Source organism: Bartonella gabonensis (assembly GCF_903679515.1).
GTDB classification, from domain to species: domain Bacteria; phylum Pseudomonadota; class Alphaproteobacteria; order Rhizobiales; family Rhizobiaceae; genus Bartonella; species Bartonella gabonensis.
Genome location: NZ_CAHOYM010000009.1, coordinates 1 through 56,151, shown reverse-complemented (window position 1 = coordinate 56,151; position 56,151 = coordinate 1). Strand labels below are relative to the sequence as shown.

Annotated in this window: 47 protein-coding genes, 1 tRNA gene and 3 pseudogenes; 35 read left to right on the top strand and 16 right to left on the bottom strand. The window is 37.3% G+C overall.

The annotated features are described in order from the left end of the window. The 14 genes and pseudogenes from HWX04_RS03315 to HWX04_RS08510 form a co-directional block, all read left to right on the top strand. Positions 1–230 (top strand): EF-Tu C-terminal domain-related protein (locus HWX04_RS03315; RefSeq protein ID WP_500676364.1); only part of this gene is annotated, 230 nt, incomplete at its 5' end. A 47-nt stretch (positions 231–277) separates the two neighbouring features. After that, positions 278–353, top strand: a tRNA-Trp gene (locus HWX04_RS03310). Positions 354–577: 224 nt separating this feature from the next. Continuing rightward, complete coding sequence (gene secE / locus HWX04_RS03305) at positions 578–790, top strand: preprotein translocase subunit SecE (protein ID WP_175868798.1); 213 nt, start codon at positions 578–580, stop codon at positions 788–790. Between the two features lie 20 nt (positions 791–810). Further along, on the top strand, positions 811–1,341 hold the full coding sequence (gene nusG / locus HWX04_RS03300; RefSeq protein WP_175868801.1) for a transcription termination/antitermination protein NusG: 531 nt from the start codon (positions 811–813) through the stop codon (positions 1,339–1,341). Positions 1,342–1,490: 149 nt separating this feature from the next. Next, positions 1,491–1,919 carry a 50S ribosomal protein L11 gene (rplK, locus tag HWX04_RS03295; RefSeq protein ID WP_012231471.1) on the top strand — a complete coding sequence of 143 codons (429 nt, stop codon included), beginning with the start codon at positions 1,491–1,493 and terminating at the stop codon, positions 1,917–1,919. Between the two features lie 4 nt (positions 1,920–1,923). Continuing rightward, positions 1,924–2,628: a 50S ribosomal protein L1 gene (gene rplA, locus HWX04_RS03290; protein WP_175868797.1), complete on the top strand. Its 705-nt coding sequence runs from the start codon at positions 1,924–1,926 to the stop codon at positions 2,626–2,628. Positions 2,629–2,983: 355 nt separating this feature from the next. Continuing rightward, complete coding sequence (gene rplJ, locus HWX04_RS03285) at positions 2,984–3,502, top strand: 50S ribosomal protein L10 (protein ID WP_175868796.1); 519 nt, start codon at positions 2,984–2,986, stop codon at positions 3,500–3,502. 99 nt (positions 3,503–3,601) lie between these two features. Beyond that, complete coding sequence (rplL, locus tag HWX04_RS03280) at positions 3,602–3,973, top strand: 50S ribosomal protein L7/L12 (RefSeq protein WP_175868795.1); 372 nt, start codon at positions 3,602–3,604, stop codon at positions 3,971–3,973. A 286-nt stretch (positions 3,974–4,259) separates the two neighbouring features. Continuing rightward, positions 4,260–8,411: a DNA-directed RNA polymerase subunit beta gene (gene rpoB / locus HWX04_RS03275; protein ID WP_175868794.1), complete on the top strand. Its 4,152-nt coding sequence runs from the start codon at positions 4,260–4,262 to the stop codon at positions 8,409–8,411. A gap of 169 nt (positions 8,412–8,580) precedes the next feature. Next, the gene (rpoC, locus tag HWX04_RS03270) at positions 8,581–12,792 is read left to right on the top strand and encodes a DNA-directed RNA polymerase subunit beta' (RefSeq protein WP_175868793.1); all 4,212 of its coding nucleotides are present in this window, start codon (positions 8,581–8,583) and stop codon (positions 12,790–12,792) included. 498 nt (positions 12,793–13,290) lie between these two features. Further along, positions 13,291–13,647, top strand: a complete 357-nt coding sequence (locus HWX04_RS03265; RefSeq protein WP_175868792.1) for a MerR family transcriptional regulator — start codon at positions 13,291–13,293, stop codon at positions 13,645–13,647. Between the two features lie 242 nt (positions 13,648–13,889). Further along, complete coding sequence (locus HWX04_RS03260) at positions 13,890–14,579, top strand: nitroreductase (RefSeq protein WP_175868791.1); 690 nt, start codon at positions 13,890–13,892, stop codon at positions 14,577–14,579. Positions 14,580–14,919: 340 nt separating this feature from the next. Continuing rightward, positions 14,920–16,311: an L-serine ammonia-lyase gene (locus HWX04_RS03255; RefSeq protein WP_175868790.1), complete on the top strand. Its 1,392-nt coding sequence runs from the start codon at positions 14,920–14,922 to the stop codon at positions 16,309–16,311. A gap of 556 nt (positions 16,312–16,867) precedes the next feature. Then, positions 16,868–17,459: pseudogene (locus HWX04_RS08510) on the top strand (integrase); the annotation flags it as partial. A 635-nt stretch (positions 17,460–18,094) separates the two neighbouring features. Here HWX04_RS08510 and HWX04_RS03250 read toward each other — a convergent pair. Beyond that, entirely contained in the window at positions 18,095–18,373 is a 279-nt protein-coding gene (locus HWX04_RS03250; protein WP_175868789.1) for a hypothetical protein, read from the bottom strand. A 32-nt stretch (positions 18,374–18,405) separates the two neighbouring features. Further along, the gene (locus HWX04_RS03245; protein ID WP_175868788.1) at positions 18,406–19,755 is read right to left on the bottom strand and encodes a D-alanyl-D-alanine carboxypeptidase; all 1,350 of its coding nucleotides are present in this window, start codon (positions 19,753–19,755) and stop codon (positions 18,406–18,408) included. A 240-nt stretch (positions 19,756–19,995) separates the two neighbouring features. On the opposite strand from HWX04_RS03245, the gene clpS reads away from it, so the two are divergent. Together clpS and clpA are read left to right on the top strand one after the other, a co-directional pair. Next, the gene (gene clpS, locus HWX04_RS03240; RefSeq protein WP_175868800.1) at positions 19,996–20,367 is read left to right on the top strand and encodes an ATP-dependent Clp protease adapter ClpS; all 372 of its coding nucleotides are present in this window, start codon (positions 19,996–19,998) and stop codon (positions 20,365–20,367) included. Between the two features lie 6 nt (positions 20,368–20,373). Then, a complete protein-coding gene (gene clpA, locus HWX04_RS03235; protein WP_175868787.1) occupies positions 20,374–22,725 on the top strand; it encodes an ATP-dependent Clp protease ATP-binding subunit ClpA in 2,352 nt (783 codons plus the stop codon). Between the two features lie 7 nt (positions 22,726–22,732). On the opposite strand, the gene HWX04_RS03230 is transcribed toward clpA, so the two are convergent. Together HWX04_RS03230 and HWX04_RS03225 are read right to left on the bottom strand one after the other, a co-directional pair. Next, positions 22,733–23,155 carry an HIT family protein gene (locus HWX04_RS03230; protein ID WP_175868786.1) on the bottom strand — a complete coding sequence of 141 codons (423 nt, stop codon included), beginning with the start codon at positions 23,153–23,155 and terminating at the stop codon, positions 22,733–22,735. 134 nt (positions 23,156–23,289) lie between these two features. Further along, on the bottom strand, positions 23,290–23,751 hold the full coding sequence (locus HWX04_RS03225; protein ID WP_175868785.1) for a RidA family protein: 462 nt from the start codon (positions 23,749–23,751) through the stop codon (positions 23,290–23,292). A gap of 145 nt (positions 23,752–23,896) precedes the next feature. Here HWX04_RS03225 and HWX04_RS03220 point away from each other — a divergent pair, with 145 nt between their 5' ends. The 13 genes from HWX04_RS03220 to lpxB all read left to right on the top strand — a co-directional run bounded on the left by HWX04_RS03220 (position 23,897) and on the right by lpxB (position 37,920). After that, entirely contained in the window at positions 23,897–24,733 is an 837-nt protein-coding gene (locus HWX04_RS03220) for a cell envelope integrity EipB family protein (RefSeq protein ID WP_175868784.1), read from the top strand. Positions 24,734–24,900: 167 nt separating this feature from the next. Next, positions 24,901–25,680: a 30S ribosomal protein S2 gene (rpsB, locus tag HWX04_RS03215; protein ID WP_175868783.1), complete on the top strand. Its 780-nt coding sequence runs from the start codon at positions 24,901–24,903 to the stop codon at positions 25,678–25,680. Positions 25,681–25,778: 98 nt separating this feature from the next. Further along, the gene (gene tsf / locus HWX04_RS03210) at positions 25,779–26,702 is read left to right on the top strand and encodes a translation elongation factor Ts (protein ID WP_175868782.1); all 924 of its coding nucleotides are present in this window, start codon (positions 25,779–25,781) and stop codon (positions 26,700–26,702) included. A gap of 155 nt (positions 26,703–26,857) precedes the next feature. Next, complete coding sequence (gene pyrH, locus HWX04_RS03205; protein ID WP_175868781.1) at positions 26,858–27,577, top strand: UMP kinase; 720 nt, start codon at positions 26,858–26,860, stop codon at positions 27,575–27,577. 37 nt (positions 27,578–27,614) lie between these two features. Beyond that, the gene (gene frr, locus HWX04_RS03200) at positions 27,615–28,175 is read left to right on the top strand and encodes a ribosome recycling factor (protein ID WP_175868780.1); all 561 of its coding nucleotides are present in this window, start codon (positions 27,615–27,617) and stop codon (positions 28,173–28,175) included. A gap of 672 nt (positions 28,176–28,847) precedes the next feature. Next, entirely contained in the window at positions 28,848–29,663 is an 816-nt protein-coding gene (locus tag HWX04_RS03195; protein ID WP_175868779.1) for a phosphatidate cytidylyltransferase, read from the top strand. Between the two features lie 14 nt (positions 29,664–29,677). Further along, the gene (locus HWX04_RS03190) at positions 29,678–30,826 is read left to right on the top strand and encodes a M50 family metallopeptidase (protein ID WP_175868778.1); all 1,149 of its coding nucleotides are present in this window, start codon (positions 29,678–29,680) and stop codon (positions 30,824–30,826) included. A 203-nt stretch (positions 30,827–31,029) separates the two neighbouring features. Further along, positions 31,030–33,426: an outer membrane protein assembly factor BamA gene (gene bamA / locus HWX04_RS03185; protein WP_175868777.1), complete on the top strand. Its 2,397-nt coding sequence runs from the start codon at positions 31,030–31,032 to the stop codon at positions 33,424–33,426. 65 nt (positions 33,427–33,491) lie between these two features. Continuing rightward, positions 33,492–34,538, top strand: a complete 1,047-nt coding sequence (gene lpxD / locus HWX04_RS03180) for a UDP-3-O-(3-hydroxymyristoyl)glucosamine N-acyltransferase (RefSeq protein WP_175868776.1) — start codon at positions 33,492–33,494, stop codon at positions 34,536–34,538. Position 34,539: 1 nt separating this feature from the next. Then, on the top strand, positions 34,540–35,007 hold the full coding sequence (fabZ, locus tag HWX04_RS03175) for a 3-hydroxyacyl-ACP dehydratase FabZ (protein WP_175868775.1): 468 nt from the start codon (positions 34,540–34,542) through the stop codon (positions 35,005–35,007). A gap of 24 nt (positions 35,008–35,031) precedes the next feature. Further along, positions 35,032–35,856: an acyl-ACP--UDP-N-acetylglucosamine O-acyltransferase gene (gene lpxA, locus HWX04_RS03170; RefSeq protein ID WP_175868774.1), complete on the top strand. Its 825-nt coding sequence runs from the start codon at positions 35,032–35,034 to the stop codon at positions 35,854–35,856. A gap of 2 nt (positions 35,857–35,858) precedes the next feature. Continuing rightward, entirely contained in the window at positions 35,859–36,731 is an 873-nt protein-coding gene (locus HWX04_RS03165) for an LpxI family protein (RefSeq protein WP_175868773.1), read from the top strand. Next, positions 36,724–37,920 carry a lipid-A-disaccharide synthase gene (lpxB, locus tag HWX04_RS03160; RefSeq protein WP_175868772.1) on the top strand — a complete coding sequence of 399 codons (1,197 nt, stop codon included), beginning with the start codon at positions 36,724–36,726 and terminating at the stop codon, positions 37,918–37,920. The genes HWX04_RS03165 and lpxB overlap by 8 nt, the downstream gene beginning before the upstream one ends. A 20-nt stretch (positions 37,921–37,940) precedes the next feature. Here lpxB and HWX04_RS03155 read toward each other — a convergent pair whose 3' ends face one another. The 5 genes from HWX04_RS03155 to HWX04_RS03135 all read right to left on the bottom strand — a co-directional run bounded on the left by HWX04_RS03155 (position 37,941) and on the right by HWX04_RS03135 (position 42,289). Then, the gene (locus tag HWX04_RS03155) at positions 37,941–38,714 is read right to left on the bottom strand and encodes an amino acid ABC transporter ATP-binding protein (RefSeq protein WP_175868771.1); all 774 of its coding nucleotides are present in this window, start codon (positions 38,712–38,714) and stop codon (positions 37,941–37,943) included. Between the two features lie 81 nt (positions 38,715–38,795). Beyond that, complete coding sequence (locus tag HWX04_RS03150) at positions 38,796–39,503, bottom strand: ABC transporter permease (RefSeq protein ID WP_175868770.1); 708 nt, start codon at positions 39,501–39,503, stop codon at positions 38,796–38,798. Beyond that, the gene (locus tag HWX04_RS03145) at positions 39,500–40,222 is read right to left on the bottom strand and encodes an ABC transporter permease (protein ID WP_175868769.1); all 723 of its coding nucleotides are present in this window, start codon (positions 40,220–40,222) and stop codon (positions 39,500–39,502) included. The genes HWX04_RS03150 and HWX04_RS03145 overlap by 4 nt, the downstream gene beginning before the upstream one ends. A 78-nt stretch (positions 40,223–40,300) precedes the next feature. Further along, on the bottom strand, positions 40,301–41,053 hold the full coding sequence (locus HWX04_RS03140) for a transporter substrate-binding domain-containing protein (RefSeq protein WP_175868768.1): 753 nt from the start codon (positions 41,051–41,053) through the stop codon (positions 40,301–40,303). A 483-nt stretch (positions 41,054–41,536) separates the two neighbouring features. Then, the gene (locus HWX04_RS03135) at positions 41,537–42,289 is read right to left on the bottom strand and encodes a transporter substrate-binding domain-containing protein (RefSeq protein ID WP_175868767.1); all 753 of its coding nucleotides are present in this window, start codon (positions 42,287–42,289) and stop codon (positions 41,537–41,539) included. Positions 42,290–42,746: 457 nt separating this feature from the next. Between HWX04_RS03135 and HWX04_RS08505 the strand changes: the two genes are divergently transcribed. From HWX04_RS08505 to HWX04_RS08490, 4 genes are all read left to right on the top strand, one after another. Then, positions 42,747–43,091: a hypothetical protein gene (locus tag HWX04_RS08505; protein ID WP_246257382.1), complete on the top strand. Its 345-nt coding sequence runs from the start codon at positions 42,747–42,749 to the stop codon at positions 43,089–43,091. A gap of 17 nt (positions 43,092–43,108) precedes the next feature. Beyond that, positions 43,109–44,032: a hypothetical protein gene (locus tag HWX04_RS08500; protein WP_246257380.1), complete on the top strand. Its 924-nt coding sequence runs from the start codon at positions 43,109–43,111 to the stop codon at positions 44,030–44,032. Then, a complete protein-coding gene (locus HWX04_RS08495) occupies positions 44,005–44,418 on the top strand; it encodes a protein kinase family protein (protein ID WP_246257378.1) in 414 nt (137 codons plus the stop codon). Before HWX04_RS08500 ends, HWX04_RS08495 begins: the two co-directional genes overlap by 28 nt. Before the next feature lie 1,115 nt (positions 44,419–45,533). Further along, positions 45,534–45,749: a hypothetical protein gene (locus tag HWX04_RS08490; RefSeq protein ID WP_246257376.1), complete on the top strand. Its 216-nt coding sequence runs from the start codon at positions 45,534–45,536 to the stop codon at positions 45,747–45,749. Positions 45,750–46,910: 1,161 nt separating this feature from the next. Here HWX04_RS08490 and HWX04_RS03120 read toward each other — a convergent pair. From HWX04_RS03120 to HWX04_RS03095, 7 genes and pseudogenes are all read right to left on the bottom strand, one after another. Further along, the gene (locus tag HWX04_RS03120) at positions 46,911–47,180 is read right to left on the bottom strand and encodes a hypothetical protein (RefSeq protein ID WP_343037585.1); all 270 of its coding nucleotides are present in this window, start codon (positions 47,178–47,180) and stop codon (positions 46,911–46,913) included. Between the two features lie 17 nt (positions 47,181–47,197). Further along, positions 47,198–47,275 (bottom strand): annotated as a pseudogene (locus HWX04_RS08865) (DUF3987 domain-containing protein); the annotation flags it as partial. A 430-nt stretch (positions 47,276–47,705) separates the two neighbouring features. Continuing rightward, complete coding sequence (locus HWX04_RS03115; protein WP_246257386.1) at positions 47,706–48,146, bottom strand: hypothetical protein; 441 nt, start codon at positions 48,144–48,146, stop codon at positions 47,706–47,708. Positions 48,147–48,216: 70 nt separating this feature from the next. Next, the gene (locus tag HWX04_RS03110; RefSeq protein ID WP_175868766.1) at positions 48,217–48,522 is read right to left on the bottom strand and encodes a hypothetical protein; all 306 of its coding nucleotides are present in this window, start codon (positions 48,520–48,522) and stop codon (positions 48,217–48,219) included. Positions 48,523–49,236: 714 nt separating this feature from the next. Further along, positions 49,237–49,437: a helix-turn-helix transcriptional regulator gene (locus HWX04_RS03105; RefSeq protein WP_142417295.1), complete on the bottom strand. Its 201-nt coding sequence runs from the start codon at positions 49,435–49,437 to the stop codon at positions 49,237–49,239. Positions 49,438–49,647: 210 nt separating this feature from the next. Beyond that, complete coding sequence (locus HWX04_RS03100) at positions 49,648–50,730, bottom strand: tyrosine-type recombinase/integrase (protein ID WP_246257373.1); 1,083 nt, start codon at positions 50,728–50,730, stop codon at positions 49,648–49,650. 597 nt (positions 50,731–51,327) lie between these two features. After that, on the bottom strand, positions 51,328–53,115 hold the full coding sequence (locus HWX04_RS03095) for a glucan ABC transporter ATP-binding protein/ permease (protein ID WP_175868765.1): 1,788 nt from the start codon (positions 53,113–53,115) through the stop codon (positions 51,328–51,330). A gap of 236 nt (positions 53,116–53,351) precedes the next feature. On the opposite strand from HWX04_RS03095, the gene HWX04_RS03090 reads away from it, so the two are divergent. After that, positions 53,352–54,335 (top strand): RluA family pseudouridine synthase, encoded by a 984-nt coding sequence (locus HWX04_RS03090; protein ID WP_175868764.1) that lies wholly within the window; start codon positions 53,352–53,354, stop codon positions 54,333–54,335. A 200-nt stretch (positions 54,336–54,535) separates the two neighbouring features. Beyond that, positions 54,536–55,314 (top strand): annotated as a pseudogene (locus HWX04_RS03085) (ABC-2 family transporter protein). Positions 55,315–56,151: the final 837 nt, after the last annotated feature.

Below are 56,151 nucleotides of genomic sequence, written 5' to 3'. Positions count from 1 at the left end.
GTCATACACCGTTTTTCACGAATTATCGTCCTCAGTTTTATTTCCGTACGACGGATGTTACGGGTATTGTTATACTTCCAGAAGGAACAGAAATGGTTATGCCCGGCGATAATGTAGCCATGGATGTTTCTCTTATTGTCCCGATAGCGATGGAAGAGAAGCTTCGTTTTGCTATTCGTGAAGGTGGTCGTACTGTTGGTGCCGGTATCGTCTCTAAGATCATTGAATAAATAATGCTTGTTAAAAGGTTACTAAAGGTTTTTTATTTTTGAGAGTTAGGGGTATAGCTCAGTTGGTAGAGCGGCGGTCTCCAAAACCGCAGGTCGCGGGTTCAAGTCCTGCTGCCCCTGCCAAAGGGGAAATAGGGTTTTAGATGCGGGGGAGCGGATCTTGCTGCCTTTTTCGCTTTTTTTTATCTAGGGCTTGTTTTTTTGTGTGTGAGACGTTATTGAATAGGAAGTAAAAATTGCATCAGTCTTGAGGTTGGCTTTTGCATTTTTTCGTATCTGTCTTGTTAGGTAAAGCACAATAGGACTAAAAGAAAGTATAATAGGGCTAGAGAAAATATAGTGTGAAGATGGCATCTAAAACAAATCCAATTGCCTTTTTGAAGCAGGTTTATGCAGAAACAGTTAAAGTAAAGTGGCCTACGCGCCGTGAGACAGTTATTTCTACTGTTATGGTTTTGTTGGTAACGGCATTAGCTTCGGCTTTCTTTTTTATTGTGGATCAGGTTATGCATTTTAGTGTTTGGCGGGTTATTGATCTTCTGAAATATCTTTTTAGTTGATAATGTAAGGAAGTGTGACTGTGGCGGCTCGTTGGTATATTGTTCAGGCATATTCGAATTTTGAAAAGAAAGTAGCTGAGGCTATTGATAAAGAGGCAAAGCAAAAAGGGCTTGATCATCTGTTTGAAAAGATTTTTGTCCCAACAGAGCGTGTTGTAGAAGTTCGTCGTGGGCGTAAAGTTGATACTGAACGAAAATTTTTTCCTGGTTATGTTCTTATTCGTGCTGAATTAACAGATGAGGTTTATCATCTTATTAAGAATACGCCTAAAGTGACAGGTTTTTTAGGATCAGATGCGCGTCCTGTTCCCATTTCTGATCGGGAAGTTGAACAAATTCTCAAGCAAGTTCAGGAAGGGGTTGAGTCTCCAAAGTCTTCTGTATTGTTTGAGGTTGGAGAACAAGTTCGAGTTGCTGATGGTCCTTTTGTTTCGTTTAATGGAATTGTTCAAGAGGTTGAAGAAGAGCGCTCTCGTCTTAAGGTTGAAGTGCTCATTTTTGGGCGTCCTACGCCTGTTGATTTGGAATTTGGTCAGGTTGAAAAACTCTGATTAAACTTAGAGTGGTTTTAATTACTTTAAGGAATGAGTGGGAGGTGATTTATGGTTTTTGTCGGCTTAATGATCCGAACCACATGACTGCAGCGGGTAGCGAGCAAGATAAATTGTTAGTATACCAGTAAAATTGAAGGCAGATTATTATGGCAAAAAAAAGTATAGGTCAGCTTAAATTGCAGGTTCCTGCAGGGGCTGCGACTCCATCTCCACCGATTGGTCCAGCTCTTGGGCAACGTGGTATTAATATCATGGAATTTTGTAAGGCGTTTAATGCGGCGACACAAGAAATGGAAAAGGGAGCACCGATTCCAGTTGTTATTACGTATTACCAAGATAAATCTTTCACGTTTTCTCTTAAGACACCTCCTGTGTCCTTCTTTTTAAAGAAGGAAGCACAACTTAAGTCTGGTTCAAAAGAGCCTGGTAAAGTGTCTGTAGGAAGTATCTCTCGCGATAAAATTCGTTCGATTGCAGAATCAAAGATGAAAGATCTTAATGCGAATGACATTGAGGCAGCAATGCGTATGGTCGAAGGTTCTGCGCGCTCGATGGGCTTAGAAGTGGTGGGCTAATATTATGGCAAAAGTAGCAAAGAGAATAAAAAATATCCGAAAAGATATTGATTTTAATGAACTTTACACTTTAAAAGATGCTGTTTCAATGGTTAAAGAGCGTGCCGTAGCTAAGTTTGATGAAACAATTGAAATTTCAATGAACTTGGGTGTTGACCCTCGTCATGCAGATCAGATGGTTCGAGGTGTTGCTCATTTGCCGAATGGCACGGGACGAAATATTCGTGTTGCCGTTTTTGCTCGTGGAGATAAGGCTGAGGAAGCTAAAGCGGCAGGGGCTGATATTGTAGGTTCTGAAGATTTGTTTGAAAGCATTAATGGTGGGGTGATTGACTTTGATCGTTGTATTGCAACACCAGATATGATGCCTCTTGTTGGTCGTCTTGGTAAGATTCTTGGTCCGCGGAGTTTGATGCCAAATCCAAAAGTTGGGACTGTAACACTTGATGTTGCCGGTGCTGTCAAAGCTTCTAAAGGTGGTGCTGTCGAGTTTCGTGTTGAAAAAGCAGGTATTGTGCATGCTGGTATTGGGAAGGCTTCTTTTGGCGTTGAAAAAATCGTAGAAAATATTAAAGCCTTTGCAAGTGCAGTTATTAAAGCGAAACCGCAAGGTGCAAAAGGTGAGTATATTAAGCGCATTGCTGTTTCTTCAACGATGGGGATTGGTATTAAAGTTGATCCAGCAACGGTTCGTTCAGAGTCAGTATAAGCTGATTTATAATTTTTTTGAGGTATGTGACGATCGAAATTATATTTTGAATGTCGTTTTTTGCGGCATTTAGTTATCTAAGCTTTTTAGGGCTTAGGTTATACCGGAAAAATTCCGGGATATCCTGTCCGAGATTGTAGGTGATGCTTTAAGTATCTTAATCAAAAAAAACCTGCATGAGACTGGGGTAAAAACTGAGAGTTAAAAAACTTTAAAGGGTTTGAGCCAGGGTTGCCTTTGAACGCTGTGCGTGAAAAAGGGGACAGGATCCTCATCGGTGACATGAAGTATTTTATGTTATCAAAGGTAACCAACAGGTTTGTTTTAAAATAAATCTGTTAAATGGAGAGAGACAGTGAATAGAGCGGAAAAACGCGAATTTGTTACATGGCTTAACGAGACTTTTCAAAAGTCTGGTTCTGTTGTTGTTGCACATTATTCCGGTCTGACAGTTTCACAAATGAACGATCTGCGTTCAAAAATGGGTGAAGCTGGCGGTGCCGTTAAAGTCGCCAAAAACCGTCTTGCTAAAATCGCTCTTCAGGGCACGGATTCTGAATCAATGGTGGATTTGTTTAAAGGACAAACACTTATTGCTTATTCAGAAGATCCAATCACAGCACCAAAAGTTGCTGTTGATTTTGCAAAAAGCAATGACAAATTTGTCATCCTTGGTGGTTCAATGGGTGCAACGAGTTTAACTGTAGATGCTGTGAAGTCATTGGCTTCATTGCCTTCATTAAACGAGTTGCGGGCAAAACTTGTGGGTATGATTTCTACCCCTGCGACCCGTATTGCGCAGGTTGTTAATGCACCTGCAGGTCAGGTTGCACGTGTCATTGGAGCATATGCTCAGGAGGATAAGGCGGCTTAAGGCTGTTTATTCACGTTGATGGAAGAGCTTTAATGCTTTTCTATTTTTTTGAATAAGTTTTAATAATGGTTCAAATCTTTTAATTGAAGGAATTTTAAAATGGCTGATCTAGCGAAGATCGTAGAAGACCTTTCTAATCTCACCCTTTTGGAAGCTGCTGAGCTTTCTAAGTTACTTGAAGAAAAATGGGGCGTTTCGGCTGCTGCTCCTGTGGCTGTTGCTGCTGTTGCTGGTGCTGCTGCTCCAGCTGCTGAAGAAAAAACAGAATTTGATGTTATTCTTGTTGAAGGTGGCGCGCAAAAAATTAATGTTATTAAGGAAGTTCGTGCTCTTACTGGACTTGGTCTTAAAGAAGCAAAAGACCTAGTTGAAGGAGCACCTAAGCCTATTAAAGAAGGCGCTTCTAAAGAAGAAGCAGAGAAAATTAAATCTCAACTTGAATCTGCCGGTGCTAAAGTTGAACTTAAATAAATTTAATTTTATCGGCGGACATTTATGTTCGCCGATTTTCTTTCTTTAAAAAGAGGAAAAATAATGAGTGAAAAAACTTTTGCCAACGATTTAATTGCACTCGTGGGTCTAGGGTTGGGCTACTCATCCCTTATCATAAAGCCAAGTCAATGAAAGGCTTGTTTTTGTGATGAAAGTTAACGATGCTCACTATTGGGTGTCGAGTGAACTGGTCTGCATATGCAGGTTAATGATATAAGGCTTTCAAGGTTGGTTTACCTTGAAGAGTAAGGATCAAGGAGCGACGATGGCTCAGACTCACGCAATGATGTCTCAATTCAATGGTCGTAAGCGGGTACGCAAATTTTTCGGTAAGATTCCTGAAGTAGCAGAGATGCCGAATCTTATTGAGGTTCAAAAAGCGTCATATGATCAGTTTCTCATGGTTGAGGAACCGAAGGGTGGACGACCCGATGAAGGTTTGCAAGCTGTTTTTAAATCGGTATTTCCTATTTCCGATTTTTCCGGTACAGCTATGCTTGAGTTTGTTGGTTATGAATTTGATTTACCAAAATTTGATGTTGAAGAATGTCGTCAACGTGATTTAACTTATGCAGCCCCATTAAAGGTAATATTGCGTTTGATTGTTTTTGATGTTGATGAGGATACTGGCTCCAAAGATATCAAAGACATTAAAGAGCAGGGCGTTTATATGGGTGATATGCCTTTAATGACGAGCAATGGTACCTTTATCGTTAATGGTACGGAGCGTGTTATTGTTTCTCAGATGCACCGTTCTCCTGGTGTCTTTTTTGACCATGATAAAGGTAAATCCCATTCATCCGGAAAGCTTCTTTTTGCTGCTCGTGTTATTCCGTATCGTGGCTCTTGGCTGGATATTGAGTTTGATGCTAAGGACATCATTTATGCGCGTATTGATCGGCGGCGTAAGATTCCTATTACCAGTCTTTTAATGGCGTTAGGGATGGATGCTTCGGATATTTTGTCAACATTTTATGATAAAGTGAGTTATGAGCGTGATGGAGAAGGATGGCGTGTTCCTTATTCTGTTGATCGCTTTAAAGGAATGAAGCTCATTTCTGACCTTATAGATGCTGATAGTGGTGAAGTAGTTGCGGAAGCTGGTAAAAAGCTAACAGTTCGTACGGCGAAGTCTTTGGCAGAAAAAGGCCTTAAGGCGGTTAAAGTTAGTGAGGATGATTTATTAGGGTGTTATCTTGCCGAAGATATTGTTAATTACGAGACAGGTGAGATCTACCTTGAAGCAGGCGATGAAATTGATGAAAAAGTATTGAAAGTTTTGCTTGATGTTAGTGCTGATCAAATCAATATCCTTGATATTGATCATATGAATATTGGTGCCTATATCCGCAATACTTTAAAGGTGGATAAAAATGAAAGTCGACAGGATGCATTATTTGATATTTACCGAGTAATGCGTCCGGGTGAGCCCCCAACAATCGATACAGCAGAAGCAATGTTCCATTCATTGTTTTTTGATCCAGAGCGTTATGATCTTTCAGCTGTTGGACGTGTTAAGATGAATTTGCGGATGGATCTTGATTGTCCGGATACAGTTCGTGTTTTACGTCAAGAAGATATTCTTGCTGTTGTTAAGATGTTGGTTGAATTGCGTGATGGTCGTGGTGAAATTGATGATATTGATAATCTTGGCAATCGTCGCGTTCGTTCTGTTGGGGAGTTGATGGAAAATCAATATCGCATTGGTCTCCTTCGTATGGAGCGTGCGATAAAAGAGCGTATGTCATCGGTTGAAATTGATACAGTTATGCCGCAGGATTTGATCAATGCAAAGCCTGCTGCAGCAGCAGTTCGTGAGTTTTTTGGGTCTTCACAATTGTCGCAGTTTATGGATCAGACCAATCCATTATCAGAAATCACCCATAAGCGCCGTCTTTCTGCTCTTGGTCCAGGAGGGTTGACTCGCGAGCGTGCAGGTTTTGAAGTTCGTGACGTCCATCCTACCCATTATGGCCGTATTTGTCCGATTGAAACACCAGAAGGTCCCAATATTGGTCTCATTAACTCTTTGGCAACATTTGCTAGGGTTAACAAATATGGCTTTATTGAAAGCCCATATCGTAAAATTATTGATGGTAAAGTCACCGAAGAAGTTATTTATCTTTCGGCGATGGAAGAAGCAAAGCATTATGTTGCTCAAGCGAATTCCTCATTGGATGGTGAAGGACGCTTTACAGAAGAGTTTGTTGTTTGCCGTCATGCTGGTGAAGTTTTAATGGCACCGCGCGATCATGTTGATTTGATGGATGTTTCACCAAAACAGTTGGTCTCAGTCGCGGCCGCGCTTATTCCGTTTTTGGAAAATGATGATGCGAATCGTGCGCTTATGGGATCGAACATGCAACGTCAGGCAGTTCCTCTTGTACGCGCTGAAGCACCATTTGTTGGGACGGGAATGGAATCCGTTGTTGCACGAGATTCAGGAGCTGCTGTGAGCGCAAAACGGAGTGGTATTGTTGATCAAGTTGATGCTACCCGTATTGTTATTCGTGCAACAGAAGATTTAGATCCTTCAAAATCTGGCGTTGATATTTACCGCTTACAAAAATTTCAGCGTTCTAATCAGTCCACTTGTATTAATCAGCGTCCTCTTGTGCATGTCGGTGATCGGGTAGAAAAGGGTGATATCATTGCAGATGGTCCGTCCACGGATCTTGGTGATTTAGCTCTTGGGCGGAATGTTCTTGTCGCCTTTATGCCTTGGAATGGATATAACTATGAAGATTCCATTTTGTTATCTGAGCGCATTGTTGCGGATGATGTGTTTACTTCAATTCATATTGAGGAATTTGAAGTTGCAGCACGTGATACAAAGCTTGGGCCTGAGGAAATTACTCGCGACATTCCGAATGTTGCTGAAGAAGCATTGAGAAATCTTGATGAAGCTGGCATTATTTATATTGGTGCTGAAGTTCAACCGGGTGATATTTTGGTTGGAAAGATTACACCGAAGGGTGAAAGTCCCATGACGCCGGAAGAAAAGCTTCTACGTGCAATTTTTGGTGAAAAGGCATCAGATGTTCGTGATACTTCTATGCGTATGCCTCCTGGGACATTTGGTACTGTTGTTGAAGTTCGTGTTTTTAATCGCCATGGTGTGGAAAAAGATGAGCGCGCTATGGCAATTGAGCGTGAAGAAATTGAACGTTTAGCAAAAGACCGTGATGATGAGCAGTCGATTCTTGATCGCAATGTTTATGCGCGTCTTACCGACATGTTAACAGGCAAAGTCGCTGTAGAAGGTCCGAAAGGCTTTTCAGAGAGCAAAAAGCTTGATAGTACGGTAATGGGGCGTTATCCACGTTCGCAGTGGTGGCAATTTGCTGTTGAGGATGAAAAGCTTCAAAATGAAATTGAAGCTTTGCGCAAGCAATATGATGAATCAAAAGAAGCATTACAACGTCGCTTTATGGATAAAGTTGAAAAGGTCCAAAGAGGTGATGAAATGCCTCCTGGTGTCATGAAAATGGTTAAAGTTTTTGTGGCTGTGAAGCGCAAAATCCAACCAGGTGATAAGATGGCGGGACGTCACGGAAATAAGGGTGTTGTCTCACGTATTCTTCCCGTAGAAGATATGCCATTTCTTGAAGATGGAACCCATGCTGATATCGTTTTAAATCCCCTTGGTGTTCCTAGTCGTATGAATGTTGGGCAAATTCTTGAGACGCATCTTGGTTGGGCATGTGCGGGGATGGGCAAGAAGATTGGTGATTTGTTAGAATTATATCAAGAGACTGGTGATATATTGCCTCTACGTCAACGTATTGAAAATCTTATGCCAGATGATAATCATAATGAACCAGTGCGTCAGTATGATAACGAGAGCCTTTACAAATTGGCAGTTCAGATGAAGAAGGGGGTTTCAATTGCCACACCTGTTTTTGATGGAGCACATGAGTCTGATATCAACATGATGCTGGAAGATGCTGGTCTGGATAGTTCAGGGCAGGTTACGCTTTATGATGGTCGTACGGGAGAACCTTTTGATCGTCCAGTAACGGTGGGGTATATTTACATGTTGAAATTGCATCACCTTGTGGATGATAAGATTCATGCCCGTTCTATTGGTCCCTACTCACTTGTTACGCAGCAGCCATTGGGAGGTAAGGCACAGTTTGGTGGTCAACGTTTTGGTGAAATGGAGGTTTGGGCCCTTGAAGCTTATGGTGCTGCATATACTTTGCAGGAGATGTTGACAGTAAAATCAGATGATGTCGCTGGTCGGACGAAAGTCTATGAAGCGATTGTGCGTGGTGATGATACATTTGAAGCCGGTATACCTGAGAGCTTTAATGTGTTGGTAAAAGAAATGCGTTCACTTGCTCTTAATGTAGAGCTTGATGATGCGCGTGAACTTATTGCGCAGCGCATGTTATCTGATACGGCAGAACAATAATTCAAGGAGCGCACCAAAAAAAGGTTGCGCTCTGATGACTTTAAGAGGCTCAATAACCTTATTAAGGTGATATAGATCATTTTTAAAAGTAAATGTATTTTAAAGAAGATCTGTTACAAAATGAATGAGATATTACAACAGGTTCTAAGAATCTTTGAAGGAGAACAGCATGAACCACGAGGTCATGAATCTTTTCAATCCTCAAGCGCCAGCGCAAACATTTGACTCTATTCGTATTTCTATTGCGAGTCCTGAGAAAATTTTGTCTTGGTCGTATGGTGAGATTAAGAAGCCTGAGACTATTAATTATCGGACTTTTAAACCAGAGCGTGATGGTCTTTTTTGTGCACGTATATTTGGCCCGATTAAAGACTATGAATGTCTATGCGGTAAATATAAACGCATGAAATATAAGGGGATTATTTGTGAGAAATGTGGTGTGGAAGTTACTCTTTCGCGCGTACGTCGTGAGCGTATGGGGCACATTGAGCTTGCAGCACCTGTGGCACATATATGGTTTCTTAAATCGTTACCAGGCCGTATTTCTACACTTTTAGATTTGACTTTAAAAGATATTGAGCGTGTTCTTTATTTTGAGAATTATATTGTAACTGAACCAGGGTTAACCTCTCTTAAGCTTCACCAACTTCTTTCTGAAGAAGAGTATATGCTTGCTATTGATGAGTTTGGAGAAGACCAGTTTACAGCGATGATTGGCGCTGAGGCTATTTACGAGCTTTTAGCTGGTATGGAACTTGATAAAATCGCCAACGATTTGCGTCTCGAATTAGCTGAAACAACTTCAGAGTTAAAGCAAAAAAAGTTGATTAAACGACTTAAGATCGTTGAAAATTTTCTTGAATCTGGGAATAAGCCAGAGTGGATGATTATAAAAACAATTCCGGTTATTCCACCGGATTTACGTCCATTGGTTCCACTTGATGGTGGACGTTTCGCGACATCAGATCTCAATGATCTTTATCGGCGTGTTATCAATCGTAATAACCGTTTGAAACGGTTGATTGAATTGCGTGCTCCTGGAATTATCGTGCGTAATGAAAAGCGTATGGTACAAGAAGCTGTTGACGCATTGTTTGATAATGGGCGGCGTGGGCGTGTGATTACGGGAGCCAATAAACGTCCGCTCAAGTCTCTTTCAGATATGTTAAAGGGTAAGCAAGGCCGTTTCCGTCAAAACCTGCTTGGAAAGCGTGTTGATTACTCGGGTCGTTCTGTTATTGTGACAGGTCCTGAATTAAAATTACATCAATGTGGTCTTCCCAAAAAAATGGCCCTTGAATTATTTAAGCCCTTTATTTATGCGCGGCTTGATGCAAAAGGATATTCCTCAACTGTAAAACAAGCAAAAAAGCTTGTTGAGAAAGAGCATCCAGAAGTTTGGGATATCTTAGATGAGGTTATTCGTGAACATCCTGTTTTACTCAATCGTGCGCCAACATTGCACCGTTTGGGAATTCAGGCATTTGAACCTATCTTAATTGAAGGGAAGGCTATCCAGCTTCATCCATTGGTATGTACCGCTTTTAATGCGGATTTTGATGGAGATCAGATGGCGGTTCACGTTCCACTTTCTCTTGAAGCGCAGCTTGAAGCCCGTGTTTTGATGATGTCGACCAATAATATTCTTCATCCAGCCAATGGTGCCCCTATTATTGTTCCATCACAGGATATGGTTCTTGGTCTTTATTATCTCTCAATTGTTTCTGAAAAAGAACCAGGTGAGGGAATGGCTTTTTCTGATATAGGAGAGCTTCATTATGCCTTGGAAAATAAGGTCGTAACGCTTCATACAAAGATTAAAGGCCGTGTTAAGAATATTGGCAAGGATGGAAAAGAAGTTGCTAAACTTTATGATACGACACCTGGTCGTTTGATTATCGGTGAGCTTTTGCCCAAAAATCCAAATATCTCATTTGATATTATCAATCAAGAAATGACAAAAAAGAATATTTCTAAAATGATTGATCATGTTTATCGCCACTGTGGACAAAAAGAGACGGTTATTTTTTGTGACCGTATTATGCAGCTTGGTTTTTCTTATGCTTGTCGTGCAGGAATCTCATTCGGGAAGGATGATATGGTTATTCCTGATAGCAAGTCGCGTTTAGTGGCAGAAACAGAAGCTTTGGCGAAGGAATACGAACAGCAATATAATGATGGTTTGATTACACTAGGTGAAAAATACAATAAGGTTGTAGATGCTTGGGGTAAATGTACAGACCGTGTTGCGGATGAAATGATGAAACGAATTCAAGCTGTTGATTTTGATCCTAAAACAGGTCGTCAACGGCCCATGAATTCGATCTATATGATGTCGCATTCTGGTGCCCGTGGTTCAGCTAACCAGATGAGACAATTGGCTGGTATGCGTGGATTAATGGCAAAACCATCAGGTGAAATTATTGAAACACCTATTATTTCAAATTTTAAGGAAGGTCTCACTGTTAACGAATACTTCAACTCGACACATGGTGCGCGTAAAGGACTTGCTGATACTGCGTTAAAAACGGCGAACTCTGGTTATCTAACACGGCGTCTTGTTGATGTTGCACAGGATGCTATTATTTCAGCAGTTGATTGTGGTACAGCAAAAGGGCTTACTATGCAGCCAATTGTTGATGCAGGACAAATTGTTGCCTCTCTTGGGCAAAGAATTCTTGGTCGTACAGCCCTTGTTGATATTTTACATCCTGTCTCTGGAGAGGTTATTCTTGAGGGTGGAGCGATGATTGAGGAGGCTGATGTCGCGAAGATTGAAGACGCTGGAATTCAATCTGTTCAAATTCGTTCTGCTTTAACATGTGAAACACGTCTTGGTGTTTGTGCAAAATGCTATGGTCGTGATTTGGCGCGTGGAACACCGGTTAATCAGGGAGAAGCTGTTGGTGTTATTGCTGCTCAGTCAATTGGTGAGCCTGGAACACAGCTTACTATGCGTACTTTCCACTTAGGAGGAACGGCACAGGTTGTTGATTCATCGTATTTAGAGGCCTCTTATGAAGGTACGGTGGAGATTCGTAACCGTAATGTGGTTCGTAACTCTGAAGGTCATTTGGTTGTTATGGGGCGTAATATGGCTATCCTTATCAAGGATGAGTTAGGAAAAGAGCGCGTTGTGCATCGTGTTAGCTATGGTGCGCATATTTTTGTTGACGATGGTGATGTGGTTAAACGTGGCCAGCGTATAGCAGAATGGGATCCTTATACACGTCCAGTTTTAACGGAAGTTGAAGGTTATGTGGGTTTTGAAGATATGGTTGATGGTTTATCGGTTACTGAAACAGCTGATGAATCTACGGGGATTACGAAGCGTTTAGTGATTGATTGGCGTGCTAATCCACGTGGTGCGGAGCTCAAACCAGCCATTATTATCCACGCAGATAAAGAAGGTAAATCCATTGCTAAATTGTATAAGGGAGGTGAAGCCCGTTATATGATGTCAGTGGAAACTATTCTTTCTGTTGAGCTTGGTGCTCATGTGAAAGCGGGTGATGTTATTGCTCGTTTGCCAATGGAAAGTGCCAAGACGAAAGATATTACGGGTGGTCTACCACGGGTGGCAGAACTTTTTGAAGCGCGTCGTCCAAAGGATCATGCGATTATTGCTGAAGTCAGTGGTACAATTCGCTTTGGCCGTGGTTATAAGAATAAACGCCGTATTATTATTGAACCAAATGATGAAACTCTTGAGCCAGTAGAATATTTGATTCCCAAAGGTAAGTTGCTCCACTTCCAAGAAGGCGATCAAATTGAAAAGGGTGATTATATTCTTGATGGTAATCCAGCTCCTCATGATATCTTAGCGATTAAGGGTGTTGAAGCTTTGGCATCTTACCTTGTTAATGAGATTCAGGAGGTTTATCGTTTGCAAGGGGTTCTTATCAATGACAAGCACATTGAAGTGATTGTTCGTCAAATGTTGCAAAAAGTTGAAATTACTGAATCTGGAGATTCTGGTTATATTCCAGGTGATAATGTTGATCGTATTGAACTTGATGAAATCAATGATAATTTGATTGCAGAAGGGAAGAAGCCCGCATCTGGTAATCCCATTCTTCTTGGAATTACAAAAGCTTCTCTTCAAACGCCTTCTTTCATTTCAGCAGCATCGTTTCAGGAAACAACACGCGTTCTTACTGAAGCAGCGGTTTCTGGTAAAATTGATACTTTGCAAGGGCTTAAAGAGAACGTTATTGTCGGTCGTCTTATTCCTGCTGGTACAGGCGGCACGATTTCTCAAATCCGTCGTATTGCAGCCGTTCGTGATGATTTGATTGTAGATGAGCAGCGTAAGTCTAGTAATAACGAAGTGGCTAAGGCTATGTTGATAAATATGACAGCTGGAACCGTTGCTGAATAATTTAAAGACAACGTCATATGATATAAAAACGTCTGAATAGTGAGTTCAGACGTTTTTTATATCAAAATGTAGAAGTTTCATATTTCTCTGAAAAATATAATCATAAAAAATTATAAACCGATAATCATTTTAAAGTTTTCTTATTTTTGAATGCAGTATAGAAATTTTTGTCCAAGCTATATGAATCTTAAAAGCCGTATTTTAAGGAAAAGAGAGAATTCTTTATAAGTAAAATAACGACTGATTTCGAGTTTTAAGAAAATTTTTTGATTGATATCTTCTGTAAAGCTTCAAAAGCCCATACAATAAAAAGATCAATAGTCTTTTCTATCATTAAAAAAATAATTGGTTTTTTGCTGTATAATATCTGTGTGATAACCATATATGTCTTTATATTTTAGAGTGCGGGAAAGTAGAGAATAAAGTGCTTGCCTAAAGTTTTATAAAAAGAAGACATATTTCTTATAACAATGTAGTTTACGAAAACAGAATGATAAAATGTACAAATATTATTCAATTAGAGAATTAACGCGTGAGTTTTCAATAACAGCTCGAACTTTGCGTTATTATGAAGAAGAGGGACTTCTTATTCCTTTCCGGCGCGGGAGTACACGACTTTATACACAAACGGACCGTCATAAATTAAAACAAATACTGCGTGCTAAAAGAGTTAAATTCTCATTGTCTGAAATATCTGATATGTTGGCTGTGGTTGGAGAACCACCTGATGATGAGAAAAAGCTTAAGAAATTAATTGCAGGAATTCATAAAAAACGAGCTGATTTAAAGAAGATGCAGCATGATATTGATGATCTTCTACAGGATTTAGAACGAATTGAGGAGAATTTTTTTTAGAGCTTAGCGGAATTGGGGGGTAATCGTTGATTATGAAATTTATTTCATCTACTTTTAGACAATTTTCTTTCTATTAAAAGAGACAGGTTGTGCTATCCTAATGGGTGGGTGGTCTTTCACACTGCGTAAAATTTGTAAGTCAATTGAAGAAATAGAGCGTGCGAAAAAAACAGCAAAGGTATTTTCGTCGTATATTGTCCTTGATAAGCAAAAAATATTTTTCATTAAAGAAAGTAAAGACAATGGCAGTTTCTCCCATGAGTATTTTTCAATCTATTTTGTCGCGAAAGTCAATTCGCGCTTTTACTGACCAGCCAGTCAGTTTGGAAACAATCAAAGAAATCTTAAAACTTGCAGCACGTGCACCATCTGGAACAAATATTCAGCCATGGCAAGTAATTGTACTTACGGGAAGTGTATTACAGAAAGTAGGGCAAGAGCTTTCACAACTTGTGCTTTCAGGGGTAAAAGGAGAGCGTGAATATCATTATTATCCACGCCAATGGCGTGAGCCTTATCTTTCAAGGCGTCGAAAAGTCGGTTTGGATCTTTATCAGAGTCTTGGAATTCAAAAAGGGGATGAAGAAAAAATGCTTTATCAAAAGGCGCGAAATTTTTTATTTTTTGATGCACCGGTAGGACTTTTGTTTACAATGAATCACGACATGGAAATCGGGAGTTGGCTTGATTTGGGTATGTTTATGCAGACTATTATGTTAGCAGCACGTGGATTTGGATTAGATACTTGCCCTCAAGCAGCTTTTGCTGATTATCATAAACAGATTCGTACACTTTTATCGATCCCTTCTGATCGCCATATTATCTGTGGTATGGCACTTGGTTATCGCGATATAAATGCTCCAGAAAACAATTTTGAGACAGAACGAGAACCGTTGGAAAACTTTGTACGTTTCATTGAAGCATATCCATAAAATATTTTGTATAATTAAGCATACGTTTTGAAGAATTTGCTGCATGATGAGAAATATTTTCAGTAAGAATCTCACATTCTTATTGAATTCTGGTCTTGCATATTAACACTTATTTGACTACGTTTGGAAAGTTAAGAGAGTGATGACTCTAGGGGCATTGTCGATTTTGAAGGTTGACTATGGAAAGCACTATAGAAAAAAAGTGTTGGGTGGTAGCAAGACGAGCGACATTCGTGTTTGTTGCTGTCATTTTTTTGGTTTATCTCGCAATTTGATTTTAAACGGGACAAACGTTATAAAAAGCGCATGCTCAAACCATACTACAGTTTTGAGGTGACGTGTGTTTTTATCTGTTTTTGAACTTTTTAAAATTGGGATTGGTCCTTCTAGTTCACATACGATGGGGCCGATGACAGCGGCTAATATGTTTTTGCAAAAGATACGAGATTTTTCTCAGTCATCTGCTATTCAAGTTTCTCGTATACGTGTTTATCTTTACGGTTCTTTAGCTTTCACGGGGATTGGTCATGCAACAGATAGAGCTATTATATTAGGGCTTTTAGGAGAAAAAGCTTCTACTGTTGATCCTGATAATATGGAATTTCTGTTAGCAAAAGTTATACATGAAAAAAAAGTGCAACCAGAAGACCATCCCGCTTATCAGTTTGATTTGCAACGTGATCTTATTTTTGAACGAAAGGAAATCTTACCTGGACATACGAATGGGCTAGCATTTGAAGCACTTGATGCTGGTGGGAATGTTCTGTTACGGCAGATTTATTATTCTATCGGGGGGGGATTTGTTCTGACTGAGGATGAATTAATTCATATGAATGGTGATATACAACCAAAAGCATTTGAGGTGCCATATCCCTTTGATTCTGCACGTAAAATGTTGTCGATGGCAGAAAAATCTGGACTTTCGATTGCTGAAATGAAACGCTTAAATGAAGAAACAAAGATAGAGCGTTCTTCTCTGGATGCAGGGCTTGATGAAATTTTTTCAGCGATGACAAATTGCATTGATAGAGGTCTTTCACAAGAAGGTGAGTTGCCTGGTGGATTGCGTGTTCTAAGGCGTGCTAAAAAGCTGCATGAAACGCTTTTGGAAAAGCAGAAGAAAAATTGCAATTATCCACTTTGGGCAAACGATTGGCTTTCGGTATATGCTATGGCAGTCAATGAGGAAAATGCAGCAGGTGGTCGTGTTGTTACAGCACCAACAAATGGTGCAGCTGGTGTTGTTCCTGCAGTTTTGCGTTACTATCTTCAGTTTAATGATGATTCAGATCAAAAGGGAATACATAATTTTCTATTGACGGCAGCAGCTATTGGCGGTGTTATCAAACATAATGCCTCTATTTCTGGTGCAGAAGTTGGGTGTCAAGGTGAAGTTGGGACGGCATCTTCAATGGCTGCGGCGGGGTTGACCGCAGCGTTAGGTGGAACACCAGCTCAAATTGAAAATGCAGCGGAAATTGCGCTTGAGCATCATTTGGGAATGACATGTGATCCGGTTGCAGGTCTTGTACAAGTTCCTTGTATTGAGCGTAATGCAATGGGGGCGGTTAAGGCAGTAACGGCTTCTTCTCTTGCATTATATGGTAATGGAGAACATTTTGTTTCTCTTGATGCTTGTATAGAAACAATGCGTCAGACGGGTCATGATATGAGTGAATGTTATAAAGAAACAAGTAAAGGTGGTCTCGCAGTCAATGCAATATCTTGTTAAGAGTACGATCTTTTGTTAGGAGCTGGAATATTTTTTTCATTTCATAACTGGACTCGTTGGAGAAAGGTCACATTCCTTATTCTTAAGAAAGCTTATGTTTTTTGTTGCTTATCTCTGTTTGATTTATTTCTGAAATAGAAAAACAGTCTCATTGGAAAAAATAAAAAAGCCTCAAGTAAAATGAGTGATTAATCTGTCACCACTTTCTCGGTGGGTTTTTATGGCTTTTAAAAGTTTTCGTAGCAATATCTTTTAAGGAAGGGAAGATTATACCTTGGTATCTAAGGCAAATTTGTTGTAAATCTAAATGATTGCGATGAGATGTGAGAGAGCTTTAAAGATTTTTATTTTTTTAATAAAGATCTTTTGGATAGCTGTTATGGCAAAAAAATACCTTGAAAATAAACTCTAATTCGCAATAATTGAAAGGGATTTGAGAAAATCTTATTTTCCACTTTTATTTATAAATCCTGTCCCGTCAAAAAAATTGAAATAAATAATGACGTATACATTACAAAATATTTGTCAAAATTTTTATGAATGAACAACCCAGCGGCACTCTGTTTTATGTGAAGGTTATGATACCATTAAGAACGCAGTAAATAAAAGTGTGAGACAATGCGTAATCTCAATTATTTAAAGGATATTGCTTTAGATATTTTTGAAAGCCGTAAAGCTAAATTAAAAGGAAATGGCAAGGATTAGGGTTGGTTTTCACCTTTAAAACTTCATATTCTTCCCAAATTAGGTTTTCTGCCTGTTTTAGAGCTTATCCAAACAAGAGATACCTGATACCCTTGCTCCTATTTAGCATACAAAATCTGCAACAGCAGAAAAAGCGCTAAATCGTCTTAATATTTGTCTCAAACATGCGACTGTTTTGGGTTTGGATGGTTGATTGACAGGCAATAGAAAAAACACGGGCTCTCTTAGGAAAACAACTCTCTAAAACACAAAGTTCCCCAGCAACGGACTGAAGAGAAAGTCTGCTTTTTATAAAAAAACTTTGCCAAACAACAAGCATAACACATTTGATTTTGCGTATATTTATTCTTACAGGGATTCGTATACATCCATTGCGTTATATTTGTGATAATTAGATTGAAGATGATTTATGGAGAATCCCTACTGAAGATATGAAAGGTCAATGAGATGCTAAAGGAGAATTTCGTATCCCTTTATCATTATAAGCAATGAAAATAATTGAAAGCTTGTTGCATCTCTAAAAGTAATTTTATTTTTTGTCGCATTGTCCTATTTCACTTGCTGCTGTATCAAGCTATATGCAAAAAATAAATTATCATGATAAGTTAAAACCTTATAGAAATTATATCATGATATTTAATTTGATAATTTCTTTTACATTTTTTTATCGATAGTATTTCTATTTTCAAGTTTGCTTTGTTTATTGAAAGAAATAGAAGAACTTAGATTATTTTTTACAACGTTTATGTTGTAGAGCAAATCGTTATTAAGAGGGATTTTCTTTATTGCACTTTTATAATAGCCTCTAAAGTGATAAGCTTTCATTCTATGCTGGGTTCATTTTTTCCAGAAAGATATCAAGGACAATTTTTACTATTAAATCAAAAAATGGAAAATATTTGGTATTCTTTGTCTCCTTAGAAAAGAGTTTGATTGGAAGCTTAAAGATATTGGATAATTGAAAAAGCCATCGACAATTCCCACGACTTAAGAAAGAAGTATGTCTATCAAAGGATTTTCTGAGACTCTAGATAAGGGTGCAATAATAGAATAATTCTTTTAAAAAAGCTTTGTAGAATTAAATATTTGTTGCTCCGAGACGAATTTTGATAGGGACATTACCAGTTTGACTCGCAACACGTAAATGAATGCGTACAGGAGGCATCATGAGACGGCGATTGCGCATTGTTTGGCAAATGAGAAGATTAACAAGAGATTGTGTATCTAATGCAGTCGAATTATATTTTAAACTGGTAAGTTTTACTGCAGCTTCGTGAAGAGAACGCAATGAAAGGAGGGATGATTGCTTCAATAATTTTTCTTTTTCATGGAATGAAGCAAAAGCATTATCTGTCATAATACTATCCTTAACGCAGAATTCAAAAACTTTTAGTAGGCTACAGTATAGCAGTTAAAATTTGCTTTCTTTAATGTAGAACAAACATCAAATGCTTCTTTTTTTGATTGAAATCCTGTGAACCGAGCTCGGTAATAACGCTGCCCATTTTTTTCAAACAGTTGCATATGTGAAGAAGCATTCTTTAAAGTAGAAAAAGCTGTATCTTTTGCTTTTAAAAGCAGAGTGTTTGCTTGTTTTTCACTAGGAAGAGAACCAATTTGGATAGCCCATCCGGCATTTGTGGACAAAGAAACGTTTACAATTTTATGAGTCTCAACCGGTATAGCTTTTTGAGGGTTAGGTATTGGTACAATTACCCTATTTACAGCCGTTATTGCGACATTGGAGTTTTTAGGTTGTTCTGCAAATGCTGTCAACATAGCCGAAGTGTCATCATCAAAATCACTTAAATTAGCTTTAATGGTTGGTATAGGCGTTTTTGCGCCAGTGGGTAAGTGATAGTGTACAGAAGCCATTAAACGTTCTCCACTTTTCATTTGGCTTGCTTGGGGCAAATATTTATTTAATAAGCTAGCCATGTGCTCATCACGTGCAGTAGATGATTTTCCTCCCATAACAACAGCAACAATAGAGCGCCCCTCAAGACGCATCGACGTTGCTAAATTAGAACCTGACATTTGTGTGTAACCTGTTTTAATTCCATCGACACCTTTCATTATTTTGACGAGATTATTGTGGCTGTTAATCGTATGCCCTCGGAAATTAAAACTTTTTATTTTGAACAATTTATATTGTTTTGGAAAATGTTTACGGAGTGCTAATGACAAAGTGGCTATATCTTGTGCCGTAGAATAATTATGCACATCCGGAAGTCCTGAAGCATTGGCAAAATGTGTATGTTTCATACCAAGTTTACGCGCTTTTGCTGTCATCATCCGAGCGAAATTTTTTTCACTCCCTCCAAGATATTCAGCAATGGCTGTAGCAACATCATTTGCAGATCTTGTAATGAGTGCTTTAGCGGCTGCTTCTGCAGAAATTGTTTGGCCTGCTTTAAATCCAATTTTTGTTGGTGGACGCATTGCTGCATAATGTGAAACAGGAATTGGAGTATTGGGTGTCACACGACGCATCTGCATAGCTTCAAACAGTAGGTACACTGTCATTATTTTTGTTAAAGAAGCAGGATAACGTTTCAGTGTTGCATTAGCTTGAAAGAGAGTTTTTCCGGTTGTTGCATCTATAACAATAGCCGCATACTTATCAGGATAGGCTCCTTGAGGTGTTGCTGATGCCCAACAGTAAGAAAAAGTTAACATAACGAAAGAAATTGCTATCTTTTTATAGCAGCGCATAATTTTTTGATTGTTAATATACACTTGCAGTATCCTATTTCTCCATTAACCCTGAAAAACTTCTATAAAGCTTCCTTTTCTGTAACGTGTTGACGCAGTTTAGAAGAATGGTATTACTAATTTATTTACAGAAGTTATTTTATGAGGGACTTCAATCTAACCATAGGGGAAAAGTCTTTATCTGTTTTTTTATACGAAAGAGGTATTGCAATAGTTTTGAAAGAACTTAAAATTAATAAAAAATTTGCTACATGGAAAATGATAATGGGACAAACACTCATAATAAACTCTATACTTCGCATTATACATAATGAAAAGGGCAAGAATTGGGCTGAAGATAGGCATGGTGCAGTTATAATACCTAAGACTAGAGTAAAATTCCAAAAACCTAAATTATATCGCGTTCTTTTATTTAATGATGATTACACACCCATGGATTTTGTTGTTTTCGTTTTGAAGAACTTTTTTAAAAAAAGTTTCGAAGAGGCAACGCGGATTATGTTAAATGTTCATCACAATGGGGTAGGCGAATGTGGAGTTTATACCTATGAAATAGCTGAAATGAAAATCGTACAAGTGAGGGAGTGTGCACGTCAAAATGAACATCCATTACAATGCGTAATGGAATGGAAGTGAGGAGTTATGCCATCTTTTACACCTAGTCTTGAAGAGGTTTTGCATCGTGCATTAACAATTGCCACTCAAGCTCGGCATGAATATGCAACATTAGAGCATCTTCTCCTTGCGCTGTTAGATGATGCTGATGCAAATTCTGTTATTCAGGCATGCCAAGTAGATGTGGAGGAATTACGCGAGCGTTTAACCAATTATCTTCGCTCAGAGTTAGATGAACAGATTAGAGCTGATGAGGATACAAAGCCTACAGCTTTTTTCCAGCGTGTTATCCAACGTGCAGTAATCCATGCGCAATCTGCTGGAAAGGATGAAGTATCAGGGGCAAATGTTCTTGTTGCAATTTTTTCTGAACGTGAAAGCCATGCAGCCTATTTTCTTCAAGAGATGGGAATGACACGCTATGATGCTGTACGTTTTATTTCACATGGTATTACGCGTGATGATGGATTATCCATGTTACTTGAAGGACTTGAAGAGCAATTAGATCAGCAGATTTCAGACAATGGTGAAAGGGTAACAAGTGCTTTAACGAGTTATTGTGTTGATCTCAATTGTAAAGCACAAAATGGGCAAATTGATTTATTAATTGGCCGTGAAAAAGAAATTTCACGCATGATTCAGATTTTATGTCGAAGATCAAAAAATAATCCGCTTTTGGTTGGTGATCCTGGAGTAGGAAAAACTGCTATCATTGAGGGATTGGCAAAGCGTATTGTTGATGGGCAAGTGCCTGAAGTTTTATCAAATGCAACGATATTTTCTCTTGATATGGGGGGGCTTGTTGCTGGTACACGTTATCGCGGTGATTTTGAAGAACGATTAAAGCAAGTTATTAAAGAGTTTGAGCTGTATCCAGATGCTATTTTATTTATCGATGAAATTCATACCTTAATTGGTACAGGGGCAACATTAGGGGGAAATATGGATGCAGCAAATCTTTTAAAACCTGCATTATCTTCTGGAACTATGCGATGTATTGGGTCAACAACTTACAGAGAATATCGAAAATTCTTTGAACAAGACCGTGCTTTAGAGCGCCGTTTTCAGAAGATTGATATTAATGAACCTTCTGTTCCTGATGCGATTAAGATTTTGCAGGGGATGAAACCTTACTTTGAAGATTTTCATCAGATCAAATATACAGATCAGGCGATGAAGGCATCCGTAGAATTATCTTCACGCTATATGGTTGATCGTAGATTACCTGACAAAGCAATTGATATTATTGATGAAAGTGGCGCAGCGCAAAAGCTTTTGCCACAAAAACAGCGCAAAAAAACGATAGGTGTTAAAGAAATTGAAGCAACCGTTGCTACAATTGCAAGGATTCCACCTAAAACAGTTTCGCGAAATGATCAGAAGATATTGAGTAAGCTTGAAAGAGAACTCAAGCATGTTGTTTATGGGCAAGATCAGGCAATTTCCGTTTTAGTTTCATCCATAAAATTGGCGCGAGCAGGTTTACGCGAGCCAGAGAAACCAATAGGAAGTTATTTATTTTCAGGACCAACAGGTGTTGGAAAAACTGAAGTTGCAAAACAGCTTGCAGCATCTTTAGGCATTGAACTCTTACGTTTTGATATGTCAGAATATATGGAACGCCATACGGTAGCGCGCTTAATTGGGGCTCCTCCAGGCTACATAGGGTTTGATCAAGGAGGTCTCCTTACAGATGCAGTTGATCAGAAGCCTCACGCAGTCCTATTGCTCGATGAGATTGAGAAAGCCCATCCAGAGTTATTTAATATTTTATTGCAGGTTATGGATTATGGTCGATTAACAGACCATAACGGTAAGAAAATTGATTTCCGCAATATTATCTTGATTATGACAACCAATGCTGGTGCTTCAGATATGGCAAAATCAGCTATTGGATTTGGGAAAGCCCATCGTGATGGTGAGGATATAGAGGCAATCAATCGGTTATTTACACCAGAATTTCGTAATCGGTTAGATGCAATTATTCCATTTGCGCCTTTATCTCACTTAACCATCAATCAGATCGTACAAAAATTTATTTTTCAACTTGAAGCACAATTGGCTGATCGAGGAATCTGTTTTGAATTAAGTCCTTCTGCAATTTTATGGCTTTCCAAAAAAGGATATGATTCTCAGATGGGAGCACGCCCATTAGGCCATGTTATACAAGAATATATTAAAAAGCCATTAGCGGATGAAATTCTATTTGGAAAGTTACGCAATGGCGGCATCGTTCGCGTATTGACACAAAAATCAAATGGCGACAAAGAAAGATTACAGTTAAAAATTTCTTCTTCCGATCTATCTGTTGGCTCAAAGAAAAATAAAATAAAAAATTTTACAAAAAAACATGTAGGAAAGAAAAGCACAATATCTTAAGAACATGTTACAAGGCAGCACGAATTTTTTTGGCATTCTCTTCAAGTATTTCTATAGGCGTTATCACCTCATTGTGAGAGGTAAGTTCGATTCCTTCCATACGTGGTATAATATGGAAATGGAGGTGATAAACGGTTTGTTGACTAGCCGCTTCATTCAATTGCATGATCGTTATGCCATCTGCTTGAAAGGCTTTTTTGACAGCATTAGCGATTTTTTGAACCGCTTTAATAACAGGAAATAATGTTTCAGTATCGGCATCAAGTAAGTTTCTAGAGCCTTTTTTAGGTATGACCAGCGTATGACCTGGTGCTTGTGGCATGATATCCAAGAATCCAATAACATCATCATCTTCGTAAACACGAACAGAAGGGATTTCATTACGAATTAATTTAGCAAAAATATTGTTATTGTCATAAGCTTGTTTCATACAAATATTTCCTTTTATTGTCAGTTTAGAATTCTAATTTCAAAACGGAAAAATGCAAGGTTTATCAGAGTGTAAGACAAAAAAATATTTTGACTTCAATTATCTTTAGAAGACGCACTACCTTTAATGAAGATTTAAATTTCTATGATGGCTTCAACTTCTACAGGAACATCCATAGGAAGGGAGGCAACGCCAATAGCAGAGCGGGCATGTTTCCCAATTTCACCAAGAATATTGACAAATAGATCAGAAGCTCCATTGGCGAMAAAAGGAATATCGGTAAAATGAGAATCGACCGCCACAAAAACAGTAATTTTTACCACGCGTTTTATTCTATTGAGGTCACCCAGAGTCGCTTTGAGTAGGGCGAGAATATTGAGAGCACAAGCTTCAGATGCTTTTTTGGCTTGTTCGATATTCACAGCTGCACCAACTTTACCGATGGCTATTAGTTTTCCATTTATAAGCGGGAGCTGCCCAGAAATAAAGAGCTGATTGCCACTTTGTGAAGTGGTGATGTAATTAGCAAGGGGTTGCATTGCTATTGGAAGAGTGATTCCAAATTTTTCTAAGTTTTTTTCAATCACATTGGTCATAATTTAAACTCCATAGCTGTTCTATAATATATTTATTGCATAACCTATTTTTTGATTTAAGGAAATGTGTGGTTAATTGAGAAATTAGCCTTTTTTGCCTTATTGTATGATGCTATGCAGCCGGGATAAAGTTTGGAAGTTGGGAATGATTAGAGCATTATTTATAATAATTTTATATGTTGTTTTTTTCTGTACGGCGAGAGCGGAAGAACCTATTTTTATTGTGCCTCATCGAGCAATTTATGATTTTCATCTCGATAGTGTTTCTCATGAAATGGCAATTTCTGGGATGTCAGGGCGAATGGTTTACGAGCTTACTGGTTCGGCATGCCAAGGCTATAGCACACGTTTTCGCTTTATTAGCCGTCTTCATCTTGAAGATATGCCGGTCCGTTTAACGGATCAGCAGACGACGAGTTATGAAACAGGAGATAGCCGCACATTTCGTTTTAATATTACCGATCAAGAGGGAGAAGAGGTTGCACATCGTGCTGAAGGGGTCGCGGAGCGAACGAAAGATGGTATTACAGTTACCTTAAAAAAGCCAAAGGAAAAAGAGTATAAGCTTGCAATGGCTGAATTTCCAATGATGCAACTAAAGAATATTATCCGCCATGCAAAAGCGGGGGATCATTTTTATAATGTTACTGTCTTTGATGGGACAAACAAAGCAGATAAAGTTACAAAAGAAAGTATCGTCATCGGGGAAAAGAGGGCCCTTTTATCTGATAGCGAGACGGAAAAAATGAGAAAATTGGATGAAGAAGAATATTGGCCTGTTACAATCTCTTATTTTGATGATGGTGAAAATAAAGATGGATTGCCGATTTATCAAAGCAGTTTTCTTTTACATGAGAATGGTGTCATGCGTGATATTCATATAGATTATGGAACTTTTTCAGTGCGTGCAAAATTAAACAGTCTTGAATTTCTTGAACTTGGAAAAGATCTTGATCAATGTAAAAATGTGAATATTAAATGATTGAAGAAAATGACTTGAAAAAGAATCAAATATTAGTATGTTTGCGCTATTCCACACGCGGAGTTTGGGTGTTTATAGATGATCTGTGAGAAAAGTCTAGCAAGCATCCGCCGGTAGTAGGTTTTCCTGCTTTTTCCGCGGAGGTTGAACCGGAAAGGATAAGATTTATGGCACTACCCGATTTTACTATGCACCAGCTTTTAGAAGCAGGTGTGCATTTTGGTCACCAGACTCATCGCTGGAATCCCAAAATGATCCCCTATATTTATGGTCAGCGTAATAATATTCATATTATTGATCTTTCTCAGACCGTTCCACTTTTACATCAAGCGCTTAAACTTGTTTCAGATACTGTTGCGCGTGGTGGCCGTATTCTCTTTGTGGGTACGAAACGGCAGGCATCGGAAATTATTGCTGATGCAGCAAATCGTTCCGCCCAATATTATGTTAATGCGCGTTGGCTTGGCGGTATGCTGACAAACTGGAAAACAATTTCCAATTCAATACATCGTTTGCGGAAGCTTGATAAAATTCTCGCGGCTGAAGCACAAGGTTTTACCAAAAAGGAACGTTTAAATCTTGAACGTGATCGTGAAAAGCTTAACCGTGCGCTTGGTGGTATTAAAGATATGGGGTCTGTTCCAGATCTTATCTTTGTTATTGATACAAATAAAGAAAATATTGCGCTCCAAGAAGCAAAACGTTTGGGCATTCCGGTGATTGCTATTATTGATACCAATTGTGATCCCGATGATGTAACACATCCAATACCAGGTAATGACGATGCTGCACGTGCAATTTCTCTTTATTGTGATCTTTTTGCTCGCGCTGCTCTTGATGGTATTGCGCGTCAGCAAGGTGCAATGGGTGTCGATTTAGGAGCTCAAGTTGATGCACCTGTGGAGCCTGTTTTGGAGGAAAATGCGGTTTCAGCAGTTTCTGAGTAATATAAAACGCCTAATTAAGGTATTTTTATTGTCTAAAGAAAAAGTTATAGGCGTGCAGAAAATGCACGCTTTCACTGTTACAGAATAAAGAGGCAAATATGAGCGTTACTGCTGTACAAGTAAAAGAACTTCGAGAATTATCTGGCGCTGGAATGATGGATTGTAAAGCAGCGTTGGCAGAAACCAATGGTGATATGGAAGCTGCTGTTGATTGGCTTCGTAAAAAAGGGATAGCTAAAGCAGATAAAAAGGCTGGTCGTACAGCCGCTGAGGGATTAATAGGCGTCGTATCAAAAGATTCATATGCAGTTTTGGTCGAGATTAATTCTGAAACAGATTTTGTTGCACGCAATGATGGATTTCAAGACATCGTGCGCAATGTAGCAACTGCGGGCTTGGATACGCCAGGTGATGTTGAATCTGTTTCTGTTTCTCTTTATCCAGGCTCTGAGAAGACTGTAGAGCTTACAATTAAAGACGCAATTGGTACAATTGGCGAAAATATGACGTTTCGTCGTTCCGCTAAACTCTCTGTTGAGAATGGTGTTGTTGCGACTTATATACACAATAGTGTGGCTGATGGGCTTGGAAAACTTGGTGTTTTGGTTGCAATTGAAACAACGGGAAATCAAGAAGCTGCTCTTGCTTTTGGCAGGCAGGTCGCAATGCATATTGCGGCAACCAATCCATTAGCGCTTACAGCACAAGATGTTGATACTGGTGCTGTTGAACGTGAAAAAGCAATTTTTTCAGATCAAGCACGTCAGTCTGGAAAACCTGAAAATATCATTGAAAAAATGGTTGAAGGGCGTATGCGTAAGTTTTTTGAAGAGGTTGTTTTGCTTTCTCAAGCTTTTGTTATGAATCCTGATATGACTGTTGAGGCTGCTTTAAAGGATGCTGAGAAATCAATTGGTGCTCCAGCGAAAATTACAGGCTTTGTTCGTTTTGCACTCGGTGAAGGTGTAGAAAAAGAGGAGTCTGATTTTGCTGCAGAGGTTGCGGCAGCAGCAAAAGGCTAGTTATTGCAAACTTTTGATCAGAGATTTAAAATCATCATTGGTTTTAGAAACTCTGATGGAAACAATGTAATTGTTGTGAGGGCGTCACGTGAAAAAAGTGGTGCCCTTCGTGGTGTCAAAAGCAAACAGTAAATATGCTTTTGAGGAGATTATGAATGTCATTATCACTTCCGTATAAACGTATTCTTTTAAAGGCTTCTGGTGAGGCTCTTATGGGGGGGCAGAGTTTTGGCATTGATGTTTCTGTTGTCGACCGTATTGCCGCTGATATTGCAGAAGTGCGTGCAATGGGGGTAGAAGTTGCGGTTGTTATCGGTGGGGGAAATATTTTTCGTGGTGTTGCTGTTGCTTCGCATGGTGGGGATCGCGTGACAGGTGATCATATGGGAATGCTTGCAACAGCTATTAATTCTTTAGCATTGCGAACATCATTGACAAAATTAGGTGTTGAAACTGTTGTACTCTCTGCGATTGCCATGCCACAAATTTGTGAAAGTTTCTCGCAACGTAAAGCAATAGCTTATATGAATCAGGGAAAAGTTGTTATTTTTGCGGGCGGCACGGGAAATCCATTTTTTACCACTGATTCTGCTGCGACTTTACGTGCAGCAGAAATCGGTGCGGATGTCCTTCTTAAAGGAACACAAGTCGATGGTATTTATTCAGCCGATCCAAAGATAGATCCTACGGCTAAGCGTTTTGATCAATTAACACATGTTGAAATTTTGCAATGGGGATTATCAGTTATGGATTCAACGGCGGTTACTTTAGCACGTGAGAATAACGTGCCGATTATTGTGTATTCCATTCATGAAAAAAGCGGTTTAGCTAAGGTCTTAAAAGGAACAGGGCGCTTTACAATAGTATCGGAATAAGGGTAAGCTTCAAAGGACAATTGGAGGAGATAGAAATATGAATGTTGCATCAATTATGGATGATCTGAAACGTCGCATGGATGGCGCTATTACGGCTTTTAAACATGAATTAGGCGGCTTGCGGACTGGGCGGGCGTCAGCGAGTTTATTAGAACCGTTGACTGTTGAATCTTATGGTTCTATTGTCCACATTCATCAGGTTGCTAATATTTCTGTTCCCGAACCTCGGATGCTTTCCGTTGCTGTATGGGATAAAACGATGGTAGGAGCTGTCGAGCGTGCTATTCGCGATTCTGGACTTGGTTTGAATCCCATAACTGATGGTACGAATTTACGTATTCCTTTACCTGAGTTGAATGAAGAACGTCGTAAAGAACTTGTAAAAATTGCGCATCACTATGCAGAGCAAGCGCGTGTTGCGACACGTCATGTTCGTCGTGATGGTATGGACAATTTGAAAAAGTTAGAAAAAGATGGTGAAATTGGGCAAGATGAAGCCCATAGTTTATCCGAAAAAGTGCAAAAACTCACAGATGAAACGATTGCTGATATCGATAAAATTTTAGCTGTGAAAGAATCTGAAATTATGCACGTTTAAGGCGGTTTTTTCGCTAGAAAAAATATTCTACTTCCAGTGTGTAATATTTTTATGGATAAGAATAGGAGGTTATGTGCATTCTGATAGCAAGGTGTGATGCAGGAAGCTATTTTATCGTCTTGATAGGGAAGAGATTGATTTAAAAGGGTTTATTCTTTAATCTGCGAGTGAATTTTCACCTTTACTGAAGGACATTATTTAACAGCATGATGAGAAACATTATGAGAGATGACTCTACTATTCTAAGGTGGGTTTGGAAAAATAATATAGTGCAAAAAATAATGCCTTACTCTTACCGCCCATTATAAAAGTTGTGCGTAGGATAATGGGGCAAATGGATGTTATCAGGCATAATTCATTTTTTAATGATGAAGAATTAGATAGAGGGGTTCTTTTATAGGAAAACATATATAAGTTAGTTTATGTGGGGCGCAGATAACCGCTTTTTCATTTTATATTTGAAAACTTATTTTAGGATTAACCTAGAGAGGGAAGATTTTTGATCTGCCTTCATTGATTATTCATCTTATAAGCGCTATCTTGGTAAACTGGATCATTTATGATAAATTATAAGAGAAATTTGCATAAGTATAAAAAAATACTGGGTAGGGAAGTTTTTCTTGCATCAATTTTAGAGCTTGTATTTTCTATTTTTATTGTTTGGATGTTGTTTTGTCTAATTTGGTTTATCGTGTTCTAACAGCTTTTGTGTTTGGCGTTATTGCTTTGTATTTAACATGGTTGGGAGGGGCCTCCTTTTTTCTGTTTGCATGGTGTATTGGCGGTTTTCTTYTTTWTGAGTGGATGAATATTACTCAAGAGAAGTGGTGTATTTTACAAAAGATATTAGCAAGTATTTTTTATTCTCTCTTTGGCTTTTTTTTAGTGTTGAATGTATCTGCTTCATTGGTTTTTTGTATTTTAATCGTATTGGCTGGAGTGTTGGCTCTTATATCTATAAAAAACAGTGGTTGGGTTTTTTGTGGTTTTTTATATGCATCTTTTCCTGTTGCGGCTTTATGCTTTTTACGGGATCATGAAGTTCTGGGGTTCCAAGTTGTTATTTTCTTATTTACGATAGTATGGGGAACTGACATTGGTGGATATTTTATTGGACATGCATTAGGGGGGCCTAAATTAGCACCACAATTTTCTCCTAATAAAACATGGTCAGGAGCACTTGGTGGTACATTTGTCGGCGTTTTCTGTGGTATATGGGTTGCTTTTGGATTTTTTGATATAAATTTAGCAAGTCTTTTTGTGCCACTCCTGACACTTGTTTTGTCAATTGTTTCACAATTGAGTGATTTAGGACAATCATGGCTTAAAAGAAGGTTTTCTGTTAAAGACTCCGGTTCTTTATTGCCTGGACATGGTGGCTTTATGGATCGTATGGATGGATTGGTAGGGGCAACGTGTCTGCTTTATTTAATTGGTTCATTGATGTCGGATATGGATGCACCTTTTAATCTTTTTAGTATGATTTAATGGGGAGAGATATTTTGGAACTTTTAAATCATATGGTCACTATGGGTGATCTTCTTTTAAGAAGTTTGAGTATTTTTGTCATCATTATGATTATCATTTTTGTGCACGAACTTGGGCATTATCTCATTGGTCGGTGGTGTGGTATTAAAGCGTTAGTTTTTTCACTTGGATTTGGACCACAAATAGCTAGTTACACAGATAAGCATGGCACAAAATGGCGTTTATCACTTATCCCCTTAGGAGGTTATGTCAAGTTTGTTGGAGAAGAAGAAAAAAACGATACGCTATTATCTTCATCATCTCAGATTGTTTACGGTTCATTTGCCAGTGCGCGTGCTTGGAAAAAAGCAGCAACTGTTTTTGCTGGTCCCTTTTTCAATGCTCTTTTTACTGTTGTTATTCTAACGTTTTTTTTCTTTATTTATGGTCGTGTTGTCATTGAACCCGTTGTTGGTTCTTTGGTAAAAGATAGCCCTGCTATTCAGTCCGGTTTGAAATTAGGAGACCGTTTTGTTGAAATGGATGGTCAACGGGTTGAAAGTTTTGAAGATTTGATGAATTATGTAGCTTTTCATGGAAGAGAACCGATAGAGTTTAAAATAGAACGCATGGGGCGCGTGTTTACAACGGTCATTACCCCGAAAGTTGTTGAGCGAGATGATGGATTTGGGAATCGAACACAAAGTGCTATGATCGGTGTAGGTGTTCCTGTTGATTTAAATAATTCTGCACGTTTAGATCCAAATTATATACAACATATTCGCTATGGTTTTGTAACAGCTATAAGAGAAGCATTAAACCGTACAGTGTTTATTACCACTCAAACTGTTCTTTTTATGAGTCGTTTAATTGGAGGCAAAGAAGATCGTTGTCAGCTAAGTGGGCCTTCTAGAACCGTTAAGATTGCTTGGAAAGTAAGCGAGACAGGTTTTATCTCTTTATTGAATTTGTCCGCTTTTCTTTCAATAAGCATTGGGCTTATTAATCTGTTTCCGATTTTACCGCTTGATGGTGGGCATCTTTTATTTCATATCATTGAAGTCATTACTGGGAGGAAAATCTCCGTTAAAATTCAGGGGATTTTTTTTCGTTTAGGTTTTTCCTTTCTTCTCCTGTTTATAATTTTTGCCTTCCTTAATGATTATTTTTGTTGGTTTAGCTAATTAAATTATGGAAAACGCTTTATAAATTGGGTAATAATAGCAAAAGCAAATTGAAGGTTGTTTACCATGTCTGCAAAATATTGTGGCGTCGTACATTGTAATGAGTAATTAAGGCATGAAAAGTATCACTGTAAAAAGGTTGTTATGGCAGTTAGCTTTTTAAGGCATCATGTCCAAGGAACAAGAGTAAGGTAAAAAAGCCAATGACTACGAATTCAAAGTTTTTAAATGCAGCATCTGTGTTGGTGTTAAAGATGGGGATGATTGCCCCAGCAACGGTTTTTATGTCAATTGCTGCGATTGGAGAAATACAAGCATCTGTAGTCCGTTCTATTGAGGTCCGTGGGAATAAGTTTGTAAGTTCTCAGGCGATTCGGGACAATATGGGTATTAAGGCTGGGCAAGGGATTTCCAGTGGTGATGTTGATCATGCTGTGAAGAATCTTTTCGAATTAGGTTTATTTTATGATGTTAAAATAAATCAAGTAGGTGATAAATTGATTGTATTCGTAAAAGAATATGAGGTTGTCAATCAAATATTATTTCAGGGAAATAAATCTTTTAAAGACCCAGATCTTAAACGGTTTATTTCTTTAAAGCCAAATGAGCCTTTTAATTCTGCTAAGCTTTCTGCTGATATAAATACAATTCGTGAAGCTTATAAAACACTTGGTCGTAATAATATCACTGTTAACGTTCAAACAATTAACCTTGGAAAAGGCCGTGTTAATGTGGTGTTTAATGTTGTTGAAGGACAAAAAACAAAGATTAGTAATATTACTTTTAAGGGAAATACTATCTTTGCAAGTAGCCGGTTGCGTGATGTGATTTCGACAAAATCTTCAGGACTTTTTTCGAAGTTGTTGGGAGGCGATGTTTACAGTGAAGAGCGCCTCGCTGCTGATGAAGAAGCTTTACGTCGCTTTTATTATAATCGTGGTTATGCAGATTTTCGTGTCGTTTCTTCTAAAGCGACTTTTGATGCTGCAAGCAATACGTATAAAATTTCTTTCGTTCTAGATGAAGGTCCACGCTATAAAATTAGTGATATTCAGGTTGAAAGTGATATTGATGGAATTGACATTCAATCCGTGAAGGGCAAGCTTAAAACCCAGCCAGGTCATGTTTATAGTGCAGAAGATATTGAACAGTCTGTTGCTATGATTAATAATAAGGTTGCTGATTCGGGATATGCTTTTGCTAAGGTTGAACCACGGGGAAACCGTAATTTAGCAAATCATACAATTTCAATTTTATATAATATTGAACAAGGTACACGTGCTTATATTCAGCGTATTGATATACGTGGCAATGAGAAAACGCGTGATTACGTCATTCGTCGTGAGATTGATTTAAATGAAGGAGATGCTTACAATCAAACTTTATTACAGCGGGCGAAGCGTCGTCTAGAAAGTTTAGGTTTTTTCAAAGCCGTTAATATTTCAATGGTTCCAACTGAGCAATCCGACCAAGTTATTTTGGTGATAGATGTTGTTGAAGCTTCAACAGGAGACCTCTCTCTTTCTGGAGGATATACAACAGGGGGAACAAGCCCTGGTATGTCACTTGAAGTTTCTGTTACTGAGCGTAATCTTGGGGGACGTGGTCAGTACGTTCGTTTGGGACTAGGAGCGGGTCAAGAAAAATCTCGTAATTATAATTTATCATTTGTTGATCCTTACTTCTTAGGGTACCGCTTATCAGCTGGTGTTGATGTTTTTCGCAGCACTTATCGTGCTGATAAAGCCTATGATGTACGACAGACAGGGGGATCACTACGGTTTTCGTTGCCGATTAATAATCAATTATCTGCGAATGTCGCTTATTCTTATGTCCAAGAAGAATATGATTTTGGCGGAGAGTATGATTTCGAAAAAGAGAGTGATATAATAGAATTATATGGGAAATATTCTGGTGCGATTGTTCAAGCAGCAAAGCAAAGCCCTTGGAAACGTTCATCAATTAGTTATGGTTTAACCTATAATACGATTGATGATATGAGAAACCCCCATGATGGATGGTATGCGCATCTTCTACAGGAATATGCTGGACTTGGCGGGAGTGCAAAGTTCTTGAAGACCACGGGTAAGGCGATGATGTACAAGACTCTTTCTGATCAGAGGGATATTGTTGGTTTGCTTTCCTTTGGTGGTGGTTATATCCACGAAATAGGTAAAGAAGGTGTTCGTATTTTCGATATGTTTAAGGCGAATACTGATATGATCCGAGGGTTCAAATACAATGGAATAGGTCCACGTCAGGTTTCCAGTAAAGGTGAAGTTTATTTCTTAGGTGGGACGACATATATGAATGCGACTGCTGAAGTACAGTTTCCCATTCCTGTTGTGCCCGAAGGATTCGGATTACGCGGTGCTTTATTTGCAGATGTTGCTACGCTCTATGGTAATAATTATAAAGCCGTTTTTAAGGGTGAACCGCCTGTTACCAATACCAAAAGAGCTTGGCGCTCATCTGCAGGTGTGAGTTTGATGTGGGATTCTCCATTTGGTCCTTTGCGTTTTGATTATGCTTGGCCAATAACAAAGCAGGAGGGAGATCGTTTGCAGCAATTAAACTTTGGTATTTCTACGAAGTTCTGATTTGAGTTATTTTAAGAAGGAAAAACTTGAAGAGAATAGCTTAAGCTGGGAGAGAAAGTGTTTTGATGGCGGATACATTTTTTTTTACGCCGTCCCGGCAATTAACAGTTGCAAATGTTGCTGAGTTGACGGGTGCAAAGCTTCTTAATCGAGAGTTTTCTCATAAGGTTATCAATACTCTTTCTTCGCTTGAGAGTGCTGTGGAAGGCTCTCTTGTTTTTGTGGAGCATCGGAAATTTTCTGATGCTCTACTAGAGAATTCTGCTGTTGCTGTTTTTTGTACGAATGATATCGTTTTTAAAGTTCCAGACACTATGGCAATTTTGGTGACATCCACACCACAGCGTGATTTTGCTCAGATTGGTCGTATTTTGTTTCCTGATTCTGTCAAGCCAATGCCTTGGTTGGGACAAAAAGAGATTTCACCGCATGCACATATTCATCCAACGGCTAAATTTGCCCATGATGTGTGTATTGAAGCAGGAGCTGTTGTCGGTCGAAATGTTGAGATTGGTGCAGGAACGCTTATTTCATCCACAGCTGTTATCGGTGAAAATTGCCGTATTGGATGTGACTGCTATATTGGTCCTAAAGTAACCATTCAGTGTTCTTTAATAGGTGATAGGGTTCAGCTTTATCCTGGTGTTTGCATTGGGCAAGATGGTTTTGGTTATGTTGGCGGAGGGGCTGGAATCGAGAAAATTCCACAACTTGGTCGCGTTATTATTGAGGATGGTGTGGAAATTGGTGCGAACACCACGATTGATCGAGGAACATTTCAAGATACTATTATTGGAGAAGGAAGCAAGATTGATAATCTTGTACAAATTGCCCACAATGTAAAAATTGGTCGTTATTGCCTTATTGCTGCTCAATGTGGAATCGCGGGAAGTACATCGATAGGCGATATGTCTCAGCTTGGCGGGGGGGTTGGAGTATCGGATCATATTGTAATAGGTAAATCTGTTCAGATCGCTGGTCGCAGTGCTGTTATGAATGACATTCCGGATGGTGAAAAATGGGGAGGTAGTCCAGCGCGACCATTTAAACAATGGTTTCGTGAAGTCGCGACATTGCGCAGTATGGGAAAAATTAAAAAGGAGAAGAGCTGAGATGATCAGCACTGAAGGAATGAGAGATTTAGAGGCTGTTGATATTGGAAAACTTCTATCAATATTACCACACCGTTATCCATTTTTATTGATCGATCGTATCGTTGATATTGATGGTGAACAAGAAGCTATTGGTATTAAAAATGTAACGATTAACGAGCCACATTTTACGGGACATTTTCCCGCAAAACCTATTATGCCTGGAGTTTTGATTTTAGAAGCTATGGCACAAACGGCCGGAGCAATAGCACTTTTAAATTTAGGTAATAAGCAAACAAATTTAGTTTACCTTATGACGGTTGATAATGCGAAATTTCGTAAGCCGGTTATGCCTGGTGATCAGCTTAAAATTCATGTTCAGCTTTTGAAAAAGAGATCTGGTATGAGGCGTTTTTTGTGTGTTGCAAAAGTAGAAGATGTCCGCGTCGCTGAAGCAGAAATTGCTGCGATGATTGTTGAAGAAGAATAAATGATATTTGATGGGAATTAAAAAATGTCCGGTACGAAAATCCATCCAACTGCTCTTGTGGAGAAGGGAGCGCAGCTTGGTGAGAATGTACGCGTTGGGCCATTTTGCCATATTAGTTCAGAGGCTGTTATTGGTGATGAATGTAGTTTGACAAGTCATGTTGTAATAATGGGAAAGACAACGTTAGGAGCCAAGAGTAAAGTATTTTCTCATGCAGTTTTGGGGGCAGATCCGCAAAATAATAAACATAAAGGGGGAGCTACGACCCTTTCTATCGGTAAGAATTGTACGATTCGTGAAGGCGTCACAATGCATAGAGGCTCGGATTCAAGTGTGGGAATGACAGTTGTTGGTGATAATTGCCAATTTTTTTGTTATGCGCATATCGCTCATGATTGTCATGTTGGCAATTATGTAACATTTGCTAATAATGCAATGATTGCTGGTCATGTTACTGTTGGTGATTATGTGATTATCGGTGGTGGTGCTGCTGTTCATCAATTTGTTCGTGTTGGGCATCATGCATTTATCGGCGGTGTATCTGCACTGGTGGGTGATCTGATTCCTTATGGAACAGCTGTTGGTGTGCAGGCAAAACTTGCTGGACTCAATATTATTGGTATGAAGCGTGCAGGGCTTGAGCGTCGAGATATTCACGCACTTCGTCATGCGGTTGCTATGCTTTTTGATCATAGCAAGCCATTTAAAGAACGTGTTAGCGATGTTGCTTCTTTCTATTCGTCTTCTCAGTCGGTTTCTGATGTTGTTAATTTTATTAAAGAAGAAGGAAAGCGTTTTTATTGTACACCAAAGTATGAAAGTGATAGAATAAAAGAACATAAGGATTAAAAATGTCTATTTGGGGTGGCAGAAATTTTCCTTCCGTCCGTACTGCTATTATAGCAGGAAGTGGTGCTCTACCGATTACTGTTGCGCAGGCTCTTGAGAAGAATGGGGAGAATCCTTTTCTTGTTCTTTTGCATGGTGAGGCCGATTCTTTTCTTTATCGCTATGAGCACTGCGAGTTATCAATTGTAGAGTTAGCGCGACTCGTTAAAATTTTAAAAGAGGCTGGTGTTTATAATATTGTTTTGGCAGGTGGGGTCAAAAAGCGACCACTTCTTAAACAATTACGATTGGACTGGACAACATTTTTAGCTCTTCCTAAGTTAATTGGAGCTTTGAGGAGGGGGGATGATGCGTTATTAAAAGCTTTTATACGGGTTATTGAATCGCATGGTTTTTGTGTTATCGGTGCTCACGAAATAGTCCCAGATCTTGTAGCTCCCATAGAATTTAATTTAACAGTACGGCGTGCTACGCAGAAAGAAAAGAAAGATATTTTTTTAGCAGCGCAAGCAGCAAAGCTTTTAGGTCAATTGGATATCGGGCAAGCCGTTGTCGTTGTTCAAGGAAGGGTGGTTGCTCTGGAGGGTTCTGAGGGAACTGATAATATGTTGTGGCGTGTTTGTGAAATGCGAGAAAGAGGACAAATTCCTCCTAAAGGTGGTGTTCTTGTTAAATGTGCAAAGCCCCAACAAGATCATCGTGTTGATTTACCATCAATTGGACCTGCGACAATAATGAATATAGCAAAAAGTGGATTATCTGGCATTGCGGTGGAGGCAAATAAAAGTCTTATATTATCAGCAAAAAAAACAATAGAAAAAGCCAACCAATATTCCTTATTTATAGAAACATTTGAAAGGTTTGATCATGCATAATTGTTGTTTAAAAATTGCTATTGTTGCAGGTGAAGAATCTGGTGATTTTCTTGGAGCGGATTTGATTTCTTGTTTAGCACAACAGACAGGATGTAATATTCAGTTGATTGGTGTTGGGGGAAGACATTTAGAAGCATTAGGCTTAAAGAGCTTTTTTGATTCTCATGATATTGCTTTAATTGGTTTGAAGGAAGTTTTAAAAAAACTACCATCATTGCTGATGCATATTCGTAATTTGTCCAAGTTTATCGTACAAGAACAGCCAGATTGTTTAATTCTTATTGATAGTCCTGATTTTACCCATCGTGTTGCAAAAAAGGTGCGTATTCTAGCGCCTTCTATTCCTATCATTAAATATGTTGCACCATCCGTTTGGGCATGGCGTCCAGAGCGCGCTAAGGTGATGCGCAAGTTTATTGACCATATTTTAGCAGTTTTTCCTTTTGAAGAAAAAATTATGCAGGATTTGAGAGGTCCTGCCACTACCTATGTTGGGCATCCTCTTCTGACACATCCTCCGCTTTTGGCGATTCAAGCGGAAAAAAAATACCAAGCAGAGAAAAAAAAATTGTCTTGTAAACAAACATCATCGCCTACATTAGTTCTTTTGCCAGGATCACGCCATTCAGAGATTCGTTCTTTAATGCCGTCTTTTCGAGAAGCAGTAGAAATTCTTACACAACGTATTCCTCATTTAAATATTATTTTACCAACCTTACCACGTTTGGTGGATGAACTTCGTAATTTTGTACAGAGCTGGACAAGCAAAGTAGAAATTGTTGTGGGTGAAGATGCAAAATGGCGTGCTTTTGCACAAGCAGATGTTGCACTTGCATCACATGGAACAGTTTCATTAGAATTAGCATTAGTAAAAGTTCCCATGGTTCTTTGCTATAAATTGGATCTTTTCTCTAAGTTATTCATTCTTCCTAAAATAACGTTATGGAGTGCTGCTCTTCCAAATATTATTTCTGATAGACCTATTATGCCAGAATATCTGAATGAATTTATACGCCCTGGTATGTTAGCAAGACAGGTAGAGCAACTGTTATATAATCCTTTATTGCGCCAGGCTCAACTTGATGCTTTTGAGGTGGTGGAACAGAAAATGAAAACTGAAGTCCCATCGGGACTTGTTGGTGCGCAAAAAATTATCACTCTTTTAAAAAGTAAGGATAAAATTGTATAAATAAAATAATATCTTAATGATTAATATTTAATTTTAGCAAGAAACTCATGGGCACGTTGGCTTTTAGGGTTGGTAAAAAATTTGTCAGAGGCTGTATCTTCAACAATTTTTCCATTTTCTAGAAAGAGTATTCTTTCTGAAACTTTTCGTGCGAAGCCCATTTCATGGGTAACACAAAGCATTGTAATCCCAGTGTCGGCCAATTGAGCTATCACTTCTAAAACTTCTCCCACACTTTCTGGATCAAGAGCTGAAGTGGGTTCATCAAAAAGCATGACTTCAGGTTCCATACAAAGCGCACGGGCAATTGCAACACGCTGTTGTTGTCCACCAGAAAGTTGTAAAGGATATTTTTCACAGTGTTTTTCAATACCGACATGAGTTAAGTAACGAATTGCTCGTTCTTTTGCTTGTTGTTTAGAAAGTCCTTGAACTGTCATAGGGGCTAAAATACAATTTTGTATAACGCTCATGTGAGGAAATAAATTAAAATTCTGAAAAACCATTCCTATTTTTCGCAGAACATTTTTTTGCTGTTGTATAGGAGCGGTATTAATATCAACGTTATGAATACAGATTGAACCTTTTTGTGCTTGTTCTAATTGATTAATACAACGAATTAACGTTGATTTTCCTGATCCAGATGGCCCACAAATAACGATATGTTCACCAGCTTGAACATCAAAGTTGATATCATGGAGGACCTGAAAGTTTCCGTACCATTTATTGAAATTTCGAATGGAGATCACAGAGGGTTGATTGGGAGAGATCGATAGATTATTTTTTGAATTCATCTTGTTTTATTCTTTCATTGATGAATAAATTGATTACTTCAACATTTTGGTTTGGTAAAGTTTTTTTATGATCATTTTATTTTACCGTAAATATCGAGTGAGGTGATTTTCGATAAAAATAATAAAACGATGAATAAGTTCAACAATAAAAAGATAGATAAGTGCAGCCCAAACGTAAACTTGGAAATCAAATGTACGTGAATAAGTGAGTTTAGCAATCCCCATTAGATCATAAACAGTAACAAGTGAGGCAATGGCACTTGATTTAATCATTAAAATCAACTCATTTCCTAGGGGGCGTAATGCTACAATCATTGCTTGTGGAAGAATAACTCTAAAAAATGTGACAGAATTACTTAGACCTAAAGCTTTTGATGCTTCACGTTGCTCAGTTGTTACGGATAAAAAACTTCCTTTAAAGATTTCAGATTGATAGGCAGCAGAATTGAGTGTGAAGATAAAAAGACAACAATACCACGCATTTTGAAAAAACCACCATAGACCAACTTGTTGCCAAAAACTGTTCATTGAACCAAGCCCATAATAAAAAAGGAAGAGTTGGGCTAACAAAGGAGAACCGCGGAAAAAATAGACATAAGCATTTGCAAAATATTGTAAAAATGTATTCTTTGATAAACGTGCAAAAGCAATAAGCATACCAAGGAAAAAACCAAGAGAACAAGAAATAGAAACAAGCTCAACAGTAACAATAAAGCCATCAATGAATTTTGGTCCATAACGGCTTAAAAGATCAGGACTAAAAGGGAAATAAAGCCACTCAGGAATCATTGACTTAGTACCTTTTTATAGCCTATTTGCGTGTATGTTTCCAAATGGCGTAAGATTGCGGAAAAAAATGCTGAAAATAATAAATAAAGTAAACAGGCGACAAGGTAAAATAGCATAGGTTCATTCGTTGCAGCAACAGCTAAATTCGTTTGTCGCATGAGATCAACAAGCGCGATGGTTGAAACAAGGGATGTATCTTTCAGTAAAGTAAGCCAATTATTGGAAAGTCCTGGCAAGGCATTTCGGATTAGCTGAGGGAAGACAATACGACAGAATGTGGTTGACCGTGAAAGGCCTAAAGCTTTGGCCGCTTCATATTGCCCTTTATCAAAAATGTTGAATGCTCCAAGCCAAACTTCACAAGAAAAAGCAGCAAGAACCATACTTAGTGCAAGAACACCAGCAACAAAAGCATTGATAGTGAACGTGATTTCAAGATTAAAATAGTCAAAGACATTTTGAATAAGGTTTTGTAATCCGTAGTACACTAAAAACAAGGTTAAAAGCTCTGGTAGTCCACGAAACACCGTTGAAAAGAGACGTGCTATAGCTTTAGCCATCTTAATATTGGATCGAATCATCATTGCATTTAGAAGTCCTAGAGGAAGCCCTAGAAGGCCGCAACATAACGCCAATGACAATGTCATTCCTGCACTAGAAAGTATAATCATTCCCCATCCCCCATTGCTAAATGATAGCAATGCTAAATTTTCAATCATTCTTGTGTTCCTCATGAAAGAGTTAGATAATATTTTTAGAAATAAACAGTAGGTTTCATTTAAATATCATAGTGATATTTAATAAACGTCGCTTGTAAAATATTTTCTTATAATTTTCTCATAAGTTCCATCCAAACGGATTTCTTTTATTGCTTCATTGAACTTATTTTTAAGATCATTATTGTTTTGACGCAACGCAATTGCAACAGGAAATTTTGTTTCTTCCAGAGTTCCTAGGAGAAGACAGCAATCTTTACCTTCATTTTTAAGCCAATTTAATGCTTGTAATTTATCAACAATAATCACATCAAGTCGATGATTTAAAAGGTCACGATTTACTTCTATTGTGGAAGGGTAGAGTTTGATTTTTACCTTTTCAGAGGCATAATGATCTTCTGCATAAACAGCTTGTGTTGTATTTGATTGCACACCAAGACTTTTGCCTCTAAAGCTTTGTGCCGAAATTTCTTTAATTTCTGAATCTTTGGTAACAATGACAGCCAGTGCTGTATCGTAGTAAGGATCTGTGAAGTCAATTTTTTGTAAACGCTCTTGTGTAAGAGAGAGGGATGCAATGATCGCATCATATTTTTTTGCAATAAGTCCAGGGATCATTCCCTCGAAATCTTGCGTGACAATCGTACATTCAACATTCATTTTTTTACAAAGTGCATAAGATATATCAATATCAAATCCCTGTAATTTGTTATTTGAGTCAATATAACTAAAGGGAGGATAAGTGCCTTCACTCGCGATTTTTAATGTTTTCGCATCAGCCAATTGGGTGAATAGCGCGGCGCTTACTATAAGAGCTCCTGCTAATAGTTTCATGATATTCTCCTATTGGATAAGCGGGTAAATATGAAATCGTCACATTTTTATAATCTGTAAGTTTTTCTGGAGCAATGGAAAAATTTATCGCTGTTTATTTTAGATTATAATGCTGGACATTATTATCAAAAAATTATTTTTTGTATTGATTGAAAAAAGAATAAATATCTTATTGCTGTATGAGGCTTAATTTTAATGAAACGATATAGTTTACATCATTTCATGAGTAAAAACTCAGGGATTTTCTTTAAAAATAAGACTATTTAATTTGAACATAAAAACGAAATTCAGATAAGATAAAACTCCATTATTGTCATTGAATTCCATAAACATTTAACTATCGAGAAACAATTAAAAATTAATCTTTTTAAATCAATGTAAATTTTTCTTATGAAGATGCTGAATTTCTAAATATTTTTTCATTTCCAATAAAAAGTTAAAAGATATTTTTTTAAGAGCTTCAAATTTAATTGATAGTGATGTTTAATCGATATCGAATGTAAAATATTTTTTTATAATTTTATCATAGGTTCCATCGGCGCGTATTTCTTTTATTGCTTCATTGAATTTATCCTTAAGATCATTATTATTTTGACGGATTGCAATTGCAACAGGAAATTTTGCTTCTTCTAAAGTTCCTAGGAGGAGACAGCAATCTTTTCCTTCATTTTCAAGCCAATTTAATGCCTTTAATTTATCAAATATGATGATATCAAGCCGATGGCTTAAAAGGTCACGATTCACTTCTATTGCTGTAGGATAAAGTTTGATATTCACTCCTTCAGAAGCATAATGATCTTCTGCATATGCAGCTTGGGTTGTATTTGATTGTACACCAAGGTTTTTACCTCTAAAGGCTTGTGGGGAGATTTCTTTAATTTCTGAATTTTTGCTAACAATGACAGCTAGTGCTGTGTTGTAGTAAGGATCTGTAAAATCAATTTTTTGTAAGCGTTCTTTTGTAGGAGAAAGAGAAGAAACAATAGCATCATATTTCTTGGCGAGAAGGCCAGGAATCATTCCCTCAAAATCTTGCGTGACAATGGTACATTCAACATTCATTTTTTTACAAAGTGCGTACGATATATCAATATCAAACCCTTGAAGTTCATTATTTGAGTCAATATAGCTAAATGGGGGATAGGAAGCATCACTTGCTATTTTCAGCGTTTGAGAATTGGCTGATAAGGTAAACAGTGTTGCACTTATTATAAGAGCTCTTGCTAACAACTTCATGATGTTCTCCTATTCAATAAGCTGACAAATATGAAACCTAAGGCATTATTATAATCTGTAAGCTCTTTGGGAGCAATGTAAAAAATTATCTGCCTTGATTTGTTATCATTACGCTGGATATTACTGTCAAAAAAATGATTTATTCGTATCAGTATGGAGGAAAATACAGAACAGTAGGCAAATTCTTATTAATGATAGGATGAATTTTAATAATTTTATTTAAAATCAATTAATTATTACTTAGGAAAAAATTCTACGTACGTTTCGTCACCGTTGATGTGTTTATTTCCATTTTTATCCTTGGTATTGGACTATAATGGAGATTTAAAAAATTGCTTTTATTCAGAAGCTTTTGGGAATCTACGAAATTATGAGGCAATAGATTGGTCTGCTCAAAGCATTTTAAAATCTTTGAAAGAATCTGGCGCATGTAGCGGATGTCGTGGCAAGGTATTTTGTGGATAAGGTTAAGCAATTTAAGATTTATAGTGTTAGTTATTTTTTATTGCTTCCTTTGATCTTAGAAGTCCCCTTGGTTTTATTATCAGATGTTTATGGAAGTAAGCGCGTTATTTATACTGGGCTGTTTTTCTTTCTTTGCGGTTTTTTAGCTCTTTTTATGAATTATGCATATTTTGCTTACGCCACTTATTTGTTGTGTATTACATTAGCAGCCGCTTGTTTCTCAGGTGCGGAAGATAGTTTACTCTTTTCTGTAGTATCAAAGCATCGCACACTGTTTTCCGTTAAGTCCGAAGTGGCTGCTGTTACCTATAGTGTGACAATGGTACTTATTTTTTAGGGGGAATACTTTATTATGTGCATCCTGCATTGCCTGTGATTTTTCAAGTCCTTTCATTAATTTTTGCTATTTTTATGTTTTCAAAACTGACGAAGGGATTAGATAGTTTTCATATCAACGCTCATCCGAGTATTTTCACAGTTATGTGCGCAAGCCGTAAAGAAGTCAAAAATCCTTATCGCTTCACTCTTATTTTTTTAAGTGCAGTTTCAGCTTTTGCTATTTTGGTTAATAATCGAACTGTTTCTATCGCATTTTCTGATTTTTTGCGATTTCAATCTGCTATTTTGGTTTCGATTATTTTTATCATTGGGAATTTTTTTTCAGCAAGTTCCAATATATTGTTTCAGAAATATTTTTCAAAGTTTCAAAATCCTATTTTTTCCGTCTTAATGATTGGTTGTATGGTAACCATTGCTTTTTTTCTCATGTCATTTCAAATCATTGCGGCTCTTATATTAGGTTTTTTACTGCTATGTGTTTTTAAATCTGCTTATCGATCTTATCTGTCGTCTCTTCTTATAAATTCACTGATTGATCCCAAAGCTATCGCGACTGTTTTATCATTTTTAGCCATTATTACAGCTGTTGTATCCTTTGCATTTAGTTTTTTATACGGTCATGTTTTTTCAACATTCTGGCAAGCTAATTTGTGGTTGGCAGTGATTATGGCTGTGATTTTTTGGGTGTCTGCTTTAATTATTTTTGTCAGAAAACAAGAAATCATTTGGTTACAGCCTAAAAATGCACAATCGTCAAAACAACATTTTTTGAAACGCAAGCATCAAGAGTTTTGCTATGGGCAAATTTATCCGGAAGCATCGTGCATTAATGAAAACATCAAGGATGGCTCTTTTCGACAAAGTCTCTATCCTGCACCAAATTTGATAACACTTTGCGATGAAGTAGTCGAATGGGAATTTATCCGGGGACTGTATTGAGCCAAGTGGATTTGCTACATCAAAAGGCGATTATTGATCAAATCAATAAGATCTTTCAAGATCGATTAAGCAAGAATATAATCTTATCACATGGAGATTTACATCCTGATAATTCTTTTATGGTAGTGGATTGGGATTTATGTCAAGAAGCCAGTCCGGAATTGGATATCTTAACATTTTTCACCAGTCCAAGATTATCTCTCAATTTAGAAGAACGGATAGACTATATTTCTCATTTGCTGTCTATATCAAAGGATGAAGCTTTACCAATGATAAAAGCGCTTATAGCTAAAAAAATTTCTGATCTTTGTCTATACCAAAATATTTTCATGAAACAATTAGTATTGGATTATATGAACTTGAATGAGAAATTTCATGGGCGATAATATTGTAATTTATAATGAAAATTGTAGTGCAGGCTGCAATCATTGTCCGTATTCGATGGAATGTATGGTGAGAGATGATGCGTTTCCTGAATCTTTATATACAATAAATGACATAAAATCTGATTTTATTATTCTTTCTGGTGGAGAGCCTTTTGAGCTCAATTATGATTTACTTCATAAATATACTTGTATGTGTCTCATTTGTAAAAAAATATTTTCGGATTGCAACAGGGGGGCACATCTATATTCAACCATATTTGAAGCTATTAAAGAGCAATCCGTTCTTTTTAGGGATACAAATAGGCACAGATGTTATTTCAGAGATAAGAAATCTAGACAGTAAAAAGTATAAACAAAAGTGGGTGCCTAACATAGAATATATGAAAAAAAATAGCGTACCATATAGTGTGACGATTACTTTATCGGAGAGATTCGATTTGGCAGAAGTGTTAGCTCTAATATGTATCGCTACTCCCGAGTTCATTTTAGTTAATTTTGAAAATAGAAAAAAGTACGAGAATACATTTCAGTTAAATATGATACGGGATTTTTTCTGGCTGTGAGATAAAATATGGATATACGCATCAGAGTTTACACCAATAAATATAAACTATCGAATTCTTTTCACAGTTCTTCTGGTGTGTTAGTTGAAAAAACAGAGCTGATAATTTTATTTACTGCTCGGGATAAAGTTATTTCGCCCTTTGCTATGGAGTTGTCATTGTCACCTAGTCACGGAGAAATGCCGGACGATTTTATAAAATCTATAAATGAAAGATCAATAAATAAAAGTAAACACTTTTCAAATTCTTTAAGCTATTTCTTTGGGTTGGAAGATTTTTTTTAAAAGTTGAAATGGCTAAGATTATTAATTCTGGATTAATAAAATCTATTAAAACGATAGGAATAGGTGAAATTATTGATGATGAGATACGTAATTACGATTTGATAAAATTGAAATCATCTAATCAGTATTTGATGATACAATTGCAATTGTTAATGAAAACAAAAATATAAAATTTATTATTGATTTCAATGTAAGTATTAATTTTGAGCAGTGGAATTATTTTATTGATAGGATAGATAAAAATAATTTGTTTGGAATAGAACAGCCTATGAAATTTCCTTCAAAAGTTCCAGATTTGGGTTTTTTAAATATCGCTGATGAGACATTCGTGAAATGTGGTTATGAAAAAATTCACGAATATGGCTATAATGCTTTTGTCTATAAGCCATTTGCAAGTAATATTAAAGAATTATATAAGTGTTTTGAGAATAAAAATAACTACGTTGGTATGGTTGGAAGGAATGTTTCTGGCCCTTTTTTGTAACATCATAAATCATTATATGCCTACCAAATTAGCAGGAAATCGTGCAAGTAATTTTGAAGCGCATCCGTTAAGTAATAAAACTGAGGATTTAATGAGAGTTCGAGAAAAAAAGATATATCTCTCTAATGAATTGTTTATTTATCTTGATAAATTTTGCCGAAAGGTATCGGATTTGTATTTTGATATGAATAAATTAAAAGAAATTGCCACAAATATATAAGTATTTCTCACTCTGAAGCAGCTATGTTTCGTGAATAGATATAGGACATACCGATGGAAGAACGATATGGTGCTTGTCTCATGTATCGGAATCTCATATACTAAAAGTGTCAAAGATGGTGGCAAAATTGGCTTTGATTTTTTTGATATTAGCAGTAATTTAAGCAGCAACTTGCCTTTTTTATTCAAGATTTTTGATGAGAAAGAATTATAGGTATTTCAGCTTGCTGTAACTCAAAATAAGCGAACGGTATTTTTAAGCTTCATGTTTATTATAAAGCTGAGCTCAACCTCAACCAGAACAGTATAGCAAGTGGCCTTGTTATCTTACTTAAATGGGGCTACCTAAAAAGCATACGCTTGTTATTATATCGAATGTTCTCAATTTGCATTCGATTAAACTTACAAATCAAGATGGCTTTTATTCTAATATCATCCATACCGAGCTTTGTAGATTAAACATTCAAGTCCAATAGTTCGCAGAACAAATGAGCCATGCATCCAAAATGCCAATAACGAGTAATGTAAATCCAGATGATATTGTAGCTGATATTCACGTAATACCATCAATACTCTCAAATGGCTTCTATTATCGTAAGGTTTTCTTTTCTCTTGAGATAATCACCAATATCATAGAAATATATTTTACCATGCTGTTGTACGTTTGGATTTTTTACAAAAATAGAAATTTCCATAGAGTAGCTCGAGATCTTAAACAAAAATATTAAAATATAATGTTTTTTATTATTTAAAAAATAACATAAACACTGGAATAATTCTCCAAAAGCAACAAAATTCTTTGTAAGAAGAACTCTGATCATTTTCTTTGTAAAAAGAGCAATGAAGAGAATATCACTAAAAAGAGCTTTGAGCGATTGGCTTGAAAAACCCTCAAAAGAGATTTCTCTATTGTGTGGTCCTATGATTTTTCACCAAGGTGGGCTATTCATAGCGTATAGTAGGACGACTGCCCTTAGAGCTATTTTCACTTGATATTTGACGAATATGATTGGAGCGGCATAAAATCTCTAAAGATTGTTTTAGAATGGCATGATCTTTTAAACCCGTCCAGTCACGTTGATGAATATCACGTAAAGTAAAGACATCGGGTAAATGATACAACGTTCGATAATCAATTTTGCACAATCTTCTATAGAGGCATTCCCCGCCGCATAAAGCCTTTTGACATGGCTTAACAGATATTTTTCCCAACGCAACGCTGTTTGAAGAGCACCTTTATTGATTTCAAAACACCCCCCTTCGGTCAATTCAAAAATCAACGCAAGACTTGCTATGGTTTTAGGCATTTTCAAAAGATGCGATTGTAAGCTTTCAGAGTGAGTATCCCTCTTTATAGTTTTCTATTAAAGAAAAAAACAAAAAAGAAATAACACTAACCATTTCAGATTTTCATAATGAAAGAAAACTTTTTAGTTTTTCTGTTAGTGATGAAAATGTATTTCAAACAACARTGAATATATTTTCAATCAATTTAAGAGATCCACAATTATATTTCGAATAGGAATTTGACATATACAAAGATAACTTTAGATCTAGCTAAATATTGCTATGAAAAATACAAACAGAACTAAAAAAATAAGAAATGAAGTTTTTTGATTGAATAGAGAAAGAAATTAGGACGATTAACATCCAGCAGGGATATTTCATTTAGGTATTACCTCTAAAGATGTGTGAATAAATTAATATAAAAAGCTTTGTTATGAGTATGTTATTGAGTCAGAAATCTATACCAATAGCTTTGGTTTGCATCTTCTCATAGAGTTTTTGCATGGCCTTGATATTTTCTCTTCGCGCATCAATGATAGATTTTTCAATATCTGTTAAGCGCGCTTTGTCTAGATTCCCTAGTCGTGTATAATGAGATGCCATTGCTTTCCGAGCTTCATCATAAGGTAATCCACCTTTTCGGTGCTTTGATAGACTATGTCCTTTATTTATCGCATCATATTTCTCAGGATTGGAAATCAGTTTTATGTGGTCTTTAACAACACCTATTTCAAGACTACTGATCATAGCTTTACTATTAGCATACCGAAGCAAATCATTTTCTACAAGACTACGTTCCGTATCAATAAGTAATGACAAATCACCATTTTTTCCAACATTACGAATATGATTACGTAAATCATTGCGTACACTATGTAATTTCTTGGTAATCAATGTCTCATCACGACTTTTTATATAGTTATTTTCGTGGACAAAGATACGCTCTAATTCCTCAAATTCTCTAGAAATGATGACCTCCTATGATAACATCTTTATCTAACCAATCGGGACCATATTCTTTATCAGCATCTTTGGTGGAAAATCCCATATCACGAATAAATTGTGCTCCATGCTGCTTTTTAAGAAACAAAAGCGTATGTGCTGGAGGTTCAGTCATTGCCAACCATTCCCACGCCGCTTTGTTATCGTTAGCACGGTCAGCCGCTTCTGATTCAGCAGTATAAATACAGTTTTGATCTAATCCACCTGCTCGTAATTCTTCACGTTCAGCGTTTGTCATGTAACTTTTTGGTAATTTCTTTTGCATAGGAAATTCCTTTCTGTAATCTGTCTTGAAATATTAATCTAATGGTTAAATATGATCAATCAAATTTCCTATGAATTTTTCAATTTGTTGTTTGAAATGAAAATAAGATAGCTGTTTTTATCTTTAATCATTGTGATTGTTTATATCAAAGAAAATTATCGTATTTTCTGATACTAATATTACACTTAATTGACGATTTTTATTAAACATGACAAAATTTTACGCTTATTTACGTGTTTCTCGTGATTGACAAGATACAGACAATCAAAAACTTGGAATTGTTAGAATATGCTAACAAAAATGGTTTTGTTCTACTCCATATTGAAAGAGAAACTATCAATAGAAGAAAAGAGTAGTGCAAACATAAGCTTGATACTTTAATCGAAAGAACAGAGTAGGGGAATTATTATTGATACTGAGTTTTCTTGTATAGCTGGTTCTTTTCTTGTTGTTTTAGAAATTCTTAAAGCTGCTGGTGAGTATAATTTATAAGATACGCTAATTTATTCAATAGATAAGCTAGGCAATTAATCATCATGGGCAGGACAACGGGCTGTTCCATAACGCCCATGCCAAACTCCCAGCATGCCCCAAGCATTTATATAAGAAGACATTTTTTGATCCTATAATGATTGCATCATAGGACGGACTCTGCATTTTGTAAGGCTCGTGTAAAAATGGAAAGTCTTGTCCATCCTTATGTGACAAGTTTTTTTATGCCGCATCACTTTGACGCTGCTGTTTTGCTTGCTCGATAACATTGATAAGATCCGATTGTAACCAACGGGATAAAAAACCAAATTTTAAAGGTTTTGGTAAAGAGCCATTGGTCACATGACGGCGGAAAGTTGAAACACTCATATGAAGCAATTTTGCACTTTCACGGTCTGTTAAAAGAATATCATTTTCTATCATAATAAAATCCTTTCAAATATAAAAAAATGAGAACAAATCATGCCTATTTATTAAACACATTTTGGTTTATTTTTGAAGGTATTTTATTCATAGAAAACAGTATTTTATCATACATTTTCTTATGTGATAATTTATGAGTTTAATTGAGAGAGAATGAGAGAAGAGAGAGATAAAGTTATCCACAGATAATGGGGTATTGCACCCCATATCTTAAGATTGACCGGTGACATAAGCCGCCCATTTATCCATATAGACACGACGCTGTTCCAAATAATCAGTACGACGATAGGCACGCTCTACTTGCCCTCCTACCGTATGACTTAGAATAGTTTCAGCAACTTCATAGGGGGCATCGGTTGTTTCAGCAAGCCAATTGCGTAAACTAGAACGAAATCCATGCGGGCAGGCTTCAAGTCCAGTCTGTTGCATATATTGAGCCATACAGCGTGCAGCAAGGGGACCCCGACCTGTTGCAGAAAAGAAGAAATCATTGCGAGAAAGTAAACGCGCTTGTTTTAAGATTTCTAATGCCTCTGATGATAAGGGGATGCGAAATTCTGTTGTAGCATCAGGTCTACCTTTCATACTTTCAGCAGGGATAGTCCATATATCCCCATCAATTTGATCTTCACGAATATGACGTAAAGGACGTGTACGAACCCCTGTAAGGATAAGCAAACGCAAAGCCAGTAGTGTTAGGGTTGATGCTTCGCAAAGCGTTTTATAAAAAGTCGGAACATCTTTCCAATCCATAGCTGGTCTATTAGTGACCTTATGACGTTGTTTTCCTAAAAGCGCGCGTGCTTTTTCTGTTGCTTGTAAATCAACATCCAACCCTAAGGCAGCCGCATGTTTGAGACAAAGATTAAGACGTATCAATGCTGTCTTAGCTTTTGTATGCCAAATAGGGGCAAGGGTATTACGTATCTCTGTTTGTGTAATTTCTAAAACGGGCAGACAGCCTAATTTGGAGAGAATATGAAGGCGTAAAGGTGTAAACCAGTTCCCATTTTTACTATCCCCTTTTAATTCAGCTTTCCGACTTTCAAAAGCATCCAACGCGATATCTTTTAAATAATGAAGATTGCTTATTGCCTCACGCTTTTGTTTATCGCGTTCTTTAATGGGGTCACACCCTTCATGTAAAACAGAACGCCATTGGTTTGCACATTCAGGCGCTTGTTTTAAAGAAACATCTCTTAAAGCCTCCAATCCCATTTCGCGGCGCCGACTGTGGATGGTATAACGGTAAATCCATTGAGCACCTCCATCTTTACGCTTATGAAGAAGCAAGCAGGCACCATCACACTATTTGCCAGCCCCCAATGTTGCGACAGACTTTGCATTAAGACGGTTCATAAGGACCATTTTTACTCCTTTCTTATACAAATTTGATCCACACACTCATCCCGCTTGTGATGTGCAAATGAGTGATTTTAATTGATGCAACATAAACAGATTTGAAATGAGAGAATCTTACGTTATTCGGTGTTCTAATTCAATATGAATAACGCTAGATTATCATTATAAATCAATTGCTTGTATATTTCAGAATAGTCTTTTAAAGCTTATGAAGTTATAAACTATCATCTTTTCGCTTTTAAATTTCTTGAATTATTGCTCGCTCTTCATAAAAGGTCTGTTTTTTAGAGTCGTTTTATTAGTTCTCTTTGCGGATTATGTGTAAGAAAATAGGTTTTTATTGCAAGTTATGGAATGTAAATTAATCATATAAATAATGAATAAAACTAAAGATTTATATTAATTAAAGTTTTTCTCTGTGACTTTCCGCATTTAAAATAGATTATGGCATTCTTAGAAATTTTTTGCTTACGCACGAACAGAGTATTTTTGCAATGTTTTTTATGGGATTTGTGAGGAGTATCATTTTTATGATGCTATGGCTTCATGTAAGGGAATGACGTTTTCATTTTCTCCTTCTCTTTTTGGTGATGTAATTGTTAAACCACTTACTTTTAAAAATTTAGAAAAACGGCCTCCTTTATTGATTAATTCTTGAAAGTTTCCTTTTTCAATTAAGTGACCATGTTCAAGAAAGAGTACTACATCAGCATTACGGATTGTTGAAAGGCGATGTGCTATAATGAAAGTGGTGCGGTTATGGCTTATGCAATCAAGAGCATCTTTGACACGCGCTTCTGTTTCAACATCGAGAGCACTTGTTGCTTCATCTAGAATGAGAATGGGAGCATTTTTTAAAACTGCACGTGCAATTGCTAATCGTTGTTTTTCTCCACCTGATAATTGAGATCCTCGTTCGCCCACTATTGTGTTATAACAATCAGCTTTTTTTAGAATAAAATCGTGAGCTTCTGCTATTTTTGCTGCTTCATAAAGTTCTTCATTTGTTGCATTTTCTTTTCCTATTGAGATATTGTCATGGATACTACGGTTGAAAAGCCCTGCATCTTGAAAAACTGTTGCTAAAGATTGACGTAAAGATTCGCGATTGATCGAACGTATATTTATTCCATCAATGGAGATGTGCCCAAAGGCAGGGTCGTATACGCGCTGCAACAGATTGATCAATGTTGTCTTTCCAGATCCTGTTGGTCCTACGATCGCAATAGTTTGTCCTGCTTTAACCTCAAAGGAAATGTCAAAAACACCTTGAGAAGAATTTGGGAATTTATAGGTAACGTGATGAAATTGTATGGTGCCCTTAACATTTTGGAGGGAAGGGAGATTTTGTGGTTCGTTGATAGGAAAGGTTGAGTCTTCCATTTCAAAAAACTCTTGCAGTTTTGCTTGTGAGGATATCGCACAATTAATAAAATTGCTCATTTGATCTAGACGGCTAATCATGAGTTGTGCAAATCCGATAAAAGCAACGACTTCACCTACCCTTAATTGACCTTTTGCAACAAAAAAAGCCCCAAGGAGAAGAACACAAACGATTGAAACTGTTGAGGCCATTCGATTTAAGCCACTGGCGAGCGCCCACCAATTGAGAACAGGATTTTGTGCTTTAAGCAGAGCATTTGTATGTTGGTGCAGTATGGACGTTTCTTCTTTTATTCGGTTATAACTTTGTACAATAGAAACATTAGAGATTGAATCACTGACATGATGAAAAAGGTTATGATGATAGCATTCTACAGCGGCTTGTCCGTCTTTTGTTTTTCGCATCACTAAACGTGCAATTAAGACATAGATGATGGCAAGTACAACCAAAACTATTGAAAGCCGCCAATTCATACGAAAGGCTATGGGGATGAGAACCAATAAGGCGATAAGCGTTGAGAGATGTTGGCGCATAAAATCAAGCCATATGGTTGACATCGCGTCTATCGCGCGTAAAAGTGTATGGAGCGCATTGGAAGTTCCGCGTTGTTGATGCCAAATTAACGGCATGGCAATGATACGTTCAAAAGATTCTGTTAAAACCATTAAACGGCGTCTATGGGCTAAGCGGTCTGCACCACGAGCAACAAGGACATAAGCGATAATATGAGAAAGACCAAAACAAACCCAAATGGCAAGGGTAGGGATGATCCCTGTTTTTTCTGTAATGGAGTCAATAACGTGTCCAAATAAAATAGGTTCTGCAATTGTGATAATAGCCAACATAACATTAGCGGTGCAGATTAAAAAGGATGCATTTTTTTCTCTCTTTAAGTAAGTGAGAACACGTGCATAGGTTTTAAATAAGGACACTGTTAATAATCTCCATTCGCTGTTAAGCGTAAAGGCTACAGATGTTATAATACTTGAATTTCTAGCTAATAAAATTTGAACGTTAAGAAAAGGCAATTTTGGATACTTATTGTAATATGGTGTGATAAAGCCAGCGAGAATATGAATTTTTATATTTATAAATAGGTAAAATAGACCAATAAAATTATTAGGCAAAAAATATTGGGCTGGAAAAATTATCAGGTAAGGGCGCTTTCATGGCAGGTGTAGAAATAAAAAAGGTTGAGACAGACGAAAATAGTATGCGTTTAGATCGTTGGTTTAAAGTGCATTATCCAGGACTTGGGTTTGGAGCTTTGCAAAAATTGTTGCGTTCTGGTCAGATACGGGTTGATGGTGGACGTGTTAAAGCTGATACGCGTCTTTGTGTGGGGCAGTCTGTTCGTGTTCCACCTCTCCCTCTTAATGATACGACAAGTCTTCCAATAACGGATAAAACACTTCGTGGGCAGGATGATGAAACTTTTTTAAAAAAAATGCTGCTTTATGAAGATCCAAAGGTCTTTGTTTTTAATAAACCAGCAGGTCTTGCTGTACAAGGAGGCTCTGGTTTAACGCGTCATATAGACAGTATGCTTGAGATATGGCGCAATAAAAAAGGTGAAAAGCCGCGTTTAGTTCATCGCCTTGATCGTGAGACATCGGGGGTGCTTATTGTTGCACGGTCAAGGGGGGCAGCACAGGCCTTAACAGCTGCTTTTAGAGAACGGGAAACAAAAAAAACTTATTGGGCGTTGGTTCGGGGCGTTCCTAAAAAAAAACAGGACAAAATTTCAACGTGGATGGTTAAGGAGATGACTGCACAAGGTGACAAAATGCGTGTTTGTGAACATGGAGAACCAGATTCGCATCATGCGGTTTCCTATTATCGCGTTTTAGATACGCGTGGGCGGGCTCTTTCGTGGCTTGAAATGGAACCTTATACGGGAAGAACTCATCAGCTCCGTGTGCATGCTGCCCATATGGACCATCCTATCATTGGCGATGCAAAATATTTTTTTTCTGATAGTAATTGGACATTACCAGGAGGCATTCAAAATCGCCTTCATCTTCATGCACGTCGTATTCGTATTCCTCATCCTTCAGGAGGCATATTAGATATCGTTGCACCTTTGCCTCCTCATATGGTTCAAAGTTTTAATCTTTTGTCTTTTAATGAGCGTGATGCTGAAACAGAATAAAAAACTTCATTTGTTCTTTTTGATTGGTGCTAATTTTATCTATAAATTTGATTAAGATGGATAGGGTATCATTTGTAGAGAGCCTTAAGTAATTGCTATGAGAAAATTGTGTTTTGGAGTGATGAGTTTTCAAATATCATAAATTTTCTTTCTACAGTTCTTTATTCATATTGCTTGGAAAAAAGGAATGAAAGCCTATCATGAAGCAGGGGGATGAGGTGAAAACAATCCTTTACTTTATCAGCATGAATATACGCCGACAAATTGTTTACGGTAAAAACTTCATTGGAGAATTTATTCTTTCTCTATGTTATTATTTTATTCAATTCATCTTTAYTGATAAAATCTCTGGCTTTTCAGGTAGCATTGGAAACTATAGTAGAGATGAAATTCATCTTATTTTTGTTGTCTTCATTTTACTTGGAATATTTTTACCACTTCTATTGAAACATTTTTTGAAAAAGTTGCAGAGGGTAAAATTGAGGGATATCTGACAAAGCCTGTTTCAATTTGGCTGTTAATCTTGTTTGGCTGGTGCAGACCTCTTTATTTGATTAAGCTCTTTATTGTTTGTGCCAGTGCTTATTCATTTGTCTCACTACCGGATATGTCAGAAATAAAGCTGAAATGGTTTTCTTTTATCGTAGCAATTGCTTGTATCTTTATCGTTAATTTATGTTTTTTCATGATGTTCAACTTTATAACATTCATGGTCAGCCGTAAGATGCCCGTTGCCTATTTTCAGGCAATGCTTTACCAACTTTCCTTTATCCCCATAGCAATTTATCCCTCAAGCATCGTGAAATGGCTGCTATTTCTGCTGCCCCTAGCTTTTTCGGCTTCTCTTCCCGTGTCACTCTTGCTTGGTAAAAGTGAATGGAATATTGGATATCTTCTGTTGAGCGCTTTTCTTTCCATGATCATGACTTTCATAAGTTATAAAAAAACAATTCGTGAATTTAATGGATTAGGGGGATAATATAAAAGTCTGCCTGATTTATAAAAATAAAAAATTGAGTGAATAAATTCTATCGTGTTATAAAATATTGTTATTTATGCTGGCTATATGATGCAGATAAATTATGTACATATTTTTTTTGTATATCAAAAGAGTGATAGAAACTTATTGGGGTGAGTGACTCATTATATTATTAATAATAAAGAGATATTAATAGCTCATACTATAGTATTGTATATATTGTTATTGTTTAATAAAAATATATAAGTTGTATATATATAGTATAAACAAAATATTTTTATTTTTTATAGAGTATTTTTATTTATTTTATTATAAATACTATTTTACTTTTTTCTAACCTGCGTGATAGAAAATTTTAATTGTATTATCTATGATACTTTACTTTAAAATAAACAAGGAGAAATAAAAAGGGGAATTTGAATTCATCGCGTAATTCAGCTAATTTATGTGGTCCTTCAAGTTATTTGGATGAAATAAAAACTGTGTAGGATAAACGGGAGAAGCGAATAGCGGTGCGCCTGTTGGGGCAAGAAGGATGGCGCTGTGCTTGGAGGAATCGCAGAAGGGACGGCTTTGCAATAGGTGATGTGGCTGCTCCGACAATCTTTGGGACTGCTACAGTGGGAATGGGATGATGTACAGTGGGGATGATAGTATAAACGGCGCTCTAATAGGGGGAGGTCTTTGGAGTTGTGCATCACGCATTATCAATGCTGGTAATTTGTAGAATATCTGCAATATATCTCTGAAATCATAATAATTTTATAGATATCTCAATAAAAGACATATCTACAAATATTGTTAGGATGGTTTTCAATGATATATTATTTATTATTT

Coding starts and splice junctions, on each gene's coding strand:
- secE (WP_175868798.1), top strand. CDS start 578: ATGGCATCTAAAACAAATCCAATTGCCTTTTTGAAGCAGGTTTATGCA.
- rplK (WP_012231471.1), top strand. CDS start 1,491: ATGGCAAAAAAAAGTATAGGTCAGCTTAAATTGCAGGTTCCTGCAGGG.
- rplA (WP_175868797.1), top strand. CDS start 1,924: ATGGCAAAAGTAGCAAAGAGAATAAAAAATATCCGAAAAGATATTGAT.
- rplL (WP_175868795.1), top strand. CDS start 3,602: ATGGCTGATCTAGCGAAGATCGTAGAAGACCTTTCTAATCTCACCCTT.
- rpoB (WP_175868794.1), top strand. CDS start 4,260: ATGGCTCAGACTCACGCAATGATGTCTCAATTCAATGGTCGTAAGCGG.
- rpoC (WP_175868793.1), top strand. CDS start 8,581: ATGAACCACGAGGTCATGAATCTTTTCAATCCTCAAGCGCCAGCGCAA.
- HWX04_RS03265 (WP_175868792.1), top strand. CDS start 13,291: ATGTACAAATATTATTCAATTAGAGAATTAACGCGTGAGTTTTCAATA.
- HWX04_RS03260 (WP_175868791.1), top strand. CDS start 13,890: ATGGCAGTTTCTCCCATGAGTATTTTTCAATCTATTTTGTCGCGAAAG.
- HWX04_RS03250 (WP_175868789.1), bottom strand. CDS start 18,373: ATGACAGATAATGCTTTTGCTTCATTCCATGAAAAAGAAAAATTATTG.
- clpS (WP_175868800.1), top strand. CDS start 19,996: ATGGGACAAACACTCATAATAAACTCTATACTTCGCATTATACATAAT.
- clpA (WP_175868787.1), top strand. CDS start 20,374: ATGCCATCTTTTACACCTAGTCTTGAAGAGGTTTTGCATCGTGCATTA.
- HWX04_RS03230 (WP_175868786.1), bottom strand. CDS start 23,155: ATGAAACAAGCTTATGACAATAACAATATTTTTGCTAAATTAATTCGT.
- HWX04_RS03220 (WP_175868784.1), top strand. CDS start 23,897: ATGATTAGAGCATTATTTATAATAATTTTATATGTTGTTTTTTTCTGT.
- rpsB (WP_175868783.1), top strand. CDS start 24,901: ATGGCACTACCCGATTTTACTATGCACCAGCTTTTAGAAGCAGGTGTG.
- tsf (WP_175868782.1), top strand. CDS start 25,779: ATGAGCGTTACTGCTGTACAAGTAAAAGAACTTCGAGAATTATCTGGC.
- pyrH (WP_175868781.1), top strand. CDS start 26,858: ATGTCATTATCACTTCCGTATAAACGTATTCTTTTAAAGGCTTCTGGT.
- frr (WP_175868780.1), top strand. CDS start 27,615: ATGAATGTTGCATCAATTATGGATGATCTGAAACGTCGCATGGATGGC.
- bamA (WP_175868777.1), top strand. CDS start 31,030: ATGACTACGAATTCAAAGTTTTTAAATGCAGCATCTGTGTTGGTGTTA.
- lpxD (WP_175868776.1), top strand. CDS start 33,492: ATGGCGGATACATTTTTTTTTACGCCGTCCCGGCAATTAACAGTTGCA.
- fabZ (WP_175868775.1), top strand. CDS start 34,540: ATGATCAGCACTGAAGGAATGAGAGATTTAGAGGCTGTTGATATTGGA.
- lpxA (WP_175868774.1), top strand. CDS start 35,032: ATGTCCGGTACGAAAATCCATCCAACTGCTCTTGTGGAGAAGGGAGCG.
- HWX04_RS03165 (WP_175868773.1), top strand. CDS start 35,859: ATGTCTATTTGGGGTGGCAGAAATTTTCCTTCCGTCCGTACTGCTATT.
- lpxB (WP_175868772.1), top strand. CDS start 36,724: ATGCATAATTGTTGTTTAAAAATTGCTATTGTTGCAGGTGAAGAATCT.
- HWX04_RS03155 (WP_175868771.1), bottom strand. CDS start 38,714: ATGAATTCAAAAAATAATCTATCGATCTCTCCCAATCAACCCTCTGTG.
- HWX04_RS03150 (WP_175868770.1), bottom strand. CDS start 39,503: ATGATTCCTGAGTGGCTTTATTTCCCTTTTAGTCCTGATCTTTTAAGC.
- HWX04_RS03145 (WP_175868769.1), bottom strand. CDS start 40,222: ATGATTGAAAATTTAGCATTGCTATCATTTAGCAATGGGGGATGGGGA.
- HWX04_RS03140 (WP_175868768.1), bottom strand. CDS start 41,053: ATGAAACTATTAGCAGGAGCTCTTATAGTAAGCGCCGCGCTATTCACC.
- HWX04_RS03135 (WP_175868767.1), bottom strand. CDS start 42,289: ATGAAGTTGTTAGCAAGAGCTCTTATAATAAGTGCAACACTGTTTACC.
- HWX04_RS08495 (WP_246257378.1), top strand. CDS start 44,005: ATGGGAATTTATCCGGGGACTGTATTGAGCCAAGTGGATTTGCTACAT.
- HWX04_RS08490 (WP_246257376.1), top strand. CDS start 45,534: ATGAAATTTCCTTCAAAAGTTCCAGATTTGGGTTTTTTAAATATCGCT.
- HWX04_RS03110 (WP_175868766.1), bottom strand. CDS start 48,522: ATGCAAAAGAAATTACCAAAAAGTTACATGACAAACGCTGAACGTGAA.
- HWX04_RS03105 (WP_142417295.1), bottom strand. CDS start 49,437: ATGATAGAAAATGATATTCTTTTAACAGACCGTGAAAGTGCAAAATTG.
- HWX04_RS03090 (WP_175868764.1), top strand. CDS start 53,352: ATGGCAGGTGTAGAAATAAAAAAGGTTGAGACAGACGAAAATAGTATG.